50 protein-coding genes, 1 pseudogene and 1 riboswitch (1 of these 52 running past the window's edge) are annotated in these 57671 nt (G+C 69.0%); of the genes and pseudogenes, 27 read left to right on the forward strand and 24 right to left on the reverse strand.

Annotation, left to right across the window (positions count from 1 at the left end; all coding sequences use genetic code 11):
* Nucleotides 1–254: 254 nt before the first annotated feature.
* The 3 genes from ACIQU6_RS19915 (at nt 255) to ACIQU6_RS19925 (ending at nt 3084) form a co-directional block, all read left to right on the forward strand.
* On the forward strand, nt 255–1103 hold the full coding sequence (locus ACIQU6_RS19915; RefSeq protein ID WP_403482959.1) for a class I SAM-dependent methyltransferase: 849 nt from the start codon (nt 255–257) through the stop codon (nt 1101–1103).
* A 144-nt stretch (nt 1104–1247) separates the two neighbouring features.
* The gene (locus tag ACIQU6_RS19920) at nt 1248–2405 is read left to right on the forward strand and encodes a GDSL-type esterase/lipase family protein (RefSeq protein ID WP_403482960.1); all 1158 of its coding nucleotides are present in this window, start codon (nt 1248–1250) and stop codon (nt 2403–2405) included.
* 19 nt (nt 2406–2424) lie between these two features.
* Nucleotides 2425–3084 (forward strand): hypothetical protein, encoded by a 660-nt coding sequence (locus ACIQU6_RS19925; RefSeq protein WP_403482961.1) that lies wholly within the window; start codon nt 2425–2427, stop codon nt 3082–3084.
* On the opposite strand, the gene ACIQU6_RS19930 is transcribed toward ACIQU6_RS19925, so the two are convergent.
* The 3 genes from ACIQU6_RS19930 to ACIQU6_RS19940 all read right to left on the reverse strand — a co-directional run bounded on the left by ACIQU6_RS19930 (nt 3070) and on the right by ACIQU6_RS19940 (nt 5419).
* The gene (locus ACIQU6_RS19930; RefSeq protein WP_403482962.1) at nt 3070–3387 is read right to left on the reverse strand and encodes a hypothetical protein; all 318 of its coding nucleotides are present in this window, start codon (nt 3385–3387) and stop codon (nt 3070–3072) included. The genes ACIQU6_RS19925 and ACIQU6_RS19930 overlap by 15 nt on opposite strands.
* Before the next feature lie 294 nt (nt 3388–3681).
* Entirely contained in the window at nt 3682–4659 is a 978-nt protein-coding gene (locus ACIQU6_RS19935) for a hypothetical protein (protein ID WP_403482963.1), read from the reverse strand.
* A gap of 223 nt (nt 4660–4882) precedes the next feature.
* Nucleotides 4883–5419: a TetR/AcrR family transcriptional regulator C-terminal domain-containing protein gene (locus tag ACIQU6_RS19940; RefSeq protein ID WP_403482964.1), complete on the reverse strand. Its 537-nt coding sequence runs from the start codon at nt 5417–5419 to the stop codon at nt 4883–4885.
* Between the two features lie 113 nt (nt 5420–5532).
* Here ACIQU6_RS19940 and ACIQU6_RS19945 point away from each other — a divergent pair, with 113 nt between their 5' ends.
* Nucleotides 5533–6702, forward strand: coding sequence for an FAD-dependent oxidoreductase (locus ACIQU6_RS19945; RefSeq protein WP_403482965.1), 1170 nt, complete (start codon nt 5533–5535; stop codon nt 6700–6702).
* An 86-nt stretch (nt 6703–6788) separates the two neighbouring features.
* On the opposite strand, the gene ACIQU6_RS19950 is transcribed toward ACIQU6_RS19945, so the two are convergent.
* Both ACIQU6_RS19950 and ACIQU6_RS19955 read right to left on the reverse strand, forming a co-directional pair.
* Nucleotides 6789–7745, reverse strand: coding sequence for a DUF4331 family protein (locus tag ACIQU6_RS19950; RefSeq protein WP_403482966.1), 957 nt, complete (start codon nt 7743–7745; stop codon nt 6789–6791).
* Between the two features lie 101 nt (nt 7746–7846).
* Nucleotides 7847–8560 (reverse strand): SDR family oxidoreductase, encoded by a 714-nt coding sequence (locus ACIQU6_RS19955; RefSeq protein ID WP_403482967.1) that lies wholly within the window; start codon nt 8558–8560, stop codon nt 7847–7849.
* Nucleotides 8561–8661: 101 nt separating this feature from the next.
* Between ACIQU6_RS19955 and ACIQU6_RS19960 the strand changes: the two genes are divergently transcribed.
* Entirely contained in the window at nt 8662–9513 is an 852-nt protein-coding gene (locus ACIQU6_RS19960) for a helix-turn-helix transcriptional regulator (RefSeq protein WP_403482968.1), read from the forward strand.
* 30 nt (nt 9514–9543) lie between these two features.
* Here the strand turns inward: ACIQU6_RS19960 and ACIQU6_RS19965 are convergent, their stop codons facing one another.
* Nucleotides 9544–9696, reverse strand: a complete 153-nt coding sequence (locus tag ACIQU6_RS19965) for a hypothetical protein (RefSeq protein WP_403482969.1) — start codon at nt 9694–9696, stop codon at nt 9544–9546.
* A 38-nt stretch (nt 9697–9734) separates the two neighbouring features.
* On the opposite strand from ACIQU6_RS19965, the gene ACIQU6_RS19970 reads away from it, so the two are divergent.
* Nucleotides 9735–10121, forward strand: coding sequence for a hypothetical protein (locus ACIQU6_RS19970; RefSeq protein WP_403482970.1), 387 nt, complete (start codon nt 9735–9737; stop codon nt 10119–10121).
* Between the two features lie 271 nt (nt 10122–10392).
* On the opposite strand, the gene ACIQU6_RS19975 is transcribed toward ACIQU6_RS19970, so the two are convergent.
* The gene (locus tag ACIQU6_RS19975; RefSeq protein ID WP_403482971.1) at nt 10393–11109 is read right to left on the reverse strand and encodes a TetR/AcrR family transcriptional regulator; all 717 of its coding nucleotides are present in this window, start codon (nt 11107–11109) and stop codon (nt 10393–10395) included.
* Nucleotides 11110–11261: 152 nt separating this feature from the next.
* Between ACIQU6_RS19975 and ACIQU6_RS19980 the strand changes: the two genes are divergently transcribed.
* Both ACIQU6_RS19980 and ACIQU6_RS19985 read left to right on the forward strand, forming a co-directional pair.
* Nucleotides 11262–12899 (forward strand): CocE/NonD family hydrolase, encoded by a 1638-nt coding sequence (locus tag ACIQU6_RS19980; RefSeq protein WP_403482972.1) that lies wholly within the window; start codon nt 11262–11264, stop codon nt 12897–12899.
* A gap of 262 nt (nt 12900–13161) precedes the next feature.
* The gene (locus ACIQU6_RS19985; RefSeq protein ID WP_403482973.1) at nt 13162–13827 is read left to right on the forward strand and encodes a hypothetical protein; all 666 of its coding nucleotides are present in this window, start codon (nt 13162–13164) and stop codon (nt 13825–13827) included.
* A gap of 297 nt (nt 13828–14124) precedes the next feature.
* Here ACIQU6_RS19985 and ACIQU6_RS19990 read toward each other — a convergent pair whose 3' ends face one another.
* Nucleotides 14125–15039, reverse strand: a complete 915-nt coding sequence (locus ACIQU6_RS19990; protein WP_403482974.1) for a helix-turn-helix transcriptional regulator — start codon at nt 15037–15039, stop codon at nt 14125–14127.
* A 54-nt stretch (nt 15040–15093) separates the two neighbouring features.
* On the opposite strand from ACIQU6_RS19990, the gene ACIQU6_RS19995 reads away from it, so the two are divergent.
* The 3 genes from ACIQU6_RS19995 to ACIQU6_RS20005 all read left to right on the forward strand — a co-directional run bounded on the left by ACIQU6_RS19995 (nt 15094) and on the right by ACIQU6_RS20005 (nt 18551).
* A complete protein-coding gene (locus tag ACIQU6_RS19995) occupies nt 15094–15918 on the forward strand; it encodes an SDR family NAD(P)-dependent oxidoreductase (protein ID WP_403482975.1) in 825 nt (274 codons plus the stop codon).
* Nucleotides 15919–16378: 460 nt separating this feature from the next.
* Nucleotides 16379–17641, forward strand: a complete 1263-nt coding sequence (locus ACIQU6_RS20000; RefSeq protein WP_403483059.1) for a beta-ketoacyl-[acyl-carrier-protein] synthase family protein — start codon at nt 16379–16381, stop codon at nt 17639–17641.
* Between the two features lie 37 nt (nt 17642–17678).
* On the forward strand, nt 17679–18551 hold the full coding sequence (locus ACIQU6_RS20005) for an alpha/beta fold hydrolase (RefSeq protein WP_403482976.1): 873 nt from the start codon (nt 17679–17681) through the stop codon (nt 18549–18551).
* 198 nt (nt 18552–18749) lie between these two features.
* Here the strand turns inward: ACIQU6_RS20005 and ACIQU6_RS20010 are convergent, their stop codons facing one another.
* The 4 genes from ACIQU6_RS20010 to ACIQU6_RS20025 form a co-directional block, all read right to left on the reverse strand.
* Nucleotides 18750–19325: a DinB family protein gene (locus ACIQU6_RS20010; protein WP_403482977.1), complete on the reverse strand. Its 576-nt coding sequence runs from the start codon at nt 19323–19325 to the stop codon at nt 18750–18752.
* A gap of 372 nt (nt 19326–19697) precedes the next feature.
* Nucleotides 19698–21146, reverse strand: a complete 1449-nt coding sequence (locus ACIQU6_RS20015; protein ID WP_403482978.1) for a GntP family permease — start codon at nt 21144–21146, stop codon at nt 19698–19700.
* 291 nt (nt 21147–21437) lie between these two features.
* Complete coding sequence (locus tag ACIQU6_RS20020) at nt 21438–22235, reverse strand: class I SAM-dependent methyltransferase (RefSeq protein ID WP_403482979.1); 798 nt, start codon at nt 22233–22235, stop codon at nt 21438–21440.
* 160 nt (nt 22236–22395) lie between these two features.
* The gene (locus tag ACIQU6_RS20025; RefSeq protein ID WP_403482980.1) at nt 22396–22875 is read right to left on the reverse strand and encodes an RDD family protein; all 480 of its coding nucleotides are present in this window, start codon (nt 22873–22875) and stop codon (nt 22396–22398) included.
* Nucleotides 22876–23427: 552 nt separating this feature from the next.
* On the opposite strand from ACIQU6_RS20025, the gene ACIQU6_RS20030 reads away from it, so the two are divergent.
* Nucleotides 23428–23826 (forward strand): DUF6333 family protein, encoded by a 399-nt coding sequence (locus ACIQU6_RS20030; protein WP_403482981.1) that lies wholly within the window; start codon nt 23428–23430, stop codon nt 23824–23826.
* Between the two features lie 70 nt (nt 23827–23896).
* On the forward strand, nt 23897–24433 hold the full coding sequence (locus ACIQU6_RS20035) for a hypothetical protein (protein WP_403482982.1): 537 nt from the start codon (nt 23897–23899) through the stop codon (nt 24431–24433).
* 50 nt (nt 24434–24483) lie between these two features.
* On the opposite strand, the gene ACIQU6_RS20040 is transcribed toward ACIQU6_RS20035, so the two are convergent.
* The 3 genes from ACIQU6_RS20040 to ACIQU6_RS20050 form a co-directional block, all read right to left on the reverse strand.
* Nucleotides 24484–25680: a flavin-containing monooxygenase gene (locus tag ACIQU6_RS20040; protein WP_403482983.1), complete on the reverse strand. Its 1197-nt coding sequence runs from the start codon at nt 25678–25680 to the stop codon at nt 24484–24486.
* Nucleotides 25681–25937: 257 nt separating this feature from the next.
* Nucleotides 25938–27287 carry an MFS transporter gene (locus ACIQU6_RS20045; protein ID WP_403482984.1) on the reverse strand — a complete coding sequence of 450 codons (1350 nt, stop codon included), beginning with the start codon at nt 27285–27287 and terminating at the stop codon, nt 25938–25940.
* Nucleotides 27288–27870: 583 nt separating this feature from the next.
* Complete coding sequence (locus ACIQU6_RS20050) at nt 27871–28494, reverse strand: DUF2867 domain-containing protein (protein WP_403482985.1); 624 nt, start codon at nt 28492–28494, stop codon at nt 27871–27873.
* Nucleotides 28495–28589: 95 nt separating this feature from the next.
* Between ACIQU6_RS20050 and ACIQU6_RS20055 the strand changes: the two genes are divergently transcribed.
* The 3 genes from ACIQU6_RS20055 (at nt 28590) to ACIQU6_RS20065 (ending at nt 35506) form a co-directional block, all read left to right on the forward strand.
* Entirely contained in the window at nt 28590–29150 is a 561-nt protein-coding gene (locus ACIQU6_RS20055; protein WP_403482986.1) for a TetR/AcrR family transcriptional regulator, read from the forward strand.
* 915 nt (nt 29151–30065) lie between these two features.
* Nucleotides 30066–30244: riboswitch (M-box (ykoK) riboswitch) on the reverse strand.
* 257 nt (nt 30245–30501) lie between these two features.
* On the forward strand, nt 30502–30852 hold the full coding sequence (locus ACIQU6_RS20060) for a hypothetical protein (RefSeq protein WP_403482987.1): 351 nt from the start codon (nt 30502–30504) through the stop codon (nt 30850–30852).
* A 100-nt stretch (nt 30853–30952) separates the two neighbouring features.
* Complete coding sequence (locus ACIQU6_RS20065; RefSeq protein ID WP_403482988.1) at nt 30953–35506, forward strand: HAD-IC family P-type ATPase; 4554 nt, start codon at nt 30953–30955, stop codon at nt 35504–35506.
* Nucleotides 35507–35729: 223 nt separating this feature from the next.
* Here the strand turns inward: ACIQU6_RS20065 and ACIQU6_RS20070 are convergent, their stop codons facing one another.
* Complete coding sequence (locus ACIQU6_RS20070; protein ID WP_403482989.1) at nt 35730–36731, reverse strand: L-histidine N(alpha)-methyltransferase; 1002 nt, start codon at nt 36729–36731, stop codon at nt 35730–35732.
* Nucleotides 36732–36989: 258 nt separating this feature from the next.
* On the opposite strand from ACIQU6_RS20070, the gene ACIQU6_RS20075 reads away from it, so the two are divergent.
* Complete coding sequence (locus ACIQU6_RS20075) at nt 36990–37538, forward strand: GNAT family N-acetyltransferase (protein ID WP_403482990.1); 549 nt, start codon at nt 36990–36992, stop codon at nt 37536–37538.
* Nucleotides 37539–38135: 597 nt separating this feature from the next.
* On the opposite strand, the gene ACIQU6_RS20080 is transcribed toward ACIQU6_RS20075, so the two are convergent.
* A complete protein-coding gene (locus tag ACIQU6_RS20080) occupies nt 38136–38909 on the reverse strand; it encodes an SDR family oxidoreductase (RefSeq protein WP_403482991.1) in 774 nt (257 codons plus the stop codon).
* Nucleotides 38910–39424: 515 nt separating this feature from the next.
* Here ACIQU6_RS20080 and ACIQU6_RS20085 point away from each other — a divergent pair.
* Entirely contained in the window at nt 39425–39976 is a 552-nt protein-coding gene (locus ACIQU6_RS20085) for an AAA family ATPase (protein ID WP_403482992.1), read from the forward strand.
* 272 nt (nt 39977–40248) lie between these two features.
* Here the strand turns inward: ACIQU6_RS20085 and ACIQU6_RS20090 are convergent, their stop codons facing one another.
* Complete coding sequence (locus ACIQU6_RS20090; RefSeq protein WP_403483063.1) at nt 40249–40674, reverse strand: hypothetical protein; 426 nt, start codon at nt 40672–40674, stop codon at nt 40249–40251.
* Between the two features lie 170 nt (nt 40675–40844).
* A pseudogene (locus ACIQU6_RS20095) lies at nt 40845–41402 on the reverse strand (serine hydrolase domain-containing protein); the annotation flags it as partial.
* A 158-nt stretch (nt 41403–41560) separates the two neighbouring features.
* On the opposite strand from ACIQU6_RS20095, the gene ACIQU6_RS20100 reads away from it, so the two are divergent.
* A complete protein-coding gene (locus ACIQU6_RS20100; protein WP_403482993.1) occupies nt 41561–42139 on the forward strand; it encodes a TetR/AcrR family transcriptional regulator in 579 nt (192 codons plus the stop codon).
* 651 nt (nt 42140–42790) lie between these two features.
* Here ACIQU6_RS20100 and ACIQU6_RS20105 read toward each other — a convergent pair.
* Entirely contained in the window at nt 42791–43456 is a 666-nt protein-coding gene (locus tag ACIQU6_RS20105; protein WP_403482994.1) for a GntR family transcriptional regulator, read from the reverse strand.
* A 94-nt stretch (nt 43457–43550) separates the two neighbouring features.
* Between ACIQU6_RS20105 and glyA the strand changes: the two genes are divergently transcribed.
* The 7 genes from glyA to ACIQU6_RS20140 all read left to right on the forward strand — a co-directional run bounded on the left by glyA (nt 43551) and on the right by ACIQU6_RS20140 (nt 52622).
* Entirely contained in the window at nt 43551–44879 is a 1329-nt protein-coding gene (gene glyA, locus ACIQU6_RS20110; protein WP_403482995.1) for a serine hydroxymethyltransferase, read from the forward strand.
* A complete protein-coding gene (locus ACIQU6_RS20115; RefSeq protein WP_403482996.1) occupies nt 44876–46096 on the forward strand; it encodes a sarcosine oxidase subunit beta family protein in 1221 nt (406 codons plus the stop codon). Before glyA ends, ACIQU6_RS20115 begins: the two co-directional genes overlap by 4 nt.
* 98 nt (nt 46097–46194) lie before the next feature.
* Nucleotides 46195–46491: a sarcosine oxidase subunit delta gene (locus tag ACIQU6_RS20120; protein WP_403482997.1), complete on the forward strand. Its 297-nt coding sequence runs from the start codon at nt 46195–46197 to the stop codon at nt 46489–46491.
* On the forward strand, nt 46488–49382 hold the full coding sequence (locus ACIQU6_RS20125) for a sarcosine oxidase subunit alpha family protein (RefSeq protein WP_403482998.1): 2895 nt from the start codon (nt 46488–46490) through the stop codon (nt 49380–49382). Before ACIQU6_RS20120 ends, ACIQU6_RS20125 begins: the two co-directional genes overlap by 4 nt.
* Nucleotides 49375–50019: a sarcosine oxidase subunit gamma gene (locus tag ACIQU6_RS20130; RefSeq protein ID WP_403482999.1), complete on the forward strand. Its 645-nt coding sequence runs from the start codon at nt 49375–49377 to the stop codon at nt 50017–50019. Before ACIQU6_RS20125 ends, ACIQU6_RS20130 begins: the two co-directional genes overlap by 8 nt.
* A gap of 533 nt (nt 50020–50552) precedes the next feature.
* Nucleotides 50553–51737, forward strand: a complete 1185-nt coding sequence (locus tag ACIQU6_RS20135; protein ID WP_403483000.1) for a cytochrome P450 — start codon at nt 50553–50555, stop codon at nt 51735–51737.
* A 156-nt stretch (nt 51738–51893) separates the two neighbouring features.
* Nucleotides 51894–52622: a DUF4232 domain-containing protein gene (locus ACIQU6_RS20140; RefSeq protein ID WP_403483001.1), complete on the forward strand. Its 729-nt coding sequence runs from the start codon at nt 51894–51896 to the stop codon at nt 52620–52622.
* Between the two features lie 178 nt (nt 52623–52800).
* Here ACIQU6_RS20140 and ACIQU6_RS20145 read toward each other — a convergent pair whose 3' ends face one another.
* From ACIQU6_RS20145 to ACIQU6_RS20160, 4 genes are all read right to left on the reverse strand, one after another.
* Nucleotides 52801–54009, reverse strand: a complete 1209-nt coding sequence (locus tag ACIQU6_RS20145) for a hypothetical protein (RefSeq protein WP_403483002.1) — start codon at nt 54007–54009, stop codon at nt 52801–52803.
* 141 nt (nt 54010–54150) lie between these two features.
* The gene (locus tag ACIQU6_RS20150; RefSeq protein ID WP_403483003.1) at nt 54151–54924 is read right to left on the reverse strand and encodes a thioredoxin domain-containing protein; all 774 of its coding nucleotides are present in this window, start codon (nt 54922–54924) and stop codon (nt 54151–54153) included.
* Between the two features lie 66 nt (nt 54925–54990).
* Complete coding sequence (locus ACIQU6_RS20155) at nt 54991–55485, reverse strand: MauE/DoxX family redox-associated membrane protein (protein ID WP_403483060.1); 495 nt, start codon at nt 55483–55485, stop codon at nt 54991–54993.
* Nucleotides 55486–55667: 182 nt separating this feature from the next.
* Nucleotides 55668–56588: a LysR family transcriptional regulator gene (locus ACIQU6_RS20160; RefSeq protein WP_403483004.1), complete on the reverse strand. Its 921-nt coding sequence runs from the start codon at nt 56586–56588 to the stop codon at nt 55668–55670.
* 288 nt (nt 56589–56876) lie between these two features.
* Between ACIQU6_RS20160 and ACIQU6_RS20165 the strand changes: the two genes are divergently transcribed.
* On the forward strand, nt 56877–57671 hold the start of the coding sequence (locus ACIQU6_RS20165; protein WP_403483005.1) for an FMN-binding glutamate synthase family protein. 870 nt of this gene lie beyond the right edge of the window; the window shows 795 of its 1665 coding nt (coding positions 1–795); the start codon lies at nt 56877–56879; its stop codon lies off the right edge, out of view.

The raw sequence follows: 57671 nt of genomic DNA on the forward strand, positions 1-57671 counted from the left end.
CGCGAGCCTGATGAGTCATCACAACCCAGACAACTCATAGAAACCACTCCATGTCCCCAACCGTGAGCAAGATCATCAATCGTGGGGCGACCCGTTACACCTGCGGAAACGGCATCAGCGATCAGGAGTCATCCGGCCCCATCATCTCCCCCGCGAGACTTGCGATCCGTTGATCACCGGCTGAACCACCGGGAGTTGGCGGTGGTGGAGGCGTTTTCCCTTTGTCCCCGCGCCGACTTGGTTACGCTGTGCGCATGGATCGTTATGAGGCGCAAGCATTACAAGGCGGGGAGATCGCCCCTGCGGTTCGCACCTGGTACGGCCCGGAAGATCTCAGCTCCGTCCCCGTGTTCGCTGGTGGATTCATCAACTTCGGTTACTGGGAAGGGGTGTCCCTCGACGGGCCGCTCGGTGCGGAGGACCGGATCCGTAGCGAGCGGAACCTCTATCGTCGAGTACTGCGGGCGCTGGTGCCTGGCGGTGGGTCGGGGAAGGCCGTCGAGGTCGGCTGCGGACTGGGGCTCGGCAGCGCACTCGCCTTGGAGGAGTTCGGCTTCGACACGGTGACCGGGATGGACATTCACCCGGAACAACTTGTGCGGGCCCGTCGGGTCCACGCGGAACTGCTCGATCGCTCGCCCTCCCGGCTGCGGTTCGCACAGGGGGCAGCGGAGCAAATGCCCTTTGCTGACGGCGAGTTCGCCTGCCTGTTCACGGTGGAGGCGGCGCAGCACTTCCGGGACCTGGCGGCCTTCGGGCGCGAGGGTGCGCGGGTGCTGCGTCCGGGGGGACGGTTGGTGGTCAGCAGCTTCTTCGTACCCGATGGCGGCGCCGGCAAGGCGGAGTCACTGGCCGATCGACTGGAGAGCTTCGCCATCGGCCTGGACGTGGCCCATCGACTGGGCGAGCTACTCAACGCCTTGAGCGACGCCGGGTTGGTCGACGTGCGCGTCGAGTCGATCGGGGAACATGTGTGGGCGGGTTTCGACAGCTTCCTCGCCGGCATCAACCAGCCCGAGCAGTGGCCGCGCAACTTCCTGTGGGCCTACGGCGAGGGAGTGTTGGACTACTACGTGGTCACCGCGCAGCGGCCCACGGGGTGAGTGAACGCCGCCCGGGCCCATGCCCCACCTGTCACTCCTTCGTCGGGCGTGCCTCCAGGGAACAAATCCCGCCGGCGAGGCATTGATGAGCACCCGACGGTGGTGTTCACCTGACCGTGAGAGAGCGGAAGCGGAGGCGTTCCCATGCCCAACACGAATTCGGTGCGCGACATCCCCTTGATCGATGGCCCGGTTGAGTTCCGGGGGGCGTTGGAGCTGGAGACCGTCGGGACGGCGGTGCTGCCGCTGCGACTGCCTGCGTGGACCAGGGCGCAGTATCCGGACGCATTCATGCGGGGCGTGGCCGAGATGCCCTCGGGGGTGCGGCTGGTGTTCCGCACCGAAGCGAGACGGCTGGAGCTCCAAGTCCTCACCACCGTATGGCACTTCGGCGACAGCCCGGACCTGGTGGGCCCGGGGGTGGTGGAACTGGTGGTGGACGGGGAGTCGGCCGGACAGGCCGAGGTGCCAGTCGGCAACGTAGTGCGTCTGGCGGACACGCACGCGGAACAGCGGCTCGAACCAGGCGCCCCCGGGACCGTGCGGTTCGCGGACCTGCCGGCCGGGCTGAAGGAGATCGAGCTGTGGCTGCCGCAACAGACCCGCACCGAACTGATCGCCCTACGCGCCGACGCCGAGGTCGTACCGCCCGCACCTAGCGGCCGCCGCCGTTGGGTGCACCACGGCAGCTCGATCAGTCACTGCATTGACGCGGACGCCCCCACAGGCACCTGGCCAGCCGTGGCCGCCACGCTCGCCGGGGTGGACCTGCTCAACCTCAGCCAGGCCGGCAACGCGATGCTCGACCCCTACGTCGCGCGCACCATCCGGGACACTCCGGCCGACCTGATCAGCCTCAAGGTGGGCATCAACATCGTCGGCAGCGCGTCGTTCCGGCGGCGCACCTTCGCCCCGGCGGTGCACGGCTTCCTGGACACGGTCCGCGAGGGCCACCCCGACACCCCGTTGCTGCTGATCTCGCCGATCCTCTGCCCGTCGCTGGAGGACACCCCGGGCCCGCGGATCGAGACACCCGAAGGCCCGAGGGCCACCGGCGACCCCGCTGACGTTGCCCGGGGCGCCCTGACGCTGAACGTGGTGCGTGACATGCTCGCCCGGATCGTCGCGGAACGCGGCGAGCACGACCGGAACCTGCACTACCTGGACGGGCGCGAGCTCTTCGCTACGGACGACGTCGACGACCTGCCGGACGGCGTGCATCCGAACGCGGCCGGCTACCGACGGATCGGCCAGCGATTCGCCGACGTTGGCTTCGGGCCGCGAGGGGCGTTTGGTCAGTAGTCTGTCCCGCTCGGTTCCGGTGTCCACCGACCCGATCACCGTGCTGACACACGTCACACTCCTTGACGACTCGGCCTTCCACACGAGCGGGAGCACTCTGCCGACGGTGGTGGTCACGTTCGACGGTCCGCCGGCGCAGGTCTGCTTTCAGACCAAGGTGGCCGAGAACTGCGCGGTGACCGAGGTCAGCAACCAGGTCAAGGCATCCTCCGACAGCACCGCCACGGTCTCCTCCAACAAGGTGACCCTCCAGGTCAAGTGGGGCGCCGACTGCGAGCGGGTGATCAAGAAGGAGGTGTGCGACTCCGAGGCGGCAGGGGACTGCGGAGAGGACGGTCCAGGCCCATGGGTCGAGAGCACGAGAGTGCCCTCGGGCGGTACCGTGTTCTGGCGGATCACGGTGACCAACCCCGGCGGGTCCACCTTCACAGGGATGACGCTCAACGACGCAGTCGCCGAGTCGTGTGAGAAGGCGGCCGAAACCTTCGACCTCGCACCGCACCAGGAACGGAAGTTCTTCTGCTCGAACTCGGACATCACAGAGTCGACCACGAACACCGTCACGGCGTCGTACGTGCCCCCGGCCTCTCCGCCCAACATGCCGTCGTCGACGACGCCTCCGGCGTCAGCCTCCGCGGCTGTGGGGGACGGGCCTGTGCTTCCGTCAGAAGCGCCCTAGCCCTTCGCCGTCGTCGACCGAGACTCCCAAGTCGGGCGAGACCTCTACGTCCACGCCGACCGCGACTCCCAACCCCACCAAGTCCGCCGTGATGCCGAAGCCGTCGTCATCTTCGGCGGCGGCCGGGCCGGCGGTTCCCAGTACCAGCCCGGCGGTCCCCGCCAGCGGAGCGGGGTCCACGCCGGAACAGGGTTCCGGGAGGGGCCTTCTGGCCTTCACCGGAACCTCTGGCAAGGGCCTCATCATGTCCATGGCCTTTGCGTTGGCGCTGGCTTGCCTGGGCGCTGCCCTTCTGGTGGTCATACAGCGACGGCAGAAGCGGAGAGTCGAAGGTACGCGCTCGGCTGACTGACCGGCTGGAGCAAATCAACCGACCTAGGGGCGGTCCGCTGACGGTATGTCAGTGGACCGCTCCGCCGATTGTTGCCCAACGGGTGCCCGCCAGCACACGCGAAGAACGGCGGCGAGCGTCATGGCTGGTGATTGACGTACTCGCCGCCCTAACAGGCGAGTTGGCCGTGTGCGGCACTCACGCCCCGTCAGCGCCGGCCGCCACCACGGTGGGCGGAATCCGCGTGATCCGACCGAAGACGGACCCTACTCATCGCGGGCGACCTGCTCGCCGCTGCCAGGAAGGCCATCGTCCAAGATGATGCGAATGGTTTCGCCCTGCCCAACGACCTTGGTGAGTTCGGTGGCGATGCGATCGTAGGCGGTCGTCGCCATCGCCCAGTCGATGTTGAGGGGCGCGGCGTTGTGGCGGGTGTTCCACAGCTCGATGAGGAGCGCGATGAGGGAGCGCCCGGACAGGACGGTCTGGATACGGCCTTGTTCGACGTCCTGGACGACGGGTGGGGTGCGGAAGTGGCAGTGGTCGACGGTCAGGCCGGAGATCCACTCCCAGGTGTCGCGGTGCGCTACGAGTTGGGCGGAGGCGACGCCGGCAGCCTTGAGCAGCAGTACGCCGTGGGTGACCTTCGGGTCCTCGGGGCGGGCTTCGGAGACTTGCGCGGGAGTGGGGGCGGGGACGCCGCGGTAGGCGTCCTCGATCGCCTTCTTGAGAGCGTGGTCCTGCTCCCGGCCCTGGTTGTCGTCTCCGGACTCGGGCTGCGGCTCGGTGTGGTCCATGGTCTCCGCTTGCTGGTTGGTGTGGGGCTCGGTGTGCGGGCTTGCTGCGGTGGTTGCGGGAGCGGGCTCGGGCTCGCGGGCGGCTGGTTCCGGCGCCTCCGCGGGCGGCTCGTTGCGGGCGTCCGCTGGGGAGTCTCCCGGCGTGCCGTCCTGCGGTGGGCAGTGGGCCGCGGCGGCATGCAGCACGTCGGCGAGATCCAGGAGCTGCTGGAACTCGCTCCGGGTCTCGTGCAGTTCACTGATCAACCGATCCTGGCGGCAACGTAGTTCCCGGTTCTCGTCACGCAGATCGGCAGTGCCCCGCTGAACGGCTTCCTGGATCTTCAGACGGCTCTGCGTGAGTTCCCCATGGAGCGCGGACAAGCCGTAGGTCGGGTCTTCAAGACGATCCAACTTCTGCTCAAGACGACCCAACGTCTCCTGTGCTGCCTCCAGTTGTTTCTTCACGGCTTCGAATTCCTGTGCCCACTTCACGTAACTCCCCGACTACTCTGCGGTGTTGATCGCGTTCGTACCTCCCCATGGGGGTGTCGTGTGACGCGGCATTTTCCGGCCGATTGCTGACCGGTTCGCAGTCGGTTGGTTGGGTGGTCGGTCGGCGGGCGGGGCGGGGCGCGGCGGTGCGGGGTGGGCTGTTGCCATCACGCCGGAACGCCGTCACCGTCCGCCCTCAAAGCAGCGAACCCACCCCGTTGACCACCACCGTGAGGCCGAACTCGAAGAGGCGGTCCCGTTCTGCCCTGCTCTGGCTCTGCTTGCGGGCCTGTTCCTCGACGGTGTAGCCGTTGACGTAGCTGGTGAGCGCGTCGGTGGCGGCCGCCGCGTCATCCGCGCTGAGGCCCGCCTGCTGGAGAACAGCGATGGGGAGCGCGATGAACTCCCCGGCCGCCGGGCCGGGGTGACTCATGCCGGCGATCACCCGGGCCCCGTCGGTGCGCGCCAGCATGGCCCCGCGCAACGCCCGGCCGATGGCGCGCAGTTGCTCGGCCAAGTCTCCGGGCGGCGGCGGCAGGGCGTCGATGGCCTCGGTGGCGATCCGTTCCGCGATGGCGTCCAACAGCGCCTGTTTGGACTCGAAGTGCCAGTACAGGGCGCCGACCCGAACTCCGAGGCGAGCAGCCAGTTTGCGGGTGGAGAACCCGTCGAGCCCCTCCTCGTCAAGGTGTTGCAGCGCCGCTTCCAGCACCACGCTCTGGTTCAACGGCACTGTCGCCCGCCCTCTCCTGCTGAGTTACCGATGTCCATCATGCCTTGCCCTCCCGGCCGGCGGCGACGTAACTTGAGCACCGACCAATTGAACACTGTCCAAGGGGGTAGGGCATGCGCGTGCTCATTGTCGGAGCCGGGCTGGGTGGGCTCTGTCTGGCTCAGGGGCTGCGGCGAGCCGGCGTCGATGTGGACGTCTATGAGAAGGACCCAGGCATCACCGCCCGGTTCCAGGGCTATCGGATCGGCCTGAGCGAGGTCGGGCAAGAGGCCCTGCACGCATGTCTGCCCAAGCGTTGGCAACCACTGCTCGACGCGGTCCTCGGCGACGCCTCCGGCCCCCGGCTCATCCTCGACCCGTCGCTCAACCCGGCGGGTGAGATCCCGTCACCGACGAGCGAGGCATCGCGAGCCACCATGGCCGACCGGCACGTGCTGCGCCAACTACTGCTGGCCGGTCTGGACGATCGCGTACACACCGGAAAGCGACTGACCGGCTTCCAGACACAGGCAGACGGCGGCGTGCGAGCCGAGTTCGCGGACGGCACCGCTGCCACCGGTGACCTGCTGGTCGGCGCGGACGGCATCAACTCGGCGGTCCGCGCCCGCCTGGTCGACGTCGCGCCGACCGACACCGGCGTGCGATGCGTCATCGGCCGGACCATGCTGGACGAACGGTTCACCCCGCTCGTTCCAGGCTTCGGCACCATCGTGTCCGACGGTGGAGCCTCGATGATGCTCGGCCTGATGCGCTTCCGACGCCAACCAACCCAGGCTGCGGCCGAGTTGGCACCCGAGGTGCGCCTTCCAGACGTCGGCGACTACCTGCGGTGGGTGTTCTTCCCGCCGCCGGGGGTCACGTTGGACACGCCCCCGGGCGCCTCGCACCGCGTCGTGCGTCGGTACCTCGACGGCTGGCACGAGGATCTGCGCGCGCTGGTCGATGCGGCGGACCCGGAGAACAGCACGCCGTTGGCGATCCGCGTGGTCCAACTCGGCGCTGCTCGTTGGCCGAGCGGACCGGTGACCCTGCTCGGCGACGCCGCCCACGCCACCTCGCCCAGCGGCGGCAACGGCGCCAACACCGCCCTACTCGACGCGCAGTTGCTCAGCGGTCACCTTGGTGAGGTCGTCCAGGGCGGCCGCTCACTGCGCGACGCCGTGGACGACTACGAACGGCAGATGCTCCACTACGGCGCCGAGGCGGTTGCCGAAAGCCTGGCCGCGCTGTCGAAGTTCGGCTCGCCGGTGACGGGGGCGGCGGGCGTGCCTGCGGGCACGTAGGCACGGTCGGTGTTGACTGCCGCGGCGGTCCCGTGGAAGCTGCCGCGGCTATTGCCAGTCCGTCCGCCGTCTCGGATTCCGTTGTTTCAGTCGGCGTGGGGTGCGCCGAGGTAGGGAAACCCGGGGAGCAGGTCGGTGTGGGGGCCGATGTGGTCGGTGGGGACCTTGCCCGCGGTCAGCATGGTGAGGCGGGCGGAGGTGACGTCGTCGGTCAGGGTGCGGCCGTTGGGGTAGGCGGCGGGCCGGCTGCGGTCGTAGCGCAGGATGTCCGGCAGCACGGTACGCAGGGCCTCCTCGGCCGCCAGTTCGTCGTAGCCGCCGAAATGCTCCAGCACCGCGGACCACGGCTCGCGATAGGTGACCCAGTCGTCGGCGGGCTCACCGGCGTTGTACGTGTCCTTGGCGTCTTCCTCGTTGAAGTACGCGGTCAAGGACGGGTGGGCGCCCCGGTCAACCGACGTCAACTGCCCGTCCTGACGCACGCTCACCCGTCCCCACACCCCGATCGTGGGGTCCGTGCCGAGTTCGGCGTTGGGCATCTCCAACACGATGCCGAAGACGTTCTTGTCGGCTCCCCAATCCACGCCCGTCCACTGGAACTTGGCGACGATGCCGTCCAGGTCGGCGAAGAACGGATCGCTGCGGAAACCGGAGAAGAACCTGTACTGCCCGGACTCCGTCGTCGCGGCCTCGGTGCCGAAGCTGACCGGCACGTCCGCCAAGATGCGTTGGCCGCCAGGCTCATGGGAGCGGGCCTGATCGCCGGTGGCGCGGTACACGGTGACGGTCTGCCGGCCGTCCACGGGAGGGGAGAAGGCGAAGCTGAACGCCACGTCGGCCTGGTGATCGCCGTCGGTGTCGACGTTGACGCGGTACACCGCGTCCGGATGGAATGCCTGGCCGCCGGTCGGAGCGACCGGGTTGACGTTCATGATCAGCACGGTCCGGTCACCAGGCACGGTGAACGCGAACAGATCCGTCATGTCGAGCCGGGCATCGTCCAGGGGAGACCGAAGGTTGGGACCGCTGAGGTGGTGAGACATGCCGTCAGCATCGGCGGCCCGGCTTCCGCACTACCAGGCGGCACTCGCGGGCCGTCTGCGAAGCCGCCTGTTTGGCGCACCAGCAACGGCGTTGTGGACGCCTACCAGGGCAGCCGCCCCGCCGCGTCGAAGTAGCCTCCGGTGGGACCGTCCGGCCCCACCTGCGCCATCCGGACGATGATCTCGGCGCCCTCCTCGACCGTCTGCACGCCGGTGTTCCCGTTGAGGTCGGTCTTGGTGAAGCCAGGCTCCACCGCGTTGATCCGCATCTGCGGGAACGCCTTCGCGTACTGCACGGTGATCATGTTGACCGCGGTCTTCGACGCCGGGTACGCGATGTCGGGGTAGAAGGCGGCCGGGTGGTCCGGGGTGGTCAGGTGCGTGAGCGAGGCCAGGCCGCTGCTGACGTTGACCACCACCGGGGCAGTGGAGCGCCGCAGCAGCGGCAGGACCGCGTGCGTGACGCGTACCGTGCCGAAGACGTTGGTCTCGAAGACCTCCCGCATCATGTCGGCTGTGACCTCCCCGGCCCCGACCACCTCGTTGTTCTTGCCCCGCGCCTCGATGCCGGCGTTGTTGACCAGCACGTCCAGGCCGCCGTCGGCCTCGATCGTCCGGATCGCGGCCGCGACGGACGCGTCGTCGGTGACGTCGAGCTGCACGAACCGTGCCTGGGCGCCCAGCTTCTCGGCTGCCTGGCGACCGCGGGACGCGTCCCGGCTGCCGATGTAGACGGTGTGACCTGCGGCGATGAGTTGGCGGGCGGTCTCGAAGCCGAGGCCCTTGTTCGCTCCGGTGATCAGTGTTGTCGTCATGCCTTCATCGTCCGTCCGGCCCGCGCCGACAGCCAGGAGACCCGCTTTCCTGGGACCAGCAGTACCAGGAAGGCGGACGGCCGGCGGGGCACACTGGTCGCATGGCGACGACGGAGTTCGGCAAGGCGGTGCGCCGCTGGCGCGACCGCGTCCCACCCGAGGCGGCCGGGCTGCCGGCCGGCGGGCAGCGCCGCGCGGTCGGTCTGCGCCGCGAGGAGCTGGCCATGCTCGCCGGGATCTCCGTCGACTACGTCACCCGCCTTGAACAGGGACGGGCCGCCAACCCCTCGTCCCAGGTCGTCGAGGCCCTGGCCCGGGCGTTGCGGCTTTCGCAGGAGGAACGCGCCCACCTGTTCCACCTGGCCGGGCTCGCGCCACCGGGACCGGAGACGGTGCCCGCATTCATCACCCCGAGCGTCCAACGGCTGCTGGACCGACTGACGGGGACGCCCGTGGCGGTCTTCAACGCCGCCTGGACCCTGCTCGTGGCCAACGCCCCGTACGAGGCGCTGATGGGCGACCTGCCCACCGGGCACGGCAACGAACGCAACGCCGTGTGGCGCCACTTCCTCGGCGGCGGCGCCAGCAGGGCCCGCCGCACGCCGCAGGCACAACGCGAACACGAGGCCACGCTCGTGGCCGACCTCCGCGCCGTCGCCGAACGCTACCCGGCCGACCGCTGGCTGCAACGGCTGATCACAGAACTGCGCACCGGCAGCGAGCGATTCGCCGAGCTCTGGGACACCGGCACCCCCGGCCACCACAGAGCCTCGCGCAAGACCATCGACCACCCACAGGTCGGACCCGTGACGCTGGACTGCGACCTCCTCACCGTGGCGGGCAGCGACCTGCGGATCATGGTCTACACGGCCGAACCCAGCACCGGGGACGCCCAACGCCTCGCCCTCCTGACCGTCCTCGGCTCCCAGGACCTCGTCACCCCGGACACCTGAACGCTCGCCCCTCGCCCACCTCTCACCCAACTACACGGCAACCAGCCGCCGCTCGACGTAGACCACGAGGACCGCATAGACCACCTGTTGGCCCACGCCCAGCACCGCGACCACCACCATCAGCCGGCGGAACACACGATGGTGACCCAGCAGCCGCAGCCCCGCCCAGGTACCACGCAGCACACCGCTGGTTCCCCGGACCGCCTTTCTCTCCTGCGGCCTTGGGACCGTGGCCGGTGCGGGCGGTCTCCACGGCCTGGGCCGCGCTGTCGAGGAACACCTCGGCAACGCCCGCAACGAACGCCAACGCCACCAGCGCCGTCACCGGCACCCAACCGGTGGCCACCAGGGCGAACAACACGGCCAGCATCGTGCAACGCGCCAGATCCGCGTCGATCACGGGCCGACGCCTGGGCACGCGGTCCACCAGCGCCCCGATGGCCGGGGCGAGCAACCAGGCCACGCGCCCCGCGGCGGCGACCACGGAGACCCAGAACACGTCGCCGGTGACCGACGCCGTCAGCAGGGGCAAGGTGGCGAGCCGTGCCCCGTCCCCCACCGAGCTGAGCGCATTCGCGCTGACCAGCCGGCGCAGTGCCGCCGTCTGAGGAGGAACGGGCGAGGGGGACGATCGGGCAGTGAACCTCATCTCGGTCAGCGGTCTCTTTTCGTCAACGTGGGAGAGACGGCCGCCGAGTAGTCGAAGTTTCCCGGCACCGCCCGCGCGCCAACGCCCAATGTAGCGGCCAACTGCCGATGAGACACCCCGCGGCTTCGGATCCCCGCGACGGCTCAACACCCGCTGATGACCGCGCAGTTCGACCGAAACCTCGCAGGCGGACCACGCGATGGAACGGGGCAGCGGCGTGACTCGGACCCCTACGTGCCCGGCTTTGCGTCCGTCGCCGCCTTCGGATCCGCGTCGAGCCCGTCGACCAACCGGTCCAGGAGCCGTGCGAACGTCGCGTCGGGGGTGAGGGGACGGCCCGCAGCGGCCAGGGCCGCTGCGATTTCCGGGTGGTGGCCGTCGGCGGCGACAGCGGCGAGATAGCGGGCCTCGGCCGCGGCTCGCTCGGGGGCGTCCGCGGTGGCGGAACGAGTGAGTTCGTGGGTGACGTGGGAAGCGACGAAGCCGGTGAGGAGGCTGAAGACCTCCAGTTTGGAGGCGCCGTCGAGCCGGGTGGGGCGCAGGGCCGCGAGGGCCTGTTCCAGGAACGTCAGCGCGTTCGGGCCGAGAGTCTGGCGGGCGAAGAGGGCTGCGGGCAACCAGGGATGACGCAACATCAGGGAGCGTTGAAGGTGCCCGATGGCCTTGAGGTCGGCACGCCAGTCGCCTGACAGGGGTTTGGCCACGCGGAGTTCGCCGTTGACGTGGTCGACCATCAGGTCCACCAACGTCTCCTTGTCGGGGGCGTAGCTGTAGAGCGACATCGCGCCGGCACCGACCTGCGCAGCGACCCGCCGCATGGTGACGGCCTCCAGCCCCTCGGCGTCGGCGAGTTCGACGGCCGCCTTGGTGATCGCCTGGCGACTGAAGGCCGGACGGCGTCCACGCCGAGGGCGGTCGGGGGCCAGCCAGAGCTGTTGGGGATCCATGCAGTCATCCAAGCATTCGCTATTCTCGTACGCAGTACGAGAATACGCGATGGAGGGGGAGGGCGATGGTGGCATCGCGAATGCCCGGCACCGGGAGGGGTGCGACTGGTGGGGATACGCCGCATCGGAGGCCGCCGCTGTCGGCGCGTTGGATGCGGGTGACCTGGCGGAAACTGCCGCCAGGCCCGTACGAGGTGGGCTGGGAGCCGGCACTCGTGGCCCCGGCAGCCGACGGCAGCCCACTACTGACCGACCATTACTTTCCCTGCGGGGGAGAGGATTTCCCCACCCTGATGGTGCGCTCGCCCTACGGACGGGGGAATCCGTGGGCGGCGCTATACGGGATCCTCTTCGCCGAGCAGGGGTTCCACGTGGTCGTGCAGAGCTGTCGCGGCACGGCTGGGTCGGGCGGCGCATTCCAGCCCTGGCGCGACGAGGCGGCGGACGGGCAGGCAGCGGTGGCGTGGCTCCGCCAACAGCCCTGGTTCAACGGGGCATTGGGGACGATCGGGCCAAGCTACCTGGGGTATGTGCAGTGGGCGCTGGCCTTGGAGCCGCCACCGGAGCTACGGGCGATGGTCGTGCAGGTCGGACTGCACGACCCCTATGCGTTCTTCCATGCGGGAGGCGCGCTCCATCTGGAGAACGCGCTGGTGTCGGGCGTCGGGATGGCATATCTGCACCGAGGAACGGTGCCGTTCTTGCGGGCGGCGTTACGACTCCGTCGCTGGCTGCGCGGCGCGCACCGGCTGCGGGCGCCGTACGCGCCGAGCCAGCCAGACATGTCCGGTCCTGCGGATGAACTCCCCTGGTTGGCTGAGGCGTTGGCACGCAAGGATGACAGTGATCCGTACTGGCATGGGGTGTCGGTGGGGGCGGCCGCGGAGCGGTCGACGGTGCCCACGTGCCTGATCGGCGGGTGGCAGGACGTGTTCCTCGACCAGAACATCGAGCAATACCGGCGGCTGCGGCATGCAGGAGGCGAGAGCACGCTGCTCATCGGGCCCTGGACACACGCCTCGGCGTTCCAGCGGGGCTGGCCGGAGGTGTTCGCGGAAAGCCTGGCCTGGCTGCGGGCACAACTGTGCGGCGAGCGGCATGGTTTGCGTTCCACGGGCGTGCGGGTGCACGTAGGCGGGGACAGCGGGGGTGAGTGGCGGGATCTTGCCGACTGGCCACCGGCGGCGCCGTCTTCGGAGGGCCGCTGGTACCTGGCCTCGGGCGGCCGACTCGGGCGACAGGCACCGGAGCGCGGGGCGGACCCGGTGGCGGAGTTCCGTTACGACCTGGCGGACCCGACCCCGGCCGTTGGTGGGCCGGCGCTCTCTCAAGGTGCGGGGCGCAGGAACAACCGGGCGCTGGAGGCCCGGGAGGATGTGCTGACGTTCACCGGTCCGGTGCTGGACGAGCCGCTGGAGGTGTTGGGGGCGGTCGCGGCGCGGCTGCGGATGACGGGGGAGTGGGCGCGGGGCGCTGAGGGTGGTGCGGCCGGTGGGGCTGCCGTCGGCCGTGCTTTCGATGTCTTCGCGCGGCTGTGTGATGTGGACGAGCGGGGGCGGTCGGTCAACGTCTGCGACGGGCTGGTGCGAGTGCGCGACCGAGATGGCGCGGAACCGCTGGAGGTGGTGGTGCCGATGAGCGCCACGGCGCGCCGCTTCGCGGCCGGACACCGGGTGCGGTTGCAGGTCAGCGGCGGTGCGTACCCGCGGTTCGCCCCGCCGGGCGGTGCGGGCGATGGTGGTGCACTACGCGTCGCCCTCTACCCGGCGTCCGTGCTGGAGTTGCCGTGAGCGCGAACCCCTGACCGCGTGGTGCGACACGGACTGCCGCTCCGGCCGAAGTCAACATCGTGAGTGGGAAACTCACTGCGACGACCTTGACGCATGGCGCATGCACCTAGACGTCAAGGTCACACAACTACCGTGCAGAGCAGTGGAGCTGGACGATCAGAGCATCGGAGCGCCACCGAGCCGAGACCACCTCGCGGCGCGGTGGCGCGACACCGACGTGTCCCCACATATGCCAGCAGACCAGGCCGCTAGCATCGCGCGCATGGCCGACCACATCCCCGACCGGCTAGGGGCCACAAGAACGTCATCAGCCGTGCCCTCTGCACGGCTGATGCTCCAGGTCATAGAAGCATTCGACCAGTACGCGCGCGAATGCCGAGCCGCGAACACCGGAGCTGGTGACGGCGCCGAGGAGGGTGACGACCCACTGCGCCATGTGCGTTGGATCGCCGACACCTACGAACGTCGGCGTGGTGATCCCGAGCTCTTACAGGCGCACCTGGAGGAGCTCGCCAACGAACTCGACCTCCATGACGTGTGGGCGCTGCGAGTTGCCGGCGAGGCCGTTGTCGCCGCCACCCCCGTCGTGATCCTGCACGCAGCGCGGCGCGGCATGCGGGCACCGGCCATCGCCGAGGCGATCGGCCTTGCGCCCGCACGCGTGTATGACGTCCTCAGCCGCTACGTCCGGTACACCTGGCGCATCGACGTGCAAGACGCTCCCGACCAGTGGTGGCCCATCGACGAGGGCGAGCAGGTCGCCGAGCGCCGCTTCGTGAAGGAGTCGGACGTGGCCCATCGAGCGGCACGGATCGGCACTGCCAAAGCCGATGGCCGCTCCATGCGGGTGCTGGTCTGGCAAGGCCCACAAAGCGATGACGCCGACGCGTCGTATACCCACACGGTGAACAACGCACAGGGACGTTGAACTCGTGATGGCGGTGGGTGGTGGCGCTTCCTGATCGCCGCGGGATGCGGTGTGTATGACGGCACGACTTGCGTGTGCAGGCCGTCGCAGCACCAGGCGGTACTCCGCTGTGGTTCTCCCACGCCATGCCTGGCTCACTCACGCACACCGAGGTACCCCCCCCCCCCCCCGCCGAACGCGAACCGCGCGCACGCGAGGCCCACTGCGACCACGACATCAGCTGAGCCGGCGCAGCTCTCGCTGCATGCCGGACACTCGCTGCCAGGGCGCTGTCGTCAACGTCACGACCAGCAACACCTACACGCCAGGTATGTGTCCCTTGGAGAGTGCATCGGGCTCTGACGTGCCACAGAAGTCGGGCAGGTCCATCTGCTGAGTGCCGACGACGGACAGCAGGCGCAGTGCCTCTGCCGACGGCGAGCCAGGGGCGGCGGTGTATATGACGACCTGCTGGTCCCGGTCGGCGATGTCCAGGACGTCGCAGCTGACGGCGACGGGGCCGACGAGGGGGTGCTCGAAGGTCTTGCAGAGGGTCGGTCGGGCGGTCACGTCATGGGCGGCCCAGAGTCGGGCGAACTCCGGGCTACCGGCCAGGAGTTCCTCGACCAGGCCGGTCACTTCCGGGTGGTTGGGGTAGCGAGCTGCCGCGGCACGCAGGTGCTGAGCGGAGGTCCGGGCGAACTCGTCTGCGTCCGAGACGCCGTACAGTCGCCGGCCGTGCCGGTGCGGGCCGAGGAAGGCGCGTCGAATGAGGTTCCGGTCCCGGCGTGACAGGGCGGAGAAGTCCTCCATCAGCGCGGCGGCCAGGTTGTTCCAGGCAATGACCTCGTATGTCGCCGACATCACGATTGCCGCGGCTTCCGGCAGCCGCTGCAGCAGGTCGACGATGCTCTGTCGTACCTCCCGCGAAGGCCCTGGCGGTGGTCCGGGCGGAGCACCGGCCAGGTGGTGGAGGTGATCGCGCTCGGCGTCCGACAGGCGCAGCGCGCGGGCGAGTTGGGCCAGTACCTCACGGGAGGGGTGCGGGGCGCGGGCCTGTTCCAGCCGTGCGTAGTACTCGGTCGAGATGAACGCCAGCTGCGCCACCTCCTCACGCCGCAGTCCCGGGGTGCGGCGGCGCGTCCCGGCTGGCAACCCCACGTCGGCCGGGGTGATGCGCTCGCGCCTGCTACGCAGGAAGTCACCAAGCTCACGTCGTACTCGTCGATCCATCTCCCCAGTGTGCGCGGTCGCCGAGGTGCCCAGCCAGGTACTGCCGGTGCCTGGATGAGCGAGACGGCCGGACGCAGGCTCGTCGGCATGAACAACACACCGATCACGTCCCCCTCGACCTCGGGCCTGCTCACCGACAAGGTCGCCCTCATCACCGGTGCCGGTCGTGGCATCGGCGCCGCAGCAGCGCGACTGTTCGCCCGGGAGGGCGCCCGGGTGCTCCTCGCGGCACGCACACAGACCCAGCTCAAGGCGGTGACCGAGGAGATTCGGGCGGCCGGCGGGACCGCGGACTACGTGGTGTGCGACCTGGCCGACGCGGCAAGCGTCCGTGCCGCCGTCAACCGGTCCGTGGAGCTGTACGGCCAGCTGGACGTGGCCTTCAACAACGGCGCGACGGGGCAGCCGCCCGGCCCGATGGACCAGCTGTCGGAGGCCGATTTCGACCACGTCTACGCCGTCAATCTCAAGGGCCCGTGGCTGGCCATGACCGCCGAGATCGAAGCCATTCGTGCCACCGTGAAGCGCGGAGCCATCGTCAACACCTCCAGCGTCGGCAGCCTGATGGCCAACCCCCAGTTGCCTGCCTACGGCGCGGCGAAGCGGGCAGTCAACAGCCTCACCGCGTCGGCAGCCGTCACGTACGGCCCGGAGGGCATCCGCGTCAACGCCATCGCGCCCGGCACCACGCTCACCGAGATGCTGCAGGAGTGGGATGAGAAGTCACCCGGCACCATCGAACAGCTCAACGCCCGGACACCGCTGGGCCGCGCCGCCGACCCGGAAGAGATCGCCCAGGCTGCCGCCTGGCTCCTCAGTGACCGCTCCTCCTACGTCACCGGCACGGTCCTCCAGGTCGATGGCGGCATGTGTGCCTGACAAATGTCTGTCATCAGGCGGAAGATCGAGGTGCCGGGGCACGAATGCGCCCGGTGCTCTGGGCGAGTTGCTCCAGAGCGTGGACTGATCTGATCAACGGCCTCGGAAGCGGCGGATGTTCGGCCGTGCCGAACCCGTGCGCCCGGGGCTCCGTCTGCCTGTCGGTCCAACTGGCCCACCACAACACCAGGTTGGGAAGGACTCAGTGCTCCCTTGCAGGGATGCGAATCGAAAGAAATCGCTAGCGGCGAGAGAGTGACGCACGTGTCCACGTCGTCGTTGGGCCGGGTGTGCTGGGCCCTATCGGGCCCGTTTGAGCGAACGGCGACAAGGAGAGGGGCCGGATGAAGAGCCTGCTCACGATGGTTGATCTCACGAAGAAGACCTCTGCCGTCAGATGGTGGTCGGTGCATGAGTTGAAGCGGACGAGCTCGTCATGAACACGGATGATGTTCGACCCATGACAGCCGCAACCCGAATGCACCGGAAGCCGAACGCCCCTTACGCCGCAGCCGTGACCGGCATCGGCATGCTGACTGCTGCGGGTATCGGGGCCGCAGCGAACTGGGAGGAGGTGACCCGCAGCAACACGCCTTCAGGCGTCCGTCAGCCTGAAGAACTGCAGGGCCTCCCGAGCGACTTCATGTACCTGGTCAACGGTATCGACGTCGCCGCCGAGCTGGACGTCAACAGCCGACGGCTGATGGATCGCTTTTCGCAACTGGCAGTGTTGGCGGCCCGTGAGGCCGTGGCTGACGCCGCTCTCACCCCTTCCCAGTGGGAGCGCGAACGCGTCGCGGTGATCATCGGCAATGCCAACGGCGGACTCCCCAACTACGAGGCACAGCACGCGACTTTGCTGCAACGCGGCCATCGCCGCGTGTCCCCGACACTGGCGGCTCTCTTCACGAGCAACAGCGCGGCTGGAAGTGTGTGTCGAGACCTGGGGGCCTGCGGGCCAAGCGTGGCTGTCAACTCAACCTGCGCGTCGGGAACGGACAGTGTCGGCTACGCGCGCCAGCTCCTGCAGGCAGGGATGTGCGACATCGCTATCGCAGGAGGAACCGAATCAGTATGTTCACGGTTGACTGTGGTGAGTCTGTGCAACACGCGAGCTCTCTCCACGCGACGGGACGATCCCGCACGTGCGTGCCGCCCCTTCGACGCCGACCGGAACGGGTTCGTCTTGGGTGAAGGCGCAGGAGTCCTCGTCCTGGAGCGCCCCGAGCACGCACAAGCTCGGGGCGCACGAATCAAGGCCCACGTCGTCGGATACGGCTCATCCAACGACGCCTACTCCCCGGTCGCGCCACATCCTGACGGGGCCGGCGCCGAACGCGCCCTTCGTGCCGCCTTGGCCAATGCCGACGTGAGCCCCGCGGACGTCGGCCACGTCAACGCGCACGGCACGTCGACCGTGATGAACGACCAGATCGAAGGCGCAATGCTGCATCGCGTCCTAGGTCAACACCCTCTGGTGACATCAACGAAGGGGATGACCGGGCACACCCTGGGTGCGGCTGGTGCCATCGAGGCTGCGTTCACCGTGTTGGCGCTCCAGCATCAGCTCGTCCCACCGACTGCGAACTTTGAGACTCCAGACCCTGAAATCCCCGTTGAGGTAGTAGCTAAAGATGCCCAGCCCGCACGCTTCGAACTTGCCGTGAAATCCTCTCTTGGGTTCGGCGGACATAACTCCGCCCTGGTAATCAGTCGTCATTGAGCTAGTGCTGCCACGAAGTTGAGGATTTACTCTCAAAATGGAATCGAGTACGGAGACCGTCAAGGCCCTCACAGTGGAGGGGCTAACGTATTACTACCGACTCCTGCGGCAACCGAATCCGAAAACTGAACCGATTCTCGTGCTGGGCGGCGCCCTACAGGACAAACACGGATGGGGTCACCTTGACGATCCCGTCGGCTCCTTGGCCAACCTGCTGACGCTCGATCTGCCCGGTGCGGGTCAAGCCGACCCTCTGCGTGGGGATCAAGGCATGGACACAATGTGCCATGCGCTGGAGCATGTTCTCGACGACCTGGACTACGATCGAGTCAACCTGTTCGGATACTCCTTCGGGTCCATAATCGCGTTCGCCTTCGCCCAACGCCATCCACAAAGAATCTCCCGCCTGCTGCTCGGAGGCGTGCCCGCATACGTCACCGAAGGGCAACTCTCCCAATGGCGCGAGGCTGCACGCTACGTGAACCGCGGCGAGCCCGAGGAGTTCATCCGCCGGGCGCTAGATTTGTGGCTTTGCCGGGATGAGGGTCGCGTGGTCCAAAACCGAAAATTGGCCTACCGCTACGTAAAGCGACTAGTTACCCATGCGGTTTCCTCCAGCCCTCAAAACTTCAGGCACCTCGACCGCTCGGCCACCGAAGAGCTCAACCCCACTGGCGGCCTCCAAGGCGTACCTACCCTGGTGTTCTGCGGTGAACACGACACCCTGTCCGCCCCGAAGCATCAACGGGCTTTCGCGGAAACCATCTCGGGGGGAAAGTTTTTCACCATCCCCGAGTCGGATCACTGGGTATGCTTTGAACGCCCCCAAGAGATCGTCAATACCATTGTCGACTATTTCACCGATCGGCCTGTCCGGGCAGCCCTTCCTGTTAATGGAAACGTTCGGTGAAACTCGTTCAACGTGCCGCTCAGGGGTGAAAGTTCCTGGCCGGGGCGATGCTGACGGGGGGTAGGGCTCGCACCCTCGCTGGTCCCGGCTGTCCGGCGGGTAGGACGAGCAGGCACTGCGCATCCGAACGCCCCGCGGGCGAACGAGATCAAACCACACGCTACGCGGGGCGCTATCAACAGGCAGGCTACGTAAGCATCATGCTTGGGGTAGGCGTAGATACAGGTCGCGCAGCAACGCGATCTCGGCACCGTGGTGCATCATCTCGCGATTGACGTGAAGGACGAGTGCCGCCAGCGGGCGGCCGGCGAACGGGCCCGAGCTCGGCCCGAGTGTGCGGTCGAGCTCTGCCGTCGTTGCCTCACGCATACCGGACGACCAGTTGTCGTAGGCCCGGTCGAGTTGATCCAGTGCAGTCGCGGCAGCGCCGGCGTAGACACGGTCGTCGTAGTCGATCGAAGGCCCGCCGAAGTACATTTCGGTGCGCCTGGCCAGGACGTGCACGGTGAGGTGCGCCATCCGCCAGGCGATGGTGGTGACCGGAGCGATGGCGGGTGTGGGGAAGGTGTAGTCGACGGTGAACCGTCCGCCGCCCATCTCGTCTTCGCTGCGGCGCGGACGCACTGTCCAGCAGTCGGCAACCGGTTCCCAGAAGTACTCCTCGTCGGTCAGTCCCACCAGCCGGGGGCGGAGCCGTTGCCGCCAGTGCCAGTCCAGTTGGTCGCTGAGTTCGTGGGCCCAGTCAGTCCTTGGGCACGGGTCGGAGCCGTACATGTCAGTGGGCGGACGGCGGGACGTAGGACCGGTTGGAGGTCTCCGGCGCCATGGCCTGGCCAGACAGGTTGTTGTCGCAGCGTTGCGTGTGCGGTGCCACCGTGGAAGCGGATGCAGGTGGTGACAGGACGGTTGTGGAGATCGTCGCGGCGACCAATGAGCTTGCTTTCGGGCCGTTGCGCATAAGGTCCCCCTTTTCGCGAGGCGCGAGACTGCGGACTCCGCACCAGTCTCCGTGAGGGAACCAGGCAGCGAGGGGGAAACGCGGCAATCCTCTTGAGGGGGATCTGCGACCGCAGACCACATCGTACGTAGTCAGCCCACCCCGTTACTCAATACCCGTTCCAAAGCAGGGTGATTCAGGCAGTGCGGTCACGTGAAGTTCAACAGGAGCAGGGCCATGACGAGCCCACAGACACTGACGATCGTCTGGATGGCGGTGTGGGACTTCGTGGCCTGCCCCAGCGTCATGCCGAACGATTCCTTGACCAGCCAGAAGCCGGCGTGATTGACGTAGTTGAGGCCAATGGAGCCGGCGCCGATGGCGATGACCAGCAGTGCGGTGTGCAGGCTTCCGTCGGTTGCGGTGAGGGGCGCGAGGATGCCGGTCGCGGCGACAATGCCCACGGTGACTGATCCGGTCGAGAACGAGAGCACCAGCGCCACGAGCCAGCCGAGGACGAGAACGTTGAGGTGAGCGCCAGTTGCCGCGGATTGAACGGCCTTGCCGATGCCGGAGTCCACGAGTATCTCGTTGAACGCTCCGCCACCCGCGATGATCAACAGGATGCCCGCGACGGACTTGAGACTGTCGGCCAAGGACGTACGGATCGCCTCGGAGGGCATGCCGCTGCGGTAGCCGAGTGCGAAGAGCGCGACGAGGAAGCCGGTGAACATGGCGACCACCGGTTCTCCGGTGAAGGCCAGCACTGGCCGCAGGGGATTGGTCTTGGTGAGGGCGAGTTCGGCCAGCGTGTTCAGCAACATCAGTGCCACGGGGACGAGGACCGCGGTGACCGCGAACCCAGTGGGTACGGGTTTCCTGGTCGGCGACACGACCGCATCGTCCTTCGCCGGCGGCTGGGTATGCGGTGCGTCGCCTGCCGTACCGTCGCCGCCGGAGGCCGTGCCGCCGCCGGTGAATTGAGCCACCAACTCGTTGTCGGGGTATACCGCGAGCCGCGGCGCGATCCACCGGCCGTAGACCGGTCCGGCGAGGATGACGGTCGGAATCGCGCAGACGAGACCAACCAGCATGGTGAGGCCCAGATTTGCGTGCAGACCCCGCACCGCGATCAGTGGCCCGGGGTGTGGGGGCACCATGCCGTGCAGGGTCGAGAGTGCCGCGATCGTGGGAGCGGCCAGGTAGAGGTAGGGCGAGCCGTTGATCTTGCCGGTGTTGCGCAGGCGTTGGGCCACACTGAAGACCAGCGGGAGAAGCACGATCAGCCCGATCTCGAAGAACATCGGGATCCCGACGACGAACGCGGCGGCCGCCATGTACCACGGAAGCCGTCGCCCCTCGGCGCGGTCGACGACCAGCCGCGCGATCTTGTCGGTTGCTCCCGAGTCCGACAGAACCCGACCCAGCATGGCGCCGAAGGCCAACGTCACACCCACGTTGCCGAGAATCTTGCCGGCGCCCTGCTCCAGGGACGTGGTGATACTGGCAGAGGATTCGCCGGCCGCCAGACCGACGCCGATCGAGACGAGCATCAAGGCGACGAACGGATGGAACCGCAACCGCGAGTTGATCAACACGATCAACGCCCCGATGGCGGCCGCCAAGATGATCAGCAAGGTCCATGCGTGTGCGGTCACCGCCGGCCCCCTCTCGCGCGACGTGTGCCGCCTGCCGGCTCGATGAATGACGCCATGTGAACTCCCCGGTAGCTGCTACTCGTTGAGGCTGTGGGCCGTCAGGTCCAACCGGGGAAACTATCCGACGTTGGTCGCACCGCTCCAGGTTGTGGGCGCGAATTTCGTTAGCGTCGTTCTGCGGGTTGTGTGCATTGTGCGCACGGGCAGGGGCGGGGGCACGGGCCTCCGGCGAGGTTGTTGGAGGCAGAGTTCTGCGGCCGAGCGCCACCAAGGCGAAGCACCGGCCTGACCTCAGCAGGCCGGTGCCTCGCCCGCCCGACGCGTGGCGATCAGATGCAGCAGAGCACCCACACGGCGATACGGGTCCGTGCGTCCGGCCCGTTCCTCGCACGCCAACAGCCGGTTGAGCTGCTCAGGTTCGGGCAACGCGGCATCGGAAGCGGCGGCGTCGGTGAAGATCCGAACGCCGTACCACTCGCGCAGCGGCATGCCCCGCTCCGCGAGTGCAGCCGTCATGTCGTCCAGACGATCGGCACGGGCCCTGACTCCGATGCGGTTGAGGTAGGCGGTGCCCTCGAAAGCCTGCTCAACGCCGGCCCAGTCACTGAGAAGGCCCGGCCGCATCGCCAACGCATCGCCGTTACGCACCAGGAGCGAGACGATCCCGCCGGGAGACGTCACCTGCGCAATGGAGGTCAGGAGCGGGCGAGGGTCGTCGAAGTACATCAGAACGCCGTGGCACAGCACGGCATCGAAGCTGGCCGATGCGAACAGCTCCGCGAGCCTCCCGGCATCCGCCTGGAGCACGCTCACGCGCTCACGGACCTCGGGCGCCTCGACCTCCAGGGCTCTGCGAAAGTCGCTGAGGAGTTGGGCCGAGGAATCCAACCCCACCACATGATGGCCGCGGCGGGCGAGGAGCAGGGCCTGCGTGCCCTGCCCGCAACCCACGTCCAGAACCCGCCGGCACGGCACGTCCCGGAGGTGAACCGCCAGTTGCCTGGCCACCACCTGCTGACGGACGACCTGGCGAAGCGTCCCCAGGCGGGTCCGCCACTGCTCCTCGCCCGATGCGAACCCCGTGCCCACGTCGCTCCTCTCCCGCGCCCCGTACTCCCGAGGAGCCCAAGGGGTCACGGTGGAAACGGGGGCGGCTCAGCCGCCCAACCGTTCAACATCCAGCAGGTCCTGGCTGTCTGCCCTACCTTGCTCTTCTCGGCGTCACCAATGGACGTGCGGGGCCGGCGTGTTACAGGCGGCGTTTGACGACCGCGGTGTTGGCGGCCTTGTCATGCATGCACTGTCGGAACGGCTCGTTCCAAATGCACGACAACACGTTGATCAGGCCCAGCACCGGCACCATGCCGATGCCCAGATAGGCCAGCCAGCGTCCCAGGGCGTGGCCGAAGCCCAGCTTCTCACCGGTTTCGACCTTGACGACGCGCACGCCACAGATGGCCTTGCCGATGGTGCCACCCATTGCCATCGTCAGCGGTTCGAAGAAGAGGCCGACGAGCAGTGTCCAGGCGCAGAGGCCGAGAACGATGGGAGCCCCGCGGCTGTCTCCGGCCTTGAACGTGCTGGTCATCCAGATGCTCGTCGGTACCCAGGCACCGCCGATCAACACGGCGGCGATCAGGTAGTCGATGAAGCGGGCGAGCAGACGCATGCCGGGGGACGCGAGCGCGTGCGGAGGCGGGCCCTGCCGCATCCCCATCTGCGGCTGCATCGGCTGCGGCGCCCCGTAAGGCGGCACTGGACCCTGCGGTGTTGGGACCTGCGGAGGATACGGCTGAGGCGGCACGCCCTGCGGCGGACCGTAGTGCGGTTGCGGGGGACCGAAGCCGGGACCGGGCTGGGGTTGGTTGGGGGGAGGCGGCGGCTGGAAGGTACTCACAGAAGGCGATCCAAGCGGATACCCCGGCATCACGACAACCCGGGGAGGCACGAACCGGGACACGTGACAACCAATCGTCCAACGAGCCCGGCCGATCGGAGAGTCGGCCCGACCCGGTGAGCTGCACTATTACCGACCGGTGGTTGGGCCTGACCTCGGATGAACCCTCGCATCGGCCCTTGGTGTGCGCCCTCGGCGTGCACCGGTCGGATCAACTCCCTTACCAAGGCCGGTTGTTAGCTCACGTCCCGTGAGTGTCAGTGGGACGCGGCACACTCGGCGTCACGAGTCCCGTACCTCCCGGAACGCAGGTGAACCCCCGTCATAGCGGGCACGCGCATCTGGATACCGTCCGTCCGCCCTTCGGCGCTCCACTCCTGCCCCATGAGCGACCGCCGGTCACAACATCCGGATGCCTGGATCATCGCTGTCTGCGAATGGGACTTCGGCGCCTCGTGCACGAAGATCCTTGTTGCCGCGCTCAATGCCCCAGTGGCAGCAGATGTCCCACGCATCCCGAACTTGAGGATCGAGGGCTTCGACGAGTGGGAGGTCAGCGGCGACCTGCGTGCCGCCCTGGTCGCTGCCGGTACGGTCCCCGACCGGATAGGCGCCGCGTACGACGCCAGCGGCGATGGGATCGTGGACCATGACGGCCTCCTCCACATGCTGACCGGCGATGCCCTGTCCGTCCATGCGGACGAGGAGCGCTGTGAGTCGACGTTCGTCGTCGAACGGAGCGAGCAGGGTGAGGACCACATCGGCGAGGTGTGGTTTCCGTAGGCACGACGTCTTGGGCACGTGACCGAGCTTTCCCAGGCAGGGCCTACGCTCGGATGGCATGAACCTATCCATGACTTGGTTAGAAGTCGCTCGCGTCAGCATGGGCTACGCACTCGTCCTGGCGGCCCTGTTCACGTTGGTCGTCCTCGGTTCCCTGCTCGTGGCCAGGGACGCTCTGCTCTCCGACTACCCGCCCGCGATCAGAGCGCGGTACGGGGAGCAGAGCGCGCGCGGCAGATGGACGGCGACGGTGGCCGGCCTGCTCAACCTCCTGCTCTTCGTGACCGTTCCGGTGGCCGGCGTGCTCGATCTGCAGGGGCGGGTGGACGGCCGCCTGGGATTCGTGCCGCCGTTCGTCCTGGGCACCGCCGGCTTCCTGGCCCTCACCCTCTTCGACCTGTTGGTCATCGACTGGCTGCTGTTCTGCACGGTACGCCCGCGCTTCATGACGCTGCCTGGCACCGAGGGCATGCCCGAGTACCGTGACCTCGCCTTCCACGCCAAGGTGTTGGTTCCGCGCCCCATTCCCTGGCCGCTGCTCGCCATCCCTGGGTACGGGGCGTTGGTGGGGGGCACCGCCTGGCTCGTGGAGACGTTGACCGGCTGAGGGCGCATACCTGGAGGCTGCGGGCTCTTGGGCGCGCTCCCTCTGCGGAGTCAGTCGCGGCGATGGCCGTCCCGAGGGCGAGGCACGGAAACGGTGGTGCCTGGCCCTCGGGCGATGGCGCGGGCGATGGCCCGAGCCTCGACGCCCACCTGGTGCAACGCGCCGCTCAGCGGGTTGGTAAAGCCGGCGAAGTACAGGTGGGGCGCGGTCGGAGGGGTCTGGCGGCCGTTGACCGTGGGATAGCCGGCCTTGTCGAGGACGTCGAGACCGGGGAGGAGGGCGTCGAGATGGGGACGGTAGCCGGTGGCGGCGATGACCACGTCGGGGGCGACGTGCGTGCCGTCGCAGAGCAGCACGCGGGGGCCGTCGAAAGCGGCGACCGCGGCGACCGGCTCCACCAGCCCCGACCGTACCGCCGCCACGAAACCGTGGTCCAGCACGGGATTTACGCCCTCGCGCGCATTGCGGACGAAGGGCCCGGTGCGGGGCCGAGGAATGCCGAACGAGGCCATGTCCGGCAGCGTGCAGCGCTGCGTCAGGAGCGATGAGCGGTCGCGCCAGGCAAGGGGAAGAGGCTCCGTCACCCGCCCGAGCAGGTGCCAACGACTGGAGCTGCGGGGAAGGATGTTGGGTGGAGTGCGAACCGCGATCCACACCCACTCCGCCACGTGCTGGGCCAGCACGGTCGCGATCTCCGTTCCGCTGTTGCCGGCGCCCACCACCAGGACGGATCTCCCGCGGTAGGGGGTGGGGTTGCGGTACTCGGCGGAGTGCAGGAACGTGCCGGTGAATCCGTCGCGTCCGGGCCAGTGGGGGAGGTGGGGCGTGTGACTGCGTCCGGTCGCCACGACCACGGCCCGGACCGGGAGGGGGCCGGAGGAGGTGTGGACGCGCCACCGCGTACCGGGGGACGAAGAGCGCTCGATGCGGTGGACGGCGGTCCCGGTACGCACGTCAAGGCAGTGCAGGGCACGGTACCGCTCCAGGTACTGCACATACTCGTCCCGACTCGTCCAAGTGCCGCCTTGTTTGGGCAACTTGAGGCCGGGGAGCCCCGACGAACCCCGTGTGGTGTGTAGTCGCAGGTGGTCGTAGCGCTCGGCCCAGCTCGCGCCGGCGTGGTCGCCGCGTTCCAGGACGACTGCCGGTACGCGCAGGCGGGCGAGCATGGCAGCGGTGGCCAGGCCGCTGGGGCCGGCACCGATGACCGCAACGGGGAGACCTTCGGCAGGCAGTCGCTCAGACATCACGGGTGCTAACGACGACCGACGCGGCCGAGTCACGCGAGTGTTTGTGGCGGAGGGCGGCGGTTGTTGGAGTGACGACGGCGTGGTGCGACCACGGACGGATGAAGTCGGCCGGCATCGGGCGCGCCGCCTTCGGGCCTGCGGAAGGGGGCCGGGCGAAGCCGCTCGTCCCTGGTGGACATGGAAGGGCCCGGAGCCCACCACCGAAGCGCTCGGGCTGCGTGCGTGGCGTGGCCCCGGGCCGGGAGAGGGCTGGTTCAGTGTGTGGGGAGTCCCGTGCGGGCCAACTCGCGGGCCTCCTCGACGGATTCCACCGCGGGGGCGGAACCGGGCAGGGGGCGGCGGGCGGACTCCGCCGCGAAGTAGCAGGCGACGGCGCCTATCGCGCCGGCGGCCATCAGGTAGTAGCCGGGCACGTTGACGTCTCCGGTGGCCTCCACCAGGAGGGCGTTGATGACGGCGGTGGTGCCGCCGAACAGCGAGACCGAGAGGTTGAAGCCGATCGACAGGCCGCCGTACCGGATCTCGGTCGGGAACAGCGCGGGCAGCGCGGAGGGGACGGTGCTGTTGAAGCAGAGCAGCATCAACGACATCAGGACCAGACCGAACAAGACGGAGGTCAGCGTGTTCTGTTGGATCAGGAGCACCGAGGGCACGCCGAGCAGGATCAGCATGCCGCAACCGAAGTACATCACCGGCTTGCGGCCGATGCGGTCGGAGAGCCGGCCGACGAAGGTGATGAGCACCATGCCCAAGGCCAGGACGGAGATCTCCAGGATCTGTGCCCAGGTGGCGCTCACCGAGGGGGCGAACTTGGCGATGTACTCCAACATGTACGTGGTGAGCATGTAGTTGACCACGTTGAAGACCAGTACCAGGCCCATACAGACCAGCATCGGTCGCCAGTAGTTGGCGAAGATCCTGCGGATCTCCTTCATGGTCTGGTTGCCCTCACGGCCCTTGCTCTCCGCGACCACTGCCTGGAAGGCCGGAGTGTCCTCCAATTTCAGTCGGAGGTAGAGGCCGATGATGCCGATGGGGCCGGAGATGAGGAACGGTATGCGCCAGCCCCAGGAGAGCAGGGCCTCGTGGGACATCACGCCGGGAAGTTGGATGACCAGGCCGGCCACTCCACCGAACAGATAGCCGGTGAGAGTACCGAACTCCAGCCAACTACCGAGGAATCCGCGCTTCTTGTCGGGGGCGTATTCGGCGATGAAGGTCATCGCCCCGCCGTACTCGCCACCGGTGGAGAATCCCTGGATCAGCCGCGCGAGCAACATCAGCAGGGGAGCGGCCGGTCCCATGGTCTCGTAACCGGGGATGAAAGCGATGGCGAAGGTGCCGATGGCCATCATGATGACAGTGATGGAGAGGACCTTGGTACGGCCGATGCGGTCGCCGAGAGGACCGAAGAACATCCCGCCGATCGGGTGCACCAGGAAGGCGACGGCGAACAGGCCGAGGGTGCCGATCGTGCCGATGGTCTGACCCGCGCCGGTGAAGAACACCGCGGTGAGCACAGGCGTCAGGTTGGCGAAGACGCCGAAGTCGAACCACTCGGTGACATTTCCGATCGCCGCTGCGCCAATCGCCCTTCTCGTCACATCAGGGTTGGTGACGGTTATTTCTTCAACTTTCAGCGAGTTTCGGCTCGCAGCTTCGGTATCGGCATTATCGGCGTGTTCAGCCGGCACAAATAACTCCTCAAACATCGCTTGCGGGAGCGCCGTTGGGGACCCTTCAGCTCGGCGTGTGCAGCCCGGCACGGTGTGTGCAGCACGGACGCAAGGCGGCGCTCCGTACTATTCTCGGAAAGTCGTCAGAGGGTTGTCTTGCATTTTGCTTTGTTGTGATGTGGGTGGACGCTGGCCTTTGCGGTGCGTGTTCGACGAATCGCCCGCTGTGGGGCGCGATTCACTGTGGCGGCGAGCGCGACTGCGACTCCAATTGTCGCCATGCACGTCAGAACGGCGAGAAGAAATGGTTAAGTTGATGCCGTCATGGGTACGCCGCTGTGTCTATTGGCATTGAACCCCTGATGGCGGCGGGCGGTGACGGCTCGTGATCGGCTGCGGTATGCCGCGCCTATGAGGTAGGCGCTGGGCATCGGCTTGACTGGTCTACGGAACCTGCCGCCTTGAGCGTCGCCGCCAGCGGCGCCTGGAGCGCGAGGGCGGGGGCTGGAAGTCAGCCATCACCTGGGGGACGTTGGTGCGCGCTCCGTCTGGCGGCGTTTGCCTGCCACTCGCGGCCGACGGAGCGCATCAGCGCCGGATACACCCCGAGGTACCGGAAGGGCTTGATGGCAGCCATGTAGAGGGATCCGAACAGACCGTTGGACTTCACCAGGACGGCCATCTGGCCGCGGTATCCGCCAGAGCCGTCCGGAACCCAGCCGATGTGCATCACTGCGTGCACGGTCTTGTTGCCCATCTCGGCGGCCCACTCATCGTCCCTCTGGTAGAGCGAGGTGAACGGGGACAAGCCGAGGTCGGGGCCCTGGGGGCCGTCGCGAAGGTCTGCCGGCAGTCGGTCGCGCAGGGAGGGCACCCTGGTGCCGACGCCGGTACCGGGCTTGTCCCAGCCGAGCAGCGCTCCGAGCTTCCAACGGACGGCGAAGAGTACGCGGGAGACGAGACCTTCTCCGGCCACCCCGTCGCTGATTCCTTCGGCAGTCTGGCGCACCAGCCACACAAGGTCGTCGGGTCCGCCGGGGGTGGGCAGTGCCCACACGTCCTCGACCGTGAAGTCGCCGGCGATCTCGTGAATCCGCCAGGGGCGGTCGGTGTGGGCGGTTCGGGGGAGTCGCATGAGCAGGCCCCTGTCTATACGGTGGCGTATAGATGGAGCATAGAACCGTTTATACGCCCCCGTATACTCGGCGGGGACGTGAGGAGGCACACGCTATGGGCGCCACTCGCACGCCGCGGGGCAAGTGGATTGAGGAAGGCTTGCGGGCACTCGTCGCAGGCGGTCCCGAGGCGGTCCGGATCGAGGCGCTGGCGCAGGCTCTCGGCGTGAGCAAGGGGGGCTTCTACGGGTACTTCCGCAACCGGGACGCGCTGCTCACCGAGATGCTCGACACCTGGGAGCGCGAGGTCGCCGAGAGCGTGATTGAGCAGGTTGAGAGCGGCGGGGGAGACGCCAGGGCCAAACTGGACCGACTGTTCACCATCATTGCCGCCTCCGTCGACGGGCCGGTGCGGGGCGCCACCGCCGATCTGGCGATCCGCGACTGGGCCCGCCGGGACCCGGCCGTTGCCGAGCGCCTGCGCCGCGTCGACAGCCGCCGTATGGACTACCTGCGTTCGTTGTTCTCGGCCTTCTGCCCCGACGAGGAAGAGGTCGAGGTCCGCTGCCTCGTCGCCGTCTCGACGCGCATCGGCAACCACCTCTACGCCGGCGATGACGGCAAGTGCAGCCGCGCGGAAGTGATGGAGCTGATCAGGCAACGGTTGCTGGAGTAGGCACAAAGCCCGCTACTCACCGGCGGGAGCGGCCGAGCCGCTACCGCTGAGCAGCCGTCAGATCATTGACTGCGTGAGCACGAACGCCAGGGACGTCGTCGTTGGTGGCCCGGCCCGGCGGAGCGCCAGAGGCTCGCAGGGCGGGACCTGCTTCCCTCACCGCGCGTTAGCGCGGCATCCTTGAAGAAGCGCGCCCAAGACTGTTCTCCACTGGACGGACCGGGGCGGGAGTGAGTCCGTCTGCCACGTGCCGCATCCGCTGTTCCCCCGGCTGCATCCCGCACCAACGCCCTTACACGGGCGCATGGTTGCCCGCACATCGGTGGGAGTCGCTGGAGGGTGCGCGCGGTCGGGTGGTGGAGACCGGCAAAGGCGCAGGGGCTAGTTGAGGCCGCGCCCTCTGTGGCGAGGCGCCACCAGGGGCGTATTCCGGAGCCTGTGTGGGGCTTGTGAGCGCTTGCTGCACCACGCAGACGGCAAGCGGGAGCATCAGGCGGGCGAGGAGGCCCGCGCCCGCTGCGTCAGCGGCGCTGGACACGACGGGCTCTGCGTGGGCCAATGCCCGGCGCAGGATGGGGCGTAGCGCGTCGGGGGTGATGTCGGGGACGGCGAGGGTGAGGCCGGTGGCGGCAAGGTGGGGCCAGGTCAGGTGAATGCGCACAGCAGGCTCCGAGGGGGAACGGGCCCGGCCGCGCACGCCGGCAGGAAGCAACCAACACGCCGTGTCTCAGTGCCTCGTGGGCAGGGTCAGCGTGTGGAGGGGGGAGCGGCGTCAGTGGCGGCCGGGCGGTGACGGGCGGGTCGGCCTGGGAAAAACGGGCTCCGGACTATGCCAGGGACTCAAGCCCCTCACCTCCTCGCGGCCGGGGCACCCGTGGGTGCCGGACATGGGCCGAGGAGCCTCCGCGACGCGGGTAGGCACCTCTCTCGTCACAGCTTCAGCACTACGCGGCGTATTCCCGGCCAAAGTTGGACGGGCAGCCGCTTGGGCGCACCCCTTAATCCGGGGTGAGCTGTCCTGACCCGGGGCGTCTCTCGACGTTCGGGGTCAGCGGCCTGTGTCCGCGCAGACGCCTCACCTAACGAGGTGCTTGCACATGTCGAGAATCACGAACGCGCGCAGACGCTGTCAAGCACGGACACCGTCAAAGCACGTTTACGGAGACCGTAGGCGACGTAGGTAAACGCCAATCGAACACGGCGAGTTGGCGACGTGTCCGTACCCGGAACAGGAGATCTTGTGAGCGAGAGCGCCCATTTACCCCCCTCGTCCTCGTCGCGCCCGACGGAACGGTCGGGTCCCTTGGGGGCGGTACAGGCCGTGGTGGGCCACGTGCCCGGTGCCTCCCTCGTGAAGGAGGTCATGGACGGGGCCTTGGAGGCGGTCGGTTCGGTGCCTCCCGCGACGCGCCGGATCGCGGCGTATGCCGGTGTCGGCATCCTGGGCGTGGCGGGCCTGGTCGAGTGGCCGGTGGCGGCCGCAGGCGCCGCGGTCGTGTGGCTGACACAGCAGAACCCCGGGAAGGACGACGGGGCAGACGCCTTGCCGGCCGGTGAACAGCAGCGCTCGTCAACGGCCCCTGCCACGTCCAACAAGCGGGCGAAGGGCGCGCGGAAGTCGCGATCGCCGCAGACGCACGGCCGGCGCGACGGCGCGGTGCCGATCGACGCCGAAGCGCCGTCGGGGCAGGCGGCCGGCTGACCCGCCCGGCGCCAACCGTCGGCAGCCCGGCCATATCGGGCATCACTCTCTCCCCGCACCGCGGTCACGACCGGTGCGGCTCTCTCGCGAAAGTAGGACAGTGGTTCTGCGATTACTGACCGGCCTGCCTGCGGCCGGCCTCGGTGTGGCGCTCGCCGCTCCGGCCCGGATCGTCACTCAACTCGCTTCCCCGGCCGACGCGTTCCGGCGAGGCGCTGTCGAACTCTCCTCCACCGGCGTGCGCACCGCGGCGAGTGCCGCGGCCGAGGCATCGGCGACGGCCGTGCGCATGGCCCGGGTGGCCCGCAACGCGCTTGCCCCCGCGGACGGTTGCTGGCGCGCCGGCAGCCGTCTCCAACTGCCCTTGCGTCTGGCCCCCGAGGCCGATGGTGCTCCGCCGCTGGAGGAGGCTGCGGAGAAGGTGGCCGCTGCCCTGCTGGACCATCCCGATGTGCTCCTTGCCTACTGGGACGGCAGGCTGTCCCGGTTGGTGGTGCGGGCGACCGACGAGGCCCTGGTTGGCACTGTCGAACGCCGGGTGACGGAGCTGGCTGCCCGGTACGGGCTGGAACTCTCCGACGGGACGGCGGAGTCACACCTTCCGCACCCGGGCAGCGCCACCGATGTGCGCGCTGCGGCGATGGTCCTGGCCTGCGACGCGGCAGGCATCGCCACGGCGCTGACGACGCAGGTGATGCGGCTGCAGAAGTCGCCGCGGCTGGTCACCGCGGCGGTGACGCTGCTGCGGGAGGACTCCCGGGTCCGGAACGTGTTGCACCGTCGGCTCGGTACGACCGGCACCGACCTGGTGCTGGCCGCGGTCAACGCCGCCACGCACGGTCTGGGCCAGTCGCCGACCGCGCTCGTGCTGGACGGGGCGCTGCGCACGGGGCAGTTGGCGGAGGCACTGGCCCGAGCCGCCGCGTTCGACGCCGCGCACGACAGCCTCTGCCTACCGGACCGGCCGGGCCTGTCCGGGGCCGGGCTGTCCCGGCCACCGCTCCGGCGGAATCCGGGCGAGGAGTACGCCGACACCGCGGTCACGGGCAGCCTCGTGGGAGCAGCCGCAACGCTGGTGTTCACCCGCAGCCTGGCCGGTGCCGCGGAAGCGGTCCTGGCCGGATCACCGAAGGCGGCACGCTACGGCCCAACAGCCTTCACGGCCGCCGTGGGCAGCGCCCTGGCCCAGGGCGGAGTGCTGGTCCGCAGCGTCGAGCGGCTGCGCCGCCTGGAGCTCGTGGACACCGTGGTGCTTCACCCCGGCGCCCTGCGCAGCCCGCGGCGGACGGTCCTCGACGTCGACCCCGGCACGCCTTCGTGGGACCACGACCGGCTCTGGCACGCCGCGACCGCGGCGCTGCGCGGCGCCGACGATGCGGCAGGTGACGCCAACCAGCCCGCGGTGAGCCTGCGTCCGGCATCCGACGGCGAGCCGGCCGACACCGGGCTGATGATCGCCTCCACGGGCGGGGAGGACATCGGCACCGTGCTCGTCGGGTGGGAACTCGACCCGCGAGCCGAGTCGGTGCTGGACGCGGCACGCCGGGCCGGCCTGAACGTCGTGATGGTGGACGACCCCTCCCTCGGCGACTTCGCGTCACTGGCGGACACCGTCGTCGCCCCCGAACGGCCGCTGGCCGAGGTCGTGCGCGGGCTGCAGGACGACGGCAAGGTGGTGGTGACGGTCACGCGCATCGACCACGAGGACGCCGGGAGCCACGAGTTGCTAGCGGGGCTGCTGGCCGGTGATCTCGCCGTGTCCGTCACCGACGGGCGCAGCACGGTGGTCTGGGGCGCCGATGTCCTGGCGCTGAACGGCCTGGAGGGGGTGCGGCGGCTGCTGGCGGCCACCTCCGCCGCGCGCGCCGTCAGCCGACGTTCCACGATCCTCGCCCAGTCGGGGGCGGCGCTGTCCGGGCTCTTGGTGGTCACGGGAGGCTCGCCCGCCCGACGCATGCTCCTGCCGACCGGGGTCCGGCTCAGCCCCGTCAACGCGGCGGCCGGGGCAGCCCTGTTCTCGGGATGGCGGGCCGCGTACGGCTCGCTCGCCCGCACCGCGCCCCACCCGGGTCCGCGCGTACCGTGGCACGCCCTCCACCCCGACGAGGCGCTGTCCCGGCTGGCCAGTACGCCCCGAACCGCCCCCACGATGCTGTCGCGGCTGCGCACCGGCGCGGGTGCCGCGGCCCGCTTACCGGTCTTCGCCCCGGCACGCACGACGATGTCCCTGATCGCGGCCGTGCGTGCGGAACTCGACGATCCCCTCACCCCCGTGCTCGCGGTCGGCGCGGCCGCCTCGGCGGTTCTCGGGTCCACCGTCGACGCCCTCCTGGTCACCGGGGCGTTGGGAATGAACGCCATGGTGGGCGGGGTGCAACGCGTGCGCGCCGAGCGCGCGTTGGCCGCCCTCGCGGTCGGTCAGCGGCAGACGGCCCGGCGCCTCACCGACTCCCGGACGGGGACGGCAACAGTCGTCGACGCCGCCCGGCTGAGGCCCGGCGACCTGATCGAACTGGCCACCGGCGACGTGGTGCCCGCTGACGCCCGACTCCTGGAAGCCGCCGACCTGGAAGTCGACGAATCCGCCCTGACGGGCGAGTCGTTGCCGACCCGCAAACAGGTGGCCGCCACACCCCGCGCGGCCGTGGCGGACCGCGGTTGCATGGTCTACGAAGGCACGACCGTGGTCGCGGGCCGCGGCCGGGCCGTCGTGGTCGGCACCGGCGACCAGACCCAGGCCGGACGCGCCGCGTCCCTGGCCTCACGGGCCCCGGCCGCGGCAGGGGTACAGGCACGGTTGCAGGAACTGACGAAGCGGGTGCTGCCGCTCACCCTCGCCGGCGGAGCGGCCGTCACCGCACTGTCCCTGCTACGCGGACGCCCGGTGCGCGAGGCCGTCGGCGGCGGCGTGGCGGTGGCCGTGGCCGCGGTCCCGGAAGGTCTCCCGCTCGTGGCGACGGTCGCGCAGATGGCCGCGGCGCGCAGGCTCAGCAGGCGCGGGGTACTGGTGCGCACCCCGCGCACCCTGGAGGCGCTGGGCCGTGTCGACACCATCTGCTTCGACAAGACCGGCACCCTGACCGAGAACCGCCTGCACGTCGTGTACCTCGTCACCGCCCAGGGCGCCACTCACGCCGCCAACGCCCCTGAAGCGGCCGCGGTGTTGCGGACCGCGGCCCGGGCCTGCCCGCGCCCCGACGAGACGGGCGTGCACGCACACGCCACCGACGAAGCCGTACTGGCCGCGGCCCAGGACGACCCGGACTGGCGGCAGACCGACGCCCAGCCCTTCGAGGCCAGCCGCGGCTATGCCGCCGCCCTCGGACAGCACCCCGCGGACGGCGACGCGCACCTGCTGGTGATCAAGGGCGCACCGGAAATCGTGCTGCCGTGTTGCGCGGAGGTCCCCGCCGATGCGCAGGAGAGCGCGCAGTCCCTGGCCGGACAGGGACTGCGCGTGCTGGCCGTCGCCCGGCGCCGGCTCGCGTCCGGCGAAGCACCCGACGCACTGGAAAAGCCCCTGAAACGGTTGGAGTTCCTGGGATTCGTGGCACTGGCCGACACTCCGCGGGCCGGGTCCGCTCCACTGGTGGCCGGGCTGCGCCAGGCCGGACTGCGGCCGGTGATCCTCACCGGCGACCACCCGCAGACCGCCCGGGCCATCGCGGTGGCCCTGGGCTGGCCTAGGGATGTCACCGTGGTCGCCGGTCACCAGTTGTCCGCCCTCGGCCGGGCCGGCCGGGCCGAACTCCTGCGGGACTGCGGTGTGGTGGCCCGCGTCGCCCCCGAGCAGAAGCTCCAGGTGATCGAGGCGCTCCGGGAGGCGGGGCGGGTGGTGGCCATGGTCGGCGACGGCGCGAACGACGCCGCAGCCATCCGCGCCGCCGATGTCGGCGTCGGCATCGCGGCACGCGGATCGGCCGCGGCGCGCAACGCGGCGGACCTGGTCATCACGGGCGACGAACTCTCCGTCCTCGTCGACGCCGTGGCCGAGGGCCGGGCCCTGTGGCGCAGCGTGGCCGATGCCATCAGCATCCTGATCGGCGGCAATTTCGGCGAGGTCGGCTTCACCGTGCTCGGCACCCTGCTCGACGGTGCCTCCCCGCTGTCCACGCGGCAGTTGCTGCTGGTCAACCTCCTCACCGACATGTTTCCGGCGATGGCCGTGGCGGTCACCCCACAGGACGAGGAGCCGGGTGAGGAAACGTCTCTGCCCGGCGATTCCCCGGTGGGTATCGCCGCCCTCGGTGCCCCGCTGACCCGGCAGATCCGCCAACGCGGCCTGGTCACCGGGCTCGGCGCGACCACGGCATGGCTGATCGGCCGGCTCACCCCGGGCTCGGCACGGCGCACCAGCACCATGGCACTGTGTGGAGTAGTCGGAGCCCAACTCACCCAGACCATCAAGGGCCGACAACGCAGCCCCCTGGTGATGGCGACCGGATTCGGCTCCGCCCTCGTCCTCGCCGGCATCGTCCAGACACCCGTGGTCAGCCACTTCTTCGGATGCACACCACTGGGCCCGGTCGCCTGGACCGGGGTCGGCGCCGGCATCGGCGCCGCCGCCCTCTCCCCGTGGGTACTCCCGCCCGCCGAACAACTACTGACCCGCCTGACAGCCACCCTGCGCCCAACCATCCAGGTCACGCGCTGACGCAGCGACGGAACGCGGTGAACGGGGTTGGCAAGTGCCCCGTCCCCTCCCGACGTGTTGCGCCCCATCCCGCTCTCGGCGTCGCCGGCAGTGGTGGGGCGCTCACGTTGGTCGGTGCTGGCCTTGGTTCTCACCGAATGCAGTCGGTGCCTGGCCTGGCCCTACTGAGAGGAGCTCGTCCGGATCGAGTTCGTGCCCCAAGTTCGGGAAGGGAAAGCGGCGTTCAGGGCGTCGGAGTCGCAGCGACGAGAACTACGTGGCTGCCCTCGCCGCGTTCGAGCAGGCGCACCTGGAGCCCACAGTCGGAGAGCTGGTCGGCCACCGCCGCACTGTCCTGGTAGAGATAGCGCCAGACCACCACGGTGTCGTCCGGCTCGAACGACACCGCTCGGTTGCCCCCTGCGGCATCGAAGGCCACCGTGACCGGCTCCAGGAACCGTGCGCGCACGAAGATCTCGCTACGCATCCGGTCGAACCCCGATTCGGTGACGTACCAGGAGCGGTCGATGCCCAGCAGGTCCAGCCCCGCCAACTGCTGCGGCTTGTGTGCACCGCCGACCTTGACCTCCTTCATGAACGCGGGCCTGTCGGCGCCGATGTCGATGCGCAGCGTCAGCAGCAATACGTCGTGCTCACTCATGGCGCTGCGCACGTGGCGTAGGACCTGGTTCGGGTCGGCGAAGTTGTACAGCGTCCCGCCGGCCATGATGACGAAGCGGAACGGTTCGCCACCGGAGTGCCCGGAGGCGCGCTCGGGTGCCAGGACCCGCTTGAGATCCGGCCCGGTGAAGTCGCCCTGCCACAGCTCGAAGTGCTCCGCATGGTCCGGGAATTCGGACTGCAGGTTCTTTCTGGCCAGTTCGAGGATCTCGGCGCTGATGTCGACGGCACGATATCCGGCCAGGCGGGTGCGCTCCAGAAGGTGACGGATCAGACCGCGTACCGGACGCGCGGTGCCCGGCCCGAGATCGACGATCTGTACGGGAGACGATGGCGGGGCAAGGGCCAGGAGCTGTTCGGCGTGCCGGGTGAGGAGGCTGTTGATGTCACGCAGCATCGGCACGAGATCGGGGTTGGACGGTACTTCGCCCGCCCGCCACATCTCGCTTCCCTCGCCGAGGTAGGTCAGTTGGTAGGGGAACTCGGCCCGGAGGCTGAGCGAATCGGCGACTGCGTCCACCTGGGCAGCCGAGTAGAGGCGATGGAAGTCCTCACGCGGGGTCACCGCATGCCGTTGTATACCCATGGCGCAGAGTAGATCGTCAGCCTTACGGGTCCGTCCAGCATGTGCTATGGCCTTTGGCTGAGTTCAGCCGGTCGTTGGCCGCTCCTTTGGTTCTTCCTTCAAGTACGACGACGGTGCAGTGGTCGCACCATTCGTTCTCAGAGCGAGCCGCGCACCGCACGTTCTGTCCGCTCCGGCGGTGTCGCCCCACAGGAAAATGGATTGCCGTGAAGCCAGAGGCCACGTTGGCTGGACAGCATGGCTGAACTGCGTACCGATCGCCTCATCCTTCGCCGATGGCGGGGCACCGACCTTGAGCCGTGGGCGGCGATGAATGCCGACCCCGAAGTCCGGGAGCACTTGGGCGACCTGCTCACCCGCGAACAGAGCGACGCCTCCGTGGCAAGGTTCCAGGTCGAGTTCGACCAGCGAGGTTACGGGTGGTGGGCGGTTGAGGTGCAGGCCACGGGCGAGTTCGTCGGCTTTGCGGGCCTGGACCGGGTGGATGACGACATGCCGTTCACCGGCGTGGAGATCGGCTGGCGGCTCGCCCGCTCGGCCTGGGGCCAGGGCTATGCGACCGAGGCCGCACGGACGGTCCTGGCCCACGGCTTCGACACCCTTGAGCTTCCCGAAATCCTCGCCGTGACCACGGCCACCAACTTCCGTTCGCAGGCGGTGATGCAGCGGATCGGCATGACCCGGAACCCGGCCGACGACTTCGACGACCCCACCGCGCCCGAAGGACCACTGCGTCCGAACGTGCTGTACCGCATCACCCGTGGAACGCCGACCTCCGTTACCTGAACCGCGGGTCTGCGAGGAGAACGACCCGATCAGCCGCGACGTCGAAGCCGAGCACCGGATGACCAGGGTCGCTCTCCGGATACATCAGCACCGGCGTGCCCAACTGCCGGCGAGCAATAGTGACGAGTTGTGGGTGAGCTGATTTCAGCTGTCGCTGCGGCGATTGAGGACGGCCCGGCGGTGTTGCGGATCCGCTTGGTGCGGCCGGCTTCCGCGAGGATCTCGACGGCCTCGGTGTTCGTCCCGCCGACGGTCTTGAGCTGGAGCCGGTTGGACGATCCGAGCAGGTCGTCCGGCTGCCAGGGCGGTTTGAGCGTGACGGCGTGGAGGAGCGACCACTCCCGCAGGCGCTGAGCCGGGAAGGGCGGTCGATCGTGGCCCGGGCCATCGTCTGGTCCGGATCGGTGAGCACGCAGCTGACCGGGTCGACCTCGTCCGCGTCGACGACCTGCCGCGCTTGTCGAGGTAGGCCGCGGAGTGGACGTACCCGTCCGGGTTCGGCGGGATGTCGTGGACGTTCAGTGCCTGACGCTGTCGGGAATCTTGGTCGAGCGCTCTTCTGGGAGATCATCGAGCTGAACGGACGGCCCCCGCGGGTCAACTGGGCTGACCGGTGGGCATGATCGTGACCTGCTGGAGGTTCACCCGCGCCGGCAGCGCGGCCAGGAATCCGATGGTCTCGGCGATGTCCTGCGGCGTGAGCCACTCCATCGTCTCCTTGGCGCTCGCCAGCCACCGCAGCACCGCCTCGTCCGTCGTATGGCTCTGAATCTCGGTGTCGACGATGCCCGGCTCCAGCGCCGACACCCGTACCTTCTTCGCGCCCAGCTCCACCCGCAGATGACGCGAGAGGTGGCTCACGTACGCCTTGGTGGCGGCGTACACGGCGAAGTGGGGGTAGATGTTCTGCGCCGAGATCGAGGAGGTGTTGACCAGATCGGCCACCCCGCGCTCGGCGGCGGCCTTCACCAACTGCGGCATGAACGCCCCGATGACGTTCATCAGCCCGGTGATGTTGACATCGATCTCCCGCTGCCACCGATCGACAGCCGCCTCGATCGGGCCGGGCAACCCAACCCCCGCGTTGTTGAACACCAGGTCGGCGGTGCCCAGTTCGGCCGCCACCCGGTCGGCGGCCGCACGCACCGCCGCGGCATCGGTCACATCGACGGCCAGCGCCAGAGCGGTGCCGCCGTCGCGCTCGATCCGGGCGACCAGCCCGTCCAGCCGATCCGCGCGCCGGGCCAGAACGGCGACCCGAGCGCCCAGGCGCGCCAAGTGCTCGGCCGAGGCCTCGCCGATACCGCTGGAGGCGCCGGTGACCACCGCCACGCGGCCGGTCAGGGGCTTGACAAGGAGGCCCGTGGACATACGCCACACCGTCCGATCCGAATTCCGAAGGAAGCTCCCCCTCTGGACACCTTCAGCACACCACCCCCGAGCCCCTCGTAGAGCCGTTTCACCGGGCCAAGCGCGGACAGATCTCGACAGAGCCACCCGGCCGGCCCACACCGGGAGCATGGACCGCGGCGGCGGGCTCGCCGACTTTCCGCGCTCCCCGCCCGCCGTACCCGTACCGGCCCGCAGCGGGTCCGATGCCCTCCACCCTCAGGCGACCCGACCCGACCCTGGGTGTCCGCACCGCCGAACTCGCCCCCGAGCGGCGCAAACCGCCCGGTCACAGAAGTCTCGGCGGCAGATGTCGTGGGGCTTGCAGATCTGCCCGGGATGCGTCGGCGGGTGGACACCAGTCGGTTCCGGCACCGCCCCGAAAGGGCCAGTGGCTTGCGCCCCGGACCCGCTCGCCTTGATTCCGCCCAACGTGCCGACGCCCGTACCTGGAAATGCAGTTGCCGCCGAGCACGCACCTTGACACGCTTCCGGGCGTGAACGTTGCTGAGAGGCCGAGCTGTCTGATCGTGACGGGGATGCCCGGGGCCGGGAAATCGACGGTGACCCGGCTGGTCGCCGAGCGGCTGCCACGCTCCGCGCGGCTCGACGGTGACCAGATCAGCAGGCTGATCGTCGGCGGTCGCGTCGGGGCCCTTGGCGAGCCGGCCGACGAGGCAGCGCGGCAAGTGGACCTGTGTAACCGCAACCTGTGCATGCTGGCGAACAACGTCTCCGACGCCGGTTTCACGCCTGTGATCGACTGGGTGATCCCCGACCGCAGGCAGTTGGACTTCTTCGTAAGCCTCCTTCCGGCCCGGCAGGTCCTGTTCGTCGTCCTCGCGCCGGGCGTTGAGGTGTGCCGATACCGCAACCCGATCAGGGACCCACGCGAGCGGTTCGACTTCGATGGCTATGAAGCTCTCGACGTCGGCATGAAGCGCGAACTGGGCGATGTCGGCTGGTGGTTCGACACCGCCGCTCTCACTCCTGACCGAACCGCCGATCAGGTCATCCGCGAGGCGCGCCATCGAGCCTTGGCCAACTGACTGCCACGCGGATCAACTCGCGAAGCCGGCTTGGCAGTCGGACGCCCGAAGCTCGCGCCGGACAGGTCAGTGACCCGTGCAACACCGAACCAGGCGAGGAGTCCGAGTGCTCCGGGGGATTGCCGGAGATCCTCAACAGGGGCGCATGCTCGTGGCGTAGAGCGTGCGGCGGTCGGAGAGTCGGTAGTAGGGGCGTGGCCCACACTCGCTCAACCCGCAACACCTCAGCGGTACAGCGGAAATGCCCAGAACCAACCCTTCTGCAACACCCTTTAGCGTCGTGCGTCCGCCGCGGAGCGCAGGGCGCGGAGCAGGCGGTTGTGATCGGGGTCGGCCTGGGCGGGGAACAGGAAGCGGCGGCGCAGGAAAGAGTAGGACAGCGCGTTGCGCGGGTCGACGAGCGCCTGCTGGCCTCCTGCGCCGCTGTGCCCGAATGAGCCTGCGGCCAGTGATGGGTAGATCTCGGAATAGGTGTGGAAGCCGACGGCCCATGCCTTCTGGGATCGCAGTACCAGGTCGAAGCCGTTGCTCTGGATTTGAGCGAATGCGGAGGCGGTGTCTGCGCTGAGCAGCGGCTGGTGGCGGTCGACGGGGCTGACCAGTGCGGAGTAGAGCTTCGCCAGGCCCCGAGCTGTGCCGACACCCCGAAGGAGGCGGTGCCGTTGGAGCGGACCGCGGTGAGGTTGGGGAGCTCCCACACCTCACGGTTGCCGGGGGCGTGGCGGTTGAACGCCACGCCGCTGATGCTGTCGGGGGCGGCTGCCGCCGCGGCCAGACCGGCGAGTCGTTCGGGCGTACCGACCATCGGCTGCGCGGGAAGGTAGCGGTGCTCCTGATCTGTCGGTAGCCCCAGATAGAGGTCGAGCCCGAGCGGGTCGCGGAGCATCTCGTTGAAGAGGGTCTGCACGCCGGATCCAGTGGCCCGGCGCACGACTTCGCCGCTGAGTGCGGCCATCACCAGGGCGTGGTAGCCGGCGGATGTGCCCGGCCGCCAGAGTGGGCGCTGCGCGGCGAGTCGCTCGGCGACGATCCGGTCGTCCGCGATGTCGTCCATGGTGAAGCCGTCGGTGGCGCCGACCAGTCCTGCCTGGTGCGAGAGCAGCTCGCGCAGCAGGATGTCCTGCTTGCCTTTGGCGGCGAACTCGGGCCAGTACCTGCTGACCGGTGTGTCGAGGTCGAGGACGCCCTGCTGGACCAGCAGGGCAACGACGATGTGGGTGATGCCCTTGCTCGCCGAGTAGACACCCAGCAGGGAATTCGCCGCGGTCTCGCTGCCCGTCCACAGGTCCACCACTGGCTGCCCGCGGTGGTACGCGGCGACCTGGGCGGACAGGTCGCCGCCCTCACGCGTCACGATCGCGCGGAATTCTTCACGCACCGGCTCGAATCCGTCGGCGACGGTGCCGTGCACGACAGTCTCAGACATGTCTCCTACCACTTCCTCTTCGCTTCCGACCGACGCGTCAGCGGAGACGCATGCCCACGGTAACTCTGTTTGTGACCGCTGGCCACAAATGCCGGGTGCAGGGTGCGCCGCAGCGCGCACTGCGCGGGGGAGAAGCTGCGTCGGGTACCGTCGCGGTCATGAGTCAGGCCGCCAACACACCCCGCCGACCAGGCCGGCCGGCGCAGATCAGCCGCGAGAAGATCGTTGAAGCCGCGGCCACGTTCGACAACGTCGACGCGATCACGATGCGCCAGCTGGCAGAACGGTTGGAAGTGCGCCATGGCGCGCTCTACCGCTGGGTGAAGAGTCGCGACGAACTGTTCGACCTCGTCAGCGACGTGGTCGTCGACCGGGTGCTGGGCGCGATCGAGCTACAGCCATCGGACTGGCGCGCACAGCTCAGGCAGCTGGCGTTGCTGATCCGCGAGCACTTTCTCGGCATTCCCGGCTACGCCTCGCACCTCTCGCGGCCGCACGCGCACAACGCGCACTCGGTGGACCGCCTCCGCCGCGCGTGCGTCGAGATATTCATCGAGGGCGGCGCCTCGCCACGCAATGCCGACCAAAGCTGGCTCATCTTCATCACGTCGATGATCAGCTGGCTCGCGGTCGAGGAGCAGCCGGTGACGATCGGTCACGTCACCCCCCAGTTCGACCTCTTCCTAGGTGTCCTTCTGCGAGGGCTGCCGACGCAGGACAGCGACGCGTCGGCCTAAAGGGTGTTGCGGAAGGGTGCGGCCGGGCAGGTGGAGGCACGTCGCGCACTCCTACGTCTTGCTTACCGGCGACCTGTGCATGTCCTCCTCCGTCCGGCACGAAGGCTGCGCCCTGGGCCGGTGGTTGCTGCGGCAACTCCATCAAGTCGCGGTCTGTGCAGGCAAGTTCGCCGCCGGTTTCCCGGCCGACCTGCATCTGTCCGTGATCGACCCACGGTGGAACCCGCCCCGGGGCACGGCCGCGCGGGGACCGACTCCCCGTTGACTGAGGGGAAGGGCGGCGAAGCCAGGCAGGTACTGGCCGCAAGTGGGCGGCGCGCCGATGGAAGGAGAGCTGCGTCGCGGCGCCCGGCATGGCGTCGCACCGTAGCGCACAGGTTGCTCTGCTACCTCGCGTCCAGGGCGCCGCGGAGTGCCTGAAGCCAGTGACGCGCATCAGAGTGCCCAGTAGGAGATGGACCGGAGAGCGGCGGCGGTGAGGGCAGTCCACGTCACTGGGCGGCGCGGGGTGCTCGGCTACCCCATGGGTCAAGAGGTAATTGAGGCAGCCAGCGATCCGGTGCTCGGTGGAGCGCTGCTTGGCATCGGTCAACTGCCGCTTGCAGTGGGGGCGTTCGGGGACAGGCGGAGGGCCGTCGAACCGCCACGTCCTCAAATGGCGTTGCGAACAGCCTGCTCGAAGCCCTCGACGTGACCGCGGGCGAGCCGCGCCGCCTTGTCCGGGTTGCCGGCGACGATCGCCTCGATCAGGGGCCCGTGTTCCTCGACGTGGCCGGCCATGTCGGAGAGGCGGTCGATGAACAGGCACCAGATGCGGGTGGCCAGGTTGTCGTGCCGTACGAGGGTGTCCTCCAGGTACGGGTTGTGGGTCGCGGTGTAGATGGCGCGGTGGACCTGGAGGTCCAGGTGCATGAGGTCGACGGCGTTGAGGGGGCGGGTGGCCGCGGTGGTGAGTTCCCGGCGCAGGGTCGTCAGGTTCGTGCGGTCGGTGGCCGTGGCGCGTCGTGCTGCCTGGGCGGCGGCCAGCGGCTCCAACTCCAGGCGGACTTCGGAGATATGGGCGAGGTCGGTGATGTTGACGTCGGTGGCGAAGGTGCCGCGGCGGGGGTAGGTGGTGATCAGGCGCTCGTACTGGAGGCGCTTGAGCGCCTCGCGCACGGGGGTGCGTCCGACGCCGAGGGACTGCGCCAGTTGCTCCTCGTGGATCGGTGCGCCCGGGCGGATCTCCAGCATGACCAGCAGGTCGCGGATGGCGCGGTAGGCGCGTTCGGCGAGGGAGAGTTCCGCGCCGTCGGATGCGGTCGCCGCCTGCTGCATGGTGCCCCCTTGACCTGTTCGTCGAGCTCCCATACGTTACCGCAACAACTGATATATCAGTCGCGCATTAGTTGGCTCCCAGGATGGTGCACAGATGGCAACGGACCCGTCGAACAGCGCATTCGCCCCCTCCTCCCTCTCCCGCCCGCTCAGCGAACTCGACCCGGACGTCGCCGCCGCCGTGGACGCCGAGTTGCACCGCCAGCAGTCCACCCTCGAAATGATCGCCTCGGAGAACTTCACCCCGGCCGCCGTCATGGAGGCCCAGGGCTCGGTGCTGACCAACAAGTACGCCGAGGGCTACCCGGGCCGCCGCTACTACGGCGGTTGCGAACACGTCGACGTCGTCGAGAAGTTGGCGATCGACCGGGTGAAGGAGCTGTTCGGCGCGGAGGCCGCGAACGTGCAACCGCACTCCGGCGCCCAGGCCAACGCCGCCGCGATGTTCGCGCTGCTCGACCCCGGCGACACGATCCTCGGCCTGGACCTGGCACACGGCGGCCACCTCACCCACGGCATGCGCCTCAACTACTCCGGCAAGCTCTACAACGTCGTGCCGTACCACGTCCGCGAAACCGACCTGCGCATCGACATGGACGAGGTCGAGCAACTCGCCCTCGCCCACCGGCCCAAGATGATCGTCGCGGGGTGGTCCGCCTATTCCCGCCGACTGGACTTCGCCGCGTTCCGACGGATCGCCGACGCGGTGGGCGCGTACCTGATGGTCGACATGGCGCACTTCGCCGGACTGGTGGCCGCGGGCCTGCACCCCAACCCGGTGCCGTACGCCGACGTCGTCACGACCACCACCCACAAGACCCTCGGCGGACCGCGCGGCGGGGTGATCCTCAGCAAGGCCGGACTGGCCAAGAAGCTCAACTCGGCGGTCTTCCCGGGCCAGCAGGGCGGGCCGTTGGAACACGTCATCGCGGCGAAGGCGGTGGCCTTCAAGGTGGCGGCGGGGGAGGAGTTCGCCGAGCGCCAGCAACGCACCCTGAACGGCGCCCGGATACTCGCCGGCCGGCTGCTGGCCGACGATGTGGCCGAGGCCGGGATCACGGTGCTGACCGGCGGCACCGAGGTCCACCTGGTGCTGGTCGATCTGCGCAACTCCACGCTCGACGGGCAGCAGGCCGAGGACCGGCTGCACCGCATCGGCATCACCGTCAACCGCAACGCCGTGCCGTTCGACCCGCGCCCGCCGATGGTCTCCTCCGGTCTGCGGATCGGCACCCCGGCCCTGGCCACCCGCGGCTTCGGCCAGACCGAATTCCGGGAGGTCGCCGACATCATCGCCCAGGCACTCAAGGCCGAGCGGCTCGGCGACGAACGCGCCGGGCTGTTGCGTGACCGGGTGGAGAAGCTGGCCGGCGCGTTCCCCCTCTACCCCCACCTGCCCCACCGCAAGGGAGGAGCGGAATGACCGCCGAACCGCTTCCGGAGCACCCGGACTTCCTCTGGCGCAACCCCGAACCGTGCTCCTCCTACGACGTCATCATCGTCGGCGCCGGCGGCCACGGCCTGGCCACCGCCTACTACCTCGCCAAGAACCACGGCATCACCAACGTCGCCGTCCTGGAAAAGGGTTGGCTGGCCGGCGGCAACATGGCCCGCAACACCACCATCATCCGCTCCAACTACCTCTGGGACGAGAGCGCCGCGATCTACGAGCACGCGCTCAAGCTGTGGGAACGCCTCCCGGAGGAGTTGGACTACGACTTCCTCTTCAGCCAGCGCGGCGTCCTCAACCTCGCACACACCCTCCAGGACGTCCGCGAGGGCGTCCGCCGCGCGAGCGCCAACCACCTCAACGGGGTCGACGCCCAATGGCTCGAACCGGACGAGGTCGCCAAGGTCTGCCCCATCCTCAACGTCTCGCCCCGCACCCGTTACCCGGTCCTCGGCGCCACCTACCAACCACGGGCCGGCATCGCCAAACACGACCACGTTGCCTGGGCACTGGCCCGCCGCGCCGACGAACTCGGCGTGGACCTCGTCCAGGGCTGCGAGGTCACCGGCTTCCTCAAGGACGGCGACCGGGTCGTGGGCGTCGAGACCAACCGCGGCCGCATCCACGCCGCCCGGATCGGCCTCGCGGCCGCCGGCCACAGCAGTGTCCTGGCCGAACGCGCCGGCGTCCGACTGCCGGTGCAGTCTCACCCCCTCCAGGCACTCGTCTCCGAACTGCACGAACCGGTCCACCCGACCGTCGTCATGTCCAACCACGTGCACGTCTACGTCTCCCAGGCACACAAGGGCGAACTGGTGATGGGCGCCGGCGTCGACACCTACAACGGCTACGGGCAGCGCGGCTCCTTCCACGTCATCGAGCAACAGATGGCCGCCGCCGTCGAGTTGTTCCCGATCTTCGCCCGCGCGCACGTGCTCCGCACCTGGGGCGGCATCGTCGACGTCACCCCCGACGCCTCCCCGATCATCGGCACCACCCCCGTCGAGAACCTCTACGTCAACTGCGGCTGGGGCACCGGCGGTTTCAAGGCCACCCCGGCAGCCGGCTGGACCTTCGCCCACACCCTCGCCACCGGCCAACCGCACCCACTCAACGCCCCCTTCGCCCTCGAACGCTTCACCACGGGCGCCCTGATCGACGAACACGGCGCCGCAGCCGTCGCGCACTGAACAGCCCGCCGACCCAGCCGAGACGGCGCTGCCCCTGAGCCCGCCGAGCCCCAACGAGGCCACCAAGGCCACCGAGAGCCTGCCGAGAGAAGGACGCCGTGCTGCTGATCGACTGCCCATGGTGCGGTCCCCGCGACGAGACCGAGTACCACTACGGGGGACAGGCCCACGTCCCCTACCCGGAGAACCCCGCGGACCTCGACGACCGACAGTGGGCCGAGTACGTCTTCTACCGCGACAACCCCAAGGGCCCCTTCGCCGAACGGTGGGTGCACAGCACCGGCTGCCGCCGCTGGTTCAACGTCCTGCGGGACACCGCCACCCACGAGGTACTCGCCGCCTACCGGCTCGACGAGCCCCGCCCCCAACTGCCCCAGGCCGGAGGGAACCGATGACCGACCAGCACTTCCGGCTCCCACAAGGCGGCCGCATCGACCGCACCGCCCTGCTCCGATGCGCCATCGACGGACGGGAGTTGACCGGCCACCCCGGAGACACCGTCGCCTCCGCGATGCTCGCCAACGGCCTCGTCCAGGCCGCCCCGTCGCTCTACCGCGGCCGCCCGCGCGGCATCGTCACCGCAGGCGTCGAGGAACCCAACGCCCTGGTGCAGATCGACGGCCCCTGCTCGGAAGGCATGCTCCCGGCAACGACCGTGGAGCTGTACGACGGCCTGTCCGCAACGACGCTCTCCGGGATGGGCCGGCTCGACCCGGCCCCCGACCCTGCCGTCTACGACAAGAAGTACGTCCACACCGACGTCCTGGTCGTCGGCGCCGGACCCGCCGGGCTCGCGGCCGCCGCCGCAGCGGCCGGCTCCGGTGCCCGGGTCATCGTCGTCGACGACCAACCCGAGCCGGGCGGCTCGCTGCTCTCCGCACGCACCGAACAGGTCGGCGAGCAGACCGCGTTGGAGTGGGTCAGTCAGCTCCACACGGCCCTCGACACCGTGCCCGAGGTCGTCGTCCTGCACCGCACCACGGCCATCGGCTCCTACGACGACAACTACGTGCTGGCCCTCCAACGCCGCACCGACCACCTCGGAGCCGACGCCCCCGACCCCTCCCAAGGCATCTCCCGCCAACGCCTGTGGCACATCCGCGCCCGCCAGGTCGTCCTGGCCACCGGCGCGCACGAACGCCCGCTGGTCTTCGCCGGCAACGACCGACCCGGCGTGATGCTCGCCGGGGCCGTGCGCACCTACCTCAACCGGTATGCCGTGGCGCCGGGTTCGCGAGCCGTCGTGAGTACGACCAACGACAGCGCCTACGCGACGGTGGCCGCGCTACACGCCGCCGGAATCCCCGTCGCCGCCGTCGTGGACGCACGCCCGGAACCGTCCGCACGGGCCGCCGAGGTCGCCGCCGAAACCGGCGCCCGCGTCCTCACCGGCAGCACGATCGTTGACACGGCGGGCGAGGAACGGCTCACCTCGGTCACGGTCCAGGCGATCGACGCGGACGGCCAACTCATCGACTCCGCCCAGTCGTTCGACTGCGACCTGCTCGCGGTATCCGGCGGCTGGAGCCCGGTGGTCCACCTGCACAGCCAGCGCCAGGGCCGGCTGCGCTGGGACGAGGACCTGGTCGCCTTCGTACCCGACGGCACCGTACGCAACCAGCAGATCGTAGGCGCGGCGAACGGGACGTACGCACTCGACGACTGCGTGGCCGAGGGCACCCGCGCCGGAGCACTGGCCGCAACCGAAGCCGGCTTCCCGGTGCCGACCCCCACCACTCCACCACCCCACCAGCAGGCACGCCCTGACGCAGCCCGCGCCCTGTGGCTGGTACCGGGCCCCGACAACGGCGCGCTGGACACCCATTTCGTCGACCTCCAACGCGACGTCACCGCCGCCGACATCCTGCGCTCCACCGGCGCCGGCATGCGCGGCGTCGAGCACGTCAAGCGCTACACCTCGCTCGGCACGGCCAACGACCAGGGCAAGACCTCCGGTGTCAACGCGATCGGGGTCATCGCCGAGGCCCTCGGCGGGAGCGCGTCACCCGGCGAGATCGGCACCGCGGCCTACCGCGCGCCGTACACACCCGTCGCGTTCGCGGCCTTGGCCGGGCGGGAGCGCGGGGATCTCTTCGACCCGGAGCGCACCACCTCCCTCCACGGCTGGCACCTCGCCCAGGGAGCGGTGTTCGAGGACGTCGGGCAGTGGAAGCGCCCCCGCTACTACCCTCGGCCCGGCGAGGACATGGACGGCGCCGTGGCCCGCGAGTGCCGCGCGGCCCGTGAGGGCGTGGCGTTCATGGACGCCTCCACCCTCGGCAAGATCGAGATCCGGGGCACGGACGCCGGCGAGTTCCTCAACCGCATCTACACCAACGCCTTCAAGAAGCTCAAGCCGGGCATGGCCCGATACGGCGTCATGTGCAAGCCGGACGGCATGATCTTCGACGACGGCGTGACGCTCCGCCTCGACGACGACCGCTACTTCATGACCACCACGACCGGCGGCGCCGCCGCGGTCCTGGACTGGCTGGAGGAATGGCTCCAGACCGAATGGCCCCAACTCGACGTCCACTGCACCTCGGTGACCGAACAATGGACGACGATCGCCGTCGTCGGCCCCCAGTCGCGCGAGGTCGTAACCCACCTCGCCCCCGACGTCGATCTGTCCCCCGACGCGTTCCCCTTCATGGCCTTCCGCGAGACCACCCTGGCCTCCGGCATCCCGGCCCGCATCTGCCGGATCTCGTTCTCCGGCGAACTCGCCTACGAGATCAACGTCTCCGCGTGGTACGGCCCGGCCGTCTGGGACGAGGTCTACGCGATCGGCCGCCCGCACGACATCACCCCGTACGGCACCGAGACCATGCACGTCCTACGCGCCGAGAAGGGCTTCATCATCGTCGGCCAGGACACCGACGGGACCGTCACCCCGCACGACGCGGGCATGTCCTGGGTGGTCTCCCAGCAGAAGGACTTCATCGGCAAGCGCTCCTACTCCCGCGCCGACACCGCCCGATCGGACCGCAAACAACTCGTCGGCCTGCTACCGAGCGACCGCACGACCCGGCTGCCCGAGGGCACCCAACTCGTCGCGCCGGACGTGCCGATCACCCCCGAGGCAGGGCCGGTGCCGATGCTCGGCCACGTCACCTCCAGCTACCACAGCGCGGCCCTCGGCCGTCCCTTCGCCCTCGCCCTCGTCGCCGACGGACGAGCCAGAATCGGCGAGACCCTGCTCGCCCCGGTGGGCGCGGAGCTGGTGCCCGTCGAGGTGACCGACTCCGTCCTCTACGACCCCGAAGGGACCAAGCGAGATGGCTGAGCCGACGACGACCGACGCGGGCACCGGGCCGATGGCCCTGCGCACCAGCCCCCTGGCCCACCTGACGCAGCGGATGCGCGCCGCCGGTGTCACCGGCGCCCGCGGAGTCACGCTCACCGAACGGCCGTTCACCACCATGGTGAACCTCCGCGTCGACCCCGCCTCCGACGCGGCCGCCCGCATCGAGAAGACCCTCGGCGCGCCCCTTCCACGCCGGTGCGGCGACACCACCACTACCGCTGCCTCGGCGGGCTCCCACACCATCGCCTGGCTGGGGCCCGACGAGTGGCTGGTGCTGTCCCAGGCCGAAGACACCACCGTCACCGCCGAGTTGAGTGCCGCCCTCGGAACCGACCCGGGCTCGGTGGTCAACGTCTCGGCGAACCGCACCACCGTGGAGCTGAGCGGCCCCTCCGCCCGACAGGTGCTGGAAAAGGGCTGTCCGCTGGACCTGCACCCCCGGGCCCTCGGCCCCGGCCAGGCAGTGTCCACCACGGTGGGCCCCGTCCCCGTACTCCTCTGGCAACTCGACGCCAAGCCGACGTACCGACTGCTCCCGCGCTCCTCGTTCGCCGACTACCTGGCGCGCTGGCTGATCGACGCGATGCACGAGTACCGGGGACCGGAGGTGCCCTGAGGGCGACAACACGATCGGCAGGCGACCCCAGCCCGGCGGGTGGAGCGGGCCTGATGCCCCGCCACCACCGCCGAGGCTCGCGACGGCCACCGCCTCTAGCGCGCCGTAACCATGAGGCTGGGCATCGAAGTTCGCCGGCGAAGCGACAGGACCGTACGCCAGCACCGTGCGTGGTCGAGAGACCGACTGTGGGGAGCGGGTGTGCCTCCCCGTGCCGTCCAGCCTGCGCTGTGGATGTGGTGTGAGCCGGTGTGCGGGGGTGGTACGCGGAGGCGCGCGGCGCGTTCGGTCCACCACTTGAGGGATGTGGGGCAGTGCCGGGCGCCTGGAGATGGGTAGTTCTCTGCCGTGCTGTCGCAGTGCCGCCAGGATCTGCGCCACGCCTCGCCGTGGGGTCGGGACGCGTTTCGGTCTGACCGCTTGCCGCTGCTGCTCTGCGAGTCGCCGGCGGGGGTGTCGCGGAAGCCGGGGCCGCGTGCGCGTGCGCACAGAGGATCAGGGGAGTTCCGCTCGGACAGTGTGCAGGAGGGCCAGTGACCGATCAGGGTGCGCCGTCGAATTCCCTCTTCTACAGCCGCGACGGCTTCGGGCCGGGACCCAGGCTGATCGCCGCACAGCGCGACGATCCGATTCGACGGGCGCGGGACTTCTACTTATTCCGCACCGGTGACTACTGGCTCGTCACCCGGCATGCCGACGTCCGTCGTGTCCTCGCGGACCCGGAGACGTTCGGCATGCACGACCCGGACCGTGCGCGGGTCCTGCCCTACGAGCTGATCAACATGGACGCGCCCGACCACACCCGGCTGCGTCGTGTGCTCACTTCGGAGTTCACCGCGAGGCGGGTCCGTCGGCTTCTGCCATCGATCGCAAGGAAGGTCGATGACCTGCTCGATGCGATGGAGTCGCGCGGGGCTCCGGCCGATCTCATGAAGGACTTCGCGTTGCCTCTTCCGGCATGGGTGGTCTGTGAGCTGCTCGGGGTCCCCTACACGGACCGGGAGGAATTCCAGCGCCGCAGCCGCGAGGCGCTGAACCTGGAACGCCCGTTGGAGGAACGGCTCGCTGCCAGCCGGGAATCGCACGCGTACATGGCTTCACTCGTCGCGGAAAAACGACAGAACCCCGACGACCAGCTGATCGGGATGGTGATCCGGGAGCACGGCGACAAGGTGTCCGACGCCGAACTGACCGGTGTCTCCGACCTCCTGTTGCTCGCCGGGCACGAGACCACCTCCAACATGATCGGCCTCGGGGCCCTGCTGCTCCTGGAACATCCGGAGCAGGCCGAACGACTGCGCACGGCCGCCGAAGACGATCCGGTGGTGGACACGGCAGTCGAGGAACTACTGCGTTACCTGTCCGTCTCCAGCGTGCCCATGGCCCGAACCGCGCGGACCGACACCGAACTCGGCGGGGTGGAGATCAAGGCAGGCGAGCAGGTCCTCTGCAACCTCCCGGTGGCCAACCGCGACCCCGCACTCGGCGCAGACATGGACCGCTTCGACATCGAGCGGGCCCCGGCGCCGCACGTGACGTTCGGGCACGGTGTGCACCACTGCATCGGCGCTCCGCTCGCCCGGGCCGAGCTGCGGATCGCGATCCGCAACCTGTTGCGACGATTCCCGAACCTCCGCGCCACGCAGCCCGTCAGGGATATGCCCTTCCGCACTGACGAAGAGGTCTACGGCCTCTACGCGTTGCCCGTCACCTGGTGACATCGGCGACAGACGCCGCCCCGGCCCGGGGTCCGGCGGCCAAGTGGACAGTATTAGCTGAGCGTTAGTGGCGCGGCAGCGTAGCGATAGCGGCCTTGATCAAAGTAGGTGTCGTACCGAGGAGATACCGACACCGACTTCACCGGGGGACCCGAAATGAGCTCCACCACCAACGCCCGCATTGTTCGTCGCCGTACCGTCCGCGTCGTCGCCGCGGCTCTGACCGCGGCCGCCGCGTTGTCCTTGACCGCCTGCTCCGGCTCGGACGCCAACGCGGCGAAGCCTGCGGGTCAGTCCGGCGCGAGCACGGGTTCGGTCGGTGCCGAGGGCGGCGCTTCGGGTTCGGCTGGGACGCAGGGCACCGACAAGCAGGAGGGCAAGGCGAAGTCGGGCTCGGGCGAGGCGAAGTCGGGTGCCGGCGAGGCCAATTCCTCCCGTGCCCACGCCGGGACCGGGGCGTCGAAGGGTGGGGGCAAGAGCAAGTTCTGCCGCACGAGCGACCTGGTGATGGAGGCCGACAACTCCTCGCATGACGAGAAGACGGGGGACATCACCATTCAGATGACCAGCAAGGCCGGGAGCACCTGCTCGGTGACGGGCTTCGCCGGCGTCGACTTGAAGGACGCCGATGGCACCTCCGCCCCTGTTCACCGCGGGGGTGAGGTGCCCCGTATCACCAACCTGAACCCTGGTGACACCGCCACCTTCAGCATCTCGTACAAGGCTGACGCGAGTGGTGACAGCCTGGCGAATCCGACCAACATCATTGTGACGCCGCCGAACGAGACCCACAGCGTGTCCCTGAAGTGGCCTTCGGACGCGCTGAAGTTGGGCGGCTCGTACGACGAGACCATCAAGGTCCACCCGGTCGGCATCGCCAGCTGAACATCGCGAAGCCCCGCCGTGAGCGCTTGGTGTGCGGATCGGCGGGGCGGAAGGTCCGCTGGCCCAGGGATGACGGGCCAGCGGACGGCGGGATGCCGGGCCCGCCAAAAGCCCGACGGCCGACAGGAGTTGACTGGTCCGCAGCCAGCCCCGCCCGGCCGCCCTTGACGGGCACTGCTCAGAAGCTCGTACCGCGACGTCTGCGGACCGCGGTGACCAGAGCCGTGCCCAGGGCGATCGAGGCGCCACCAACACCGAGTATCCAGCCGGAGGCGGCGTCGCTGCCGGTCTCGGCCAGGGAGACGCCCGCGTTGGTCTTGTCGGTGTTGTCGTCCGTCGGGGCTGGGTGCGCGACGACCGGCGTCGTAACGCCGCTCCCGCCCTGGGGAGAGTCGGGCACAGCGGGATCGGTGGCGTTGCCGCCATCGCCACTCATGTTGCCCCTGTCTGTGTGCTCGGCGCCGGGCTTGTGCCCGTCTCCGGGCTTTTCCTCGCCACCGGGCTTCTCGCCCTCTCCTGGCTTCTCGCCTTCGCCGGGCTTCTCTCCACCACCGGGCTTCTCGCCCTCCCCGGGCTTCTCCTCACCACCAGGCTGCTCTCCACCGCTGTCGAGCGCGATGATCTTCGACGGTTCCTGGTAGTCCGCGTCCGACTGGACATCGCCGTTGGAGATCCGGGGGTTGATGAAGAGATCGACGAGTGGAGCGTCGGCCGCAGCGCGGATGCGGAGAGGGACGGTGGTCTGGCCTGTCGGGATCGAGAACCCGTCCATCAGCTCGAAGGTGATGATGCCGCTGGGGAAGAGGATCGTCGCGTCACACCACGCGCCGCCGGTGTAGAGCTGGAGCTGCAGTTCATCTCCCCGCAGGCTGTAATCGTCGACGCCGATGTCCATGTAGAGGCCCCAATCCCCCGACTCGTCTTCAGCGTTGTCGATGACGGCGGAGAAGTTCTCCCAGTCGCCGCCCGCCACGATGGCGTCCGGGACTCCCTCCAGCCGGAGGTCCGGGGCCTCATCGGCACCGACTTCCTCAGCCTGAGCAGCGCGGGAAGCAGTGGGGACCGCTCGTGTCGATGCGGAGGGCTTGTCATGGGGCACAGGCTCCGCCGCGGGCTTGTGCGTTACCGGGGCACTGGGCTCCACCGCGGGCTCGTCGGCCGGAAGTTCGGAGCCTGTCGCCGCATCCTCAGTCGAGCCCGTCCCGCTCCCAGTCGAGATTGCCCCGTCCTCCTTCGAGTCTTCCGTCGAGACCTCCTCCGGGCTCCGGTCAGGCGCCGTGACGGCCCTGTCGAGCGCTTCACCTGCCGCCGCAGCGGGCGTGGCCACAAGCATCGTCGGAGCCAGCGCGGCGGCAGTGGCGAGCGCGGCCATGTACTTCAGTTTCACTACGTCATCCCTCGTGTGGTGCGGTGATGGCCCCAGCCTCGGGGTGGGCGGCACGCATGGGTAGAAGCATCCGATCAATGAGCCCATAACCGACATCTATGGCTAGGGCGTGGAGTCGCCGATCGGCGCCGGGCGCGGCATTCAACGGGTGCGGGCCTCGTCCGTGACCAGTTCGGTCAGCCGCTGCGGGGTGAGCGGGTGGTCCGGATCCCGGAGGAGGTCGCGTCCCTTGAAGAACAGTGCGGGTGTGCCGGTGATTTTGGTCTGCTGGTCGAAGCGGTGCTGTACGGCGCTGACCCATGTGTCGTGGGTACCTTGGGTGACGGCCTTGGTGAATTCCGCCGTGGGGAGCGCCGGTACCTTCTCCGCCAGGTCGAGCAGGACCTGTGTGTCGCCGAAGGTGTCGGTTTCCTCCGAAGCCGGCGGGTGGGCGAAGAGCACGTCGTGGAACTCGCGGAACCGGCCGGCGTCCTGCGCGGCCGCCAAGGCGTTGGCAGCCTTCTTCGAGCCGTTGCCGCGGGCGATGCGGTCGACGAAGGACAGGACGTGGTACTCCACCCGGAGCTTGCCCTCGTCCTCCAGTTTGTTGATCGTGGTGTGCAGTTCCCGCTCGATCTGGGCGCAGCCAGGGCAGCGCGGGTCTTCGTACATGGTCAGGACGACCGGCGCGTCGGGCCGGCCGACGGGTATGACGAGGTGGTCCTCGCCTGTGGCACCAGCGGGAGCGACGAGGGGGCGGTCGTCACGGGCCCTGTTGGTTTGGATGGCGATGAACAGCCCGATGAGGCCCAACAAGCCGGCGCAGACGGCCAACACGGTGGCCCGTTCGCGTCGTCGGCGAGTGCGCTGAGCCGCCTGATGCCGTTCGGCGCGCAGCCGTTCGCGCGCGGAGCGAGTAGGAGGAGTCTTCGTCACGGTCCCTCACAGAAGTCGGAGCGCAGCCGTGTAGCTGGCGCGGTTGACGGGCAGCGATCGGGTCGGTCAGCCGGTGTGGGGGGCGAGTACCTCAAGTGACCAACGGCTTGCGGGGCGGTAGACCAGCCATGCGCTCAGCGCGAGCAGGCCGAGGTCTCGCGCCAGTTCCGTGGCGTACTGGGTGCTTGCGGGATCGGTGTCGCCGCCGCCTCCGAAACACCCGCAGTCAATGCTCAGGCCGGTTGCCCAGGCTCTGACCAGAGCGGCGGTGAAAGCCGTGAGCAGCAGGGCCGACAGGGCAGCCGCGAACCGTACGCGGAACCCGAGCAGGAGCAGGACGGCCAAGCCGATCTCCAAGGCGGGCAGGCCGTAGGCGACCGGGGCGACCAGCGTTTCGGGAAGGATCCGGAACGCGCGTACCGCTTGGGCGGCTTCCTCCGGGGCGACGAGTTTCGCCCAGCCGGCCCAGCACCACGTCAGGGCCAAGATGAGACGGGCGGTCAGCGAAAGGCGGGGGCACCATTTGTTGGGGCCGGGGCCGGGGCCGGGGCCGGGGCCCACGCGGCGCGGGGGCGTACGTGTCGAGGCTTGCATGGCTCAGTTCTCGATCGGCTCGTGCGGATGGCAGCCCCGGGGTTGGCGTGCCTGTGGGGCGGGAGTCCGTCCTGTGGCTGGACCTCCACCGTGGCTTCGCCCGTGCGGTGCCGCTAGCGTGAGCGCGTTGATGAGCCCATAAGGCGGTTCTAGGACCTGGCGGACAGCGGACGGAACGCGATCGCGTACAGGTCCTGTGCGGGGCCGACCGGCCGCTGTCCGGTGGGCCATACCGCACGGAGCGAGCGCCAGGCTTCGAAGCCGGAGACGTTGACTGCGACGAGGGTCTTGGCGGCGAGTTCCGCGGTGACGGTCAGGGTGCTCAACACGGCCGGGCCGATTCCGCCGATGGCCGCGTTCTTGATGGCGGTGGTCGAGGACAACTCAAGTAGTGGGACGGGTTGGTAGTGCGGCACCTGGGCGGTCAGGGCGCGCTCGAAGGACAAGCGCGTGCCCGAGCCTTCTTCGCGCTGGATCATCGGCGTCCGCGCCAGCTCCTGCACGTCGATCGCGCTGCGTCTGGCCCAGGCGTGCCGAGGGGCCACCACTACCAGCAGTTGGTCCCGGGCCACCGTCCTGCTCTCCAGCCCCTTGAGGATCCGGGGGCTCTCGATGAAGCCGATCCGGGCACGCCCGGCGAGCACGGCCTGGCTGGCCTGGGCGGAGTTTCCCACCTCCAGTGTCACCATGGCCTGCGGAGCCTGAGACCGCAGGGCCGCAAGCCACCGGGGGAACAGGTACTCCGCCACGGTCTGGCTCGCCGCGACACGCAGTTGGGAGTCCCGCTCCTTGAGCAGCGACGCCACACTCGTGTTCAGCCGCTGCGCGGCCTCGACGACATCCCGGGCCAACTCGGCTATGAGGGCACCGGCTTCGGTGGGCCGTGAGCCGACCGGCGTGCGTTCAAGCACGGGCGTGCCGATGAGCCTCTCCAGGTAGCGGATCCGGGAGCTGGCCGCAGGCTGAGTGATGCCGTGGGCTTGCGCAGCCCGCCCGAGGCTGCCCAATTCAATGACGCTGAGGAGCAGATCGAGGGCAGGAAGATCGGGAGTACGGGGAGAAAGTCGCATACAACGACCCTATAGGGCAATTATCGGACGTCATGGCCGTGTTCGGGGGATTCCATGGCCACCTCGCCAGACGGTGGTGCCCAACTCGCAGGCATAACAATTCACTTGAGTGAATATGGAATTCGACCAGCCCGCACCCGGATTGCCTTCCCAGGCATCGACGGGCCGCGGCAACCTCCAGAACGAACCTATGGGCTCATAGAACGGACCAGCCTTCCGGACCGCTCGGGCCCTGGTCAGGGTGGGAACGTCCGTTGCCGCGCCCGACAGGAACGAACTTACGCCGCCATGAACCTGCTTCAGACCGTCAGCCGCCATTCCGCTCTCGCCGCGGCAGTCGCCGGCGCCGTGTTGGGCGGCCTGGCCGCCTTCGTCGTCTCACCGTGGTGGTGGACGGTGGCGGCGCCCTGCCTCCTCCTTACCGCTCGCGGGCTGTACGACCTGAAGCAGCGACGTCACTCAATCCTGCGGAACTATCCGCTACTTGGGCATCTGCGGTTCTGGATGGAGTTCATCCGCCCCGAAGTGCGGCAGTACTTCGGGGAATCCAACCTCGACGGGCGACCGTTCCCGCGCGACCTGCGCAGCCTCGTCTACCAACGGGCCAAGGGCGAGACGGCACAGAAGGCATTCGGTACGGAGTGGGACGTCTACCGGTCAGGGCACGAGTTCTTCGTCACGTCCATGGCCCCCGTTCCGGTCCCCGACGGCCCCATGACCGTGCGGGTGGGAGGGCCGGACTGCCGGCAACCGTACGACATGCCGTTGCTCAACATCTCCGCGATGAGCTTCGGCGCGCTGTCCGCCCCCGCGATCCAGGCCCTGAGCCAAGGGGCCAGCGAGGGGGGATTCGCGCACGACACCGGGGAAGGCGGCCTGTCGTCGCATCACCTCGTGGGCGGGGCGGACCTCATCTGGCAGATCGGCACCGGCTACTTCGGCTGCCGCACTGACGACGGACGCTTCGACGAGGACAAGTTCGCCGTGCAGGCCACGCACCCACGGGTCAAGTGCGTTGTGCTGAAGCTGTCCCAAGGCGCCAAACCGGGCCTGGGCGGCGTACTTCCCGGGGCCAAGGTCAAC

Origin of the sequence: Streptomyces sp. NPDC090442 (assembly GCF_044769405.1) — a bacterium.
GTDB lineage: Bacteria > Actinomycetota > Actinomycetes > Streptomycetales > Streptomycetaceae > Streptomyces.

Coding starts and splice junctions, on each gene's coding strand:
- ACIQU6_RS19915 (WP_403482959.1), top strand. CDS start 255: ATGGATCGTTATGAGGCGCAAGCATTACAAGGCGGGGAGATCGCCCCT.
- ACIQU6_RS19920 (WP_403482960.1), top strand. CDS start 1,248: ATGCCCAACACGAATTCGGTGCGCGACATCCCCTTGATCGATGGCCCG.
- ACIQU6_RS19930 (WP_403482962.1), bottom strand. CDS start 3,387: ATGACCACCAGAAGGGCAGCGCCCAGGCAAGCCAGCGCCAACGCAAAG.
- ACIQU6_RS19945 (WP_403482965.1), top strand. CDS start 5,533: ATGCGCGTGCTCATTGTCGGAGCCGGGCTGGGTGGGCTCTGTCTGGCT.
- ACIQU6_RS19950 (WP_403482966.1), bottom strand. CDS start 7,745: ATGTCTCACCACCTCAGCGGTCCCAACCTTCGGTCTCCCCTGGACGAT.
- ACIQU6_RS19955 (WP_403482967.1), bottom strand. CDS start 8,560: ATGACGACAACACTGATCACCGGAGCGAACAAGGGCCTCGGCTTCGAG.
- ACIQU6_RS19960 (WP_403482968.1), top strand. CDS start 8,662: ATGGCGACGACGGAGTTCGGCAAGGCGGTGCGCCGCTGGCGCGACCGC.
- ACIQU6_RS19975 (WP_403482971.1), bottom strand. CDS start 11,109: ATGGATCCCCAACAGCTCTGGCTGGCCCCCGACCGCCCTCGGCGTGGA.
- ACIQU6_RS19980 (WP_403482972.1), top strand. CDS start 11,262: ATGCGGGTGACCTGGCGGAAACTGCCGCCAGGCCCGTACGAGGTGGGC.
- ACIQU6_RS19985 (WP_403482973.1), top strand. CDS start 13,162: ATGGCCGACCACATCCCCGACCGGCTAGGGGCCACAAGAACGTCATCA.
- ACIQU6_RS19990 (WP_403482974.1), bottom strand. CDS start 15,039: ATGGATCGACGAGTACGACGTGAGCTTGGTGACTTCCTGCGTAGCAGG.
- ACIQU6_RS19995 (WP_403482975.1), top strand. CDS start 15,094: ATGAGCGAGACGGCCGGACGCAGGCTCGTCGGCATGAACAACACACCG.
- ACIQU6_RS20000 (WP_403483059.1), top strand. CDS start 16,379: ATGACAGCCGCAACCCGAATGCACCGGAAGCCGAACGCCCCTTACGCC.
- ACIQU6_RS20005 (WP_403482976.1), top strand. CDS start 17,679: ATGGAATCGAGTACGGAGACCGTCAAGGCCCTCACAGTGGAGGGGCTA.
- ACIQU6_RS20010 (WP_403482977.1), bottom strand. CDS start 19,325: ATGTACGGCTCCGACCCGTGCCCAAGGACTGACTGGGCCCACGAACTC.
- ACIQU6_RS20025 (WP_403482980.1), bottom strand. CDS start 22,875: ATGCAGCCGCAGATGGGGATGCGGCAGGGCCCGCCTCCGCACGCGCTC.
- ACIQU6_RS20030 (WP_403482981.1), top strand. CDS start 23,428: ATGAGCGACCGCCGGTCACAACATCCGGATGCCTGGATCATCGCTGTC.
- ACIQU6_RS20035 (WP_403482982.1), top strand. CDS start 23,897: ATGACTTGGTTAGAAGTCGCTCGCGTCAGCATGGGCTACGCACTCGTC.
- ACIQU6_RS20040 (WP_403482983.1), bottom strand. CDS start 25,680: ATGTCTGAGCGACTGCCTGCCGAAGGTCTCCCCGTTGCGGTCATCGGT.
- ACIQU6_RS20050 (WP_403482985.1), bottom strand. CDS start 28,494: ATGCGACTCCCCCGAACCGCCCACACCGACCGCCCCTGGCGGATTCAC.
- ACIQU6_RS20055 (WP_403482986.1), top strand. CDS start 28,590: ATGGGCGCCACTCGCACGCCGCGGGGCAAGTGGATTGAGGAAGGCTTG.
- ACIQU6_RS20075 (WP_403482990.1), top strand. CDS start 36,990: ATGGCTGAACTGCGTACCGATCGCCTCATCCTTCGCCGATGGCGGGGC.
- ACIQU6_RS20080 (WP_403482991.1), bottom strand. CDS start 38,909: ATGTCCACGGGCCTCCTTGTCAAGCCCCTGACCGGCCGCGTGGCGGTG.
- ACIQU6_RS20100 (WP_403482993.1), top strand. CDS start 41,561: ATGAGTCAGGCCGCCAACACACCCCGCCGACCAGGCCGGCCGGCGCAG.
- ACIQU6_RS20105 (WP_403482994.1), bottom strand. CDS start 43,456: ATGCAGCAGGCGGCGACCGCATCCGACGGCGCGGAACTCTCCCTCGCC.
- glyA (WP_403482995.1), top strand. CDS start 43,551: ATGGCAACGGACCCGTCGAACAGCGCATTCGCCCCCTCCTCCCTCTCC.
- ACIQU6_RS20115 (WP_403482996.1), top strand. CDS start 44,876: ATGACCGCCGAACCGCTTCCGGAGCACCCGGACTTCCTCTGGCGCAAC.
- ACIQU6_RS20125 (WP_403482998.1), top strand. CDS start 46,488: ATGACCGACCAGCACTTCCGGCTCCCACAAGGCGGCCGCATCGACCGC.
- ACIQU6_RS20130 (WP_403482999.1), top strand. CDS start 49,375: ATGGCTGAGCCGACGACGACCGACGCGGGCACCGGGCCGATGGCCCTG.
- ACIQU6_RS20140 (WP_403483001.1), top strand. CDS start 51,894: ATGAGCTCCACCACCAACGCCCGCATTGTTCGTCGCCGTACCGTCCGC.
- ACIQU6_RS20160 (WP_403483004.1), bottom strand. CDS start 56,588: ATGCGACTTTCTCCCCGTACTCCCGATCTTCCTGCCCTCGATCTGCTC.